The 49,226-nt window shown below is 60.0% G+C and carries 42 protein-coding genes and 2 pseudogenes; 25 read left to right on the top strand and 19 right to left on the bottom strand.

Annotation, left to right across the window (positions count from 1 at the left end; translation table 11 throughout):
- Positions 1 to 62: 62 nt before the first annotated feature.
- The 7 genes from ACM6IR_RS19265 to speB form a co-directional block, all read right to left on the bottom strand.
- Positions 63 to 845 (bottom strand): transporter substrate-binding domain-containing protein, encoded by a 783-nt coding sequence (locus tag ACM6IR_RS19265; RefSeq protein ID WP_414909162.1) that lies wholly within the window; start codon positions 843 to 845, stop codon positions 63 to 65.
- Between the two features lie 28 nt (positions 846 to 873).
- Entirely contained in the window at positions 874 to 2,877 is a 2,004-nt protein-coding gene (locus ACM6IR_RS19260) for an aminotransferase class I/II-fold pyridoxal phosphate-dependent enzyme (protein ID WP_414909161.1), read from the bottom strand.
- 360 nt (positions 2,878 to 3,237) lie between these two features.
- On the bottom strand, positions 3,238 to 3,567 hold the full coding sequence (locus ACM6IR_RS19255; protein WP_414909165.1) for a hypothetical protein: 330 nt from the start codon (positions 3,565 to 3,567) through the stop codon (positions 3,238 to 3,240).
- A gap of 121 nt (positions 3,568 to 3,688) precedes the next feature.
- Positions 3,689 to 5,377 carry a choline dehydrogenase gene (betA, locus tag ACM6IR_RS19250; protein WP_414909160.1) on the bottom strand — a complete coding sequence of 563 codons (1,689 nt, stop codon included), beginning with the start codon at positions 5,375 to 5,377 and terminating at the stop codon, positions 3,689 to 3,691.
- A gap of 2 nt (positions 5,378 to 5,379) precedes the next feature.
- On the bottom strand, positions 5,380 to 6,948 hold the full coding sequence (locus ACM6IR_RS19245; RefSeq protein ID WP_414909159.1) for a purine-cytosine permease family protein: 1,569 nt from the start codon (positions 6,946 to 6,948) through the stop codon (positions 5,380 to 5,382).
- A gap of 222 nt (positions 6,949 to 7,170) precedes the next feature.
- The gene (locus ACM6IR_RS19240; protein ID WP_414909158.1) at positions 7,171 to 8,679 is read right to left on the bottom strand and encodes an aldehyde dehydrogenase family protein; all 1,509 of its coding nucleotides are present in this window, start codon (positions 8,677 to 8,679) and stop codon (positions 7,171 to 7,173) included.
- Positions 8,680 to 8,706: 27 nt separating this feature from the next.
- Positions 8,707 to 9,711: an agmatinase gene (speB, locus tag ACM6IR_RS19235; protein WP_414909157.1), complete on the bottom strand. Its 1,005-nt coding sequence runs from the start codon at positions 9,709 to 9,711 to the stop codon at positions 8,707 to 8,709.
- Between the two features lie 152 nt (positions 9,712 to 9,863).
- Between speB and ACM6IR_RS19230 the strand changes: the two genes are divergently transcribed.
- The 5 genes from ACM6IR_RS19230 (at position 9,864) to ACM6IR_RS19210 (ending at position 16,162) form a co-directional block, all read left to right on the top strand.
- The gene (locus ACM6IR_RS19230) at positions 9,864 to 10,778 is read left to right on the top strand and encodes a LysR family transcriptional regulator (RefSeq protein WP_414909156.1); all 915 of its coding nucleotides are present in this window, start codon (positions 9,864 to 9,866) and stop codon (positions 10,776 to 10,778) included.
- A 56-nt stretch (positions 10,779 to 10,834) separates the two neighbouring features.
- Entirely contained in the window at positions 10,835 to 12,343 is a 1,509-nt protein-coding gene (locus ACM6IR_RS19225; protein ID WP_414909155.1) for a sigma-54-dependent transcriptional regulator, read from the top strand.
- Positions 12,344 to 12,764: 421 nt separating this feature from the next.
- On the top strand, positions 12,765 to 13,142 hold the full coding sequence (gene gcvH / locus ACM6IR_RS19220) for a glycine cleavage system protein GcvH (RefSeq protein ID WP_414909154.1): 378 nt from the start codon (positions 12,765 to 12,767) through the stop codon (positions 13,140 to 13,142).
- Positions 13,143 to 13,212: 70 nt separating this feature from the next.
- A complete protein-coding gene (gene glyA / locus ACM6IR_RS19215) occupies positions 13,213 to 14,469 on the top strand; it encodes a serine hydroxymethyltransferase (RefSeq protein WP_414909153.1) in 1,257 nt (418 codons plus the stop codon).
- A 274-nt stretch (positions 14,470 to 14,743) separates the two neighbouring features.
- The gene (locus ACM6IR_RS19210) at positions 14,744 to 16,162 is read left to right on the top strand and encodes a M15 family metallopeptidase (protein WP_414909152.1); all 1,419 of its coding nucleotides are present in this window, start codon (positions 14,744 to 14,746) and stop codon (positions 16,160 to 16,162) included.
- A 13-nt stretch (positions 16,163 to 16,175) separates the two neighbouring features.
- On the opposite strand, the gene ACM6IR_RS19205 is transcribed toward ACM6IR_RS19210, so the two are convergent.
- From ACM6IR_RS19205 to ACM6IR_RS19180, 6 genes and pseudogenes are all read right to left on the bottom strand, one after another.
- Positions 16,176 to 17,588: a purine-cytosine permease family protein gene (locus tag ACM6IR_RS19205; protein WP_414909151.1), complete on the bottom strand. Its 1,413-nt coding sequence runs from the start codon at positions 17,586 to 17,588 to the stop codon at positions 16,176 to 16,178.
- A gap of 50 nt (positions 17,589 to 17,638) precedes the next feature.
- The gene (locus tag ACM6IR_RS19200) at positions 17,639 to 18,379 is read right to left on the bottom strand and encodes a TorF family putative porin (protein ID WP_414909150.1); all 741 of its coding nucleotides are present in this window, start codon (positions 18,377 to 18,379) and stop codon (positions 17,639 to 17,641) included.
- Positions 18,380 to 18,486: 107 nt separating this feature from the next.
- Positions 18,487 to 20,229, bottom strand: coding sequence for an amidohydrolase (locus ACM6IR_RS19195; protein ID WP_414909149.1), 1,743 nt, complete (start codon positions 20,227 to 20,229; stop codon positions 18,487 to 18,489).
- 18 nt (positions 20,230 to 20,247) lie between these two features.
- Positions 20,248 to 22,107, bottom strand: a complete 1,860-nt coding sequence (locus ACM6IR_RS19190; RefSeq protein ID WP_414909148.1) for an amidohydrolase — start codon at positions 22,105 to 22,107, stop codon at positions 20,248 to 20,250.
- Between the two features lie 312 nt (positions 22,108 to 22,419).
- Complete coding sequence (locus ACM6IR_RS19185; RefSeq protein WP_414909147.1) at positions 22,420 to 23,442, bottom strand: helix-turn-helix transcriptional regulator; 1,023 nt, start codon at positions 23,440 to 23,442, stop codon at positions 22,420 to 22,422.
- Positions 23,443 to 23,779: 337 nt separating this feature from the next.
- A pseudogene (locus ACM6IR_RS19180) lies at positions 23,780 to 23,923 on the bottom strand (IS110 family transposase); the annotation flags it as partial.
- 328 nt (positions 23,924 to 24,251) lie between these two features.
- On the opposite strand from ACM6IR_RS19180, the gene ACM6IR_RS19175 reads away from it, so the two are divergent.
- The 17 genes from ACM6IR_RS19175 to ACM6IR_RS19095 all read left to right on the top strand — a co-directional run bounded on the left by ACM6IR_RS19175 (position 24,252) and on the right by ACM6IR_RS19095 (position 40,898).
- Complete coding sequence (locus ACM6IR_RS19175; protein ID WP_414909164.1) at positions 24,252 to 25,088, top strand: ABC transporter ATP-binding protein; 837 nt, start codon at positions 24,252 to 24,254, stop codon at positions 25,086 to 25,088.
- Between the two features lie 40 nt (positions 25,089 to 25,128).
- Positions 25,129 to 26,130, top strand: a complete 1,002-nt coding sequence (locus ACM6IR_RS19170) for an ABC transporter substrate-binding protein (protein WP_414909146.1) — start codon at positions 25,129 to 25,131, stop codon at positions 26,128 to 26,130.
- 28 nt (positions 26,131 to 26,158) lie between these two features.
- Complete coding sequence (locus ACM6IR_RS19165) at positions 26,159 to 26,935, top strand: ABC transporter permease (protein ID WP_414909145.1); 777 nt, start codon at positions 26,159 to 26,161, stop codon at positions 26,933 to 26,935.
- Positions 26,932 to 27,699, top strand: a complete 768-nt coding sequence (locus ACM6IR_RS19160; RefSeq protein ID WP_201111777.1) for an SDR family oxidoreductase — start codon at positions 26,932 to 26,934, stop codon at positions 27,697 to 27,699. Before ACM6IR_RS19165 ends, ACM6IR_RS19160 begins: the two co-directional genes overlap by 4 nt.
- A 34-nt stretch (positions 27,700 to 27,733) precedes the next feature.
- The gene (locus ACM6IR_RS19155; protein ID WP_414909163.1) at positions 27,734 to 28,264 is read left to right on the top strand and encodes a cupin domain-containing protein; all 531 of its coding nucleotides are present in this window, start codon (positions 27,734 to 27,736) and stop codon (positions 28,262 to 28,264) included.
- 4 nt (positions 28,265 to 28,268) lie between these two features.
- Positions 28,269 to 29,153: an alpha/beta fold hydrolase gene (locus tag ACM6IR_RS19150; protein WP_414909144.1), complete on the top strand. Its 885-nt coding sequence runs from the start codon at positions 28,269 to 28,271 to the stop codon at positions 29,151 to 29,153.
- The gene (locus ACM6IR_RS19145; RefSeq protein ID WP_414909143.1) at positions 29,150 to 29,986 is read left to right on the top strand and encodes an IclR family transcriptional regulator; all 837 of its coding nucleotides are present in this window, start codon (positions 29,150 to 29,152) and stop codon (positions 29,984 to 29,986) included. The genes ACM6IR_RS19150 and ACM6IR_RS19145 overlap by 4 nt, the downstream gene beginning before the upstream one ends.
- A 1-nt stretch (position 29,987) precedes the next feature.
- Entirely contained in the window at positions 29,988 to 30,785 is a 798-nt protein-coding gene (locus ACM6IR_RS19140; RefSeq protein ID WP_414909142.1) for an SDR family oxidoreductase, read from the top strand.
- Positions 30,778 to 32,460, top strand: coding sequence for a thiamine pyrophosphate-binding protein (locus ACM6IR_RS19135; RefSeq protein WP_414909141.1), 1,683 nt, complete (start codon positions 30,778 to 30,780; stop codon positions 32,458 to 32,460). The genes ACM6IR_RS19140 and ACM6IR_RS19135 overlap by 8 nt, the downstream gene beginning before the upstream one ends.
- Before the next feature lie 10 nt (positions 32,461 to 32,470).
- Positions 32,471 to 33,274 carry an aspartate dehydrogenase gene (locus ACM6IR_RS19130; protein WP_414909140.1) on the top strand — a complete coding sequence of 268 codons (804 nt, stop codon included), beginning with the start codon at positions 32,471 to 32,473 and terminating at the stop codon, positions 33,272 to 33,274.
- 9 nt (positions 33,275 to 33,283) lie between these two features.
- Positions 33,284 to 34,780, top strand: coding sequence for an aldehyde dehydrogenase (locus tag ACM6IR_RS19125; RefSeq protein WP_414909139.1), 1,497 nt, complete (start codon positions 33,284 to 33,286; stop codon positions 34,778 to 34,780).
- Positions 34,777 to 35,742 carry a VOC family protein gene (locus ACM6IR_RS19120; RefSeq protein WP_414909138.1) on the top strand — a complete coding sequence of 322 codons (966 nt, stop codon included), beginning with the start codon at positions 34,777 to 34,779 and terminating at the stop codon, positions 35,740 to 35,742. The genes ACM6IR_RS19125 and ACM6IR_RS19120 overlap by 4 nt, the downstream gene beginning before the upstream one ends.
- Positions 35,743 to 35,755: 13 nt before the next feature.
- Positions 35,756 to 36,898, top strand: coding sequence for an FAD-dependent monooxygenase (locus ACM6IR_RS19115; RefSeq protein WP_414909137.1), 1,143 nt, complete (start codon positions 35,756 to 35,758; stop codon positions 36,896 to 36,898).
- Between the two features lie 100 nt (positions 36,899 to 36,998).
- Positions 36,999 to 37,226: a recombinase-like helix-turn-helix domain-containing protein gene (locus ACM6IR_RS19110; RefSeq protein ID WP_414909136.1), complete on the top strand. Its 228-nt coding sequence runs from the start codon at positions 36,999 to 37,001 to the stop codon at positions 37,224 to 37,226.
- Between the two features lie 21 nt (positions 37,227 to 37,247).
- Positions 37,248 to 38,282: a Rieske 2Fe-2S domain-containing protein gene (locus tag ACM6IR_RS19105; RefSeq protein ID WP_414909135.1), complete on the top strand. Its 1,035-nt coding sequence runs from the start codon at positions 37,248 to 37,250 to the stop codon at positions 38,280 to 38,282.
- A gap of 35 nt (positions 38,283 to 38,317) precedes the next feature.
- Positions 38,318 to 39,277, top strand: a complete 960-nt coding sequence (locus ACM6IR_RS19100) for a PDR/VanB family oxidoreductase (protein WP_414909134.1) — start codon at positions 38,318 to 38,320, stop codon at positions 39,275 to 39,277.
- A gap of 391 nt (positions 39,278 to 39,668) precedes the next feature.
- Positions 39,669 to 40,898, top strand: coding sequence for a hypothetical protein (locus tag ACM6IR_RS19095; protein WP_414909133.1), 1,230 nt, complete (start codon positions 39,669 to 39,671; stop codon positions 40,896 to 40,898).
- Positions 40,899 to 40,919: 21 nt separating this feature from the next.
- On the opposite strand, the gene ACM6IR_RS19090 is transcribed toward ACM6IR_RS19095, so the two are convergent.
- Together ACM6IR_RS19090 and ACM6IR_RS19085 are read right to left on the bottom strand one after the other, a co-directional pair.
- A complete protein-coding gene (locus ACM6IR_RS19090) occupies positions 40,920 to 41,747 on the bottom strand; it encodes a nitrilase family protein (protein ID WP_414909132.1) in 828 nt (275 codons plus the stop codon).
- Positions 41,744 to 43,243, bottom strand: a complete 1,500-nt coding sequence (locus ACM6IR_RS19085) for a purine-cytosine permease family protein (protein ID WP_414909131.1) — start codon at positions 43,241 to 43,243, stop codon at positions 41,744 to 41,746. The genes ACM6IR_RS19090 and ACM6IR_RS19085 overlap by 4 nt, the downstream gene beginning before the upstream one ends.
- A gap of 147 nt (positions 43,244 to 43,390) precedes the next feature.
- Here ACM6IR_RS19085 and ACM6IR_RS19080 point away from each other — a divergent pair, with 147 nt between their 5' ends.
- The gene (locus tag ACM6IR_RS19080; protein WP_414909130.1) at positions 43,391 to 44,293 is read left to right on the top strand and encodes a LysR family transcriptional regulator; all 903 of its coding nucleotides are present in this window, start codon (positions 43,391 to 43,393) and stop codon (positions 44,291 to 44,293) included.
- A 96-nt stretch (positions 44,294 to 44,389) separates the two neighbouring features.
- Here the strand turns inward: ACM6IR_RS19080 and ACM6IR_RS19075 are convergent, their stop codons facing one another.
- Both ACM6IR_RS19075 and ggt read right to left on the bottom strand, forming a co-directional pair.
- On the bottom strand, positions 44,390 to 44,920 hold the full coding sequence (locus tag ACM6IR_RS19075; RefSeq protein WP_414909129.1) for a cysteine hydrolase family protein: 531 nt from the start codon (positions 44,918 to 44,920) through the stop codon (positions 44,390 to 44,392).
- A 252-nt stretch (positions 44,921 to 45,172) separates the two neighbouring features.
- Positions 45,173 to 46,900: a gamma-glutamyltransferase gene (gene ggt / locus ACM6IR_RS19070; RefSeq protein WP_414909128.1), complete on the bottom strand. Its 1,728-nt coding sequence runs from the start codon at positions 46,898 to 46,900 to the stop codon at positions 45,173 to 45,175.
- Positions 46,901 to 47,048: 148 nt separating this feature from the next.
- Here ggt and ACM6IR_RS19065 point away from each other — a divergent pair, with 148 nt between their 5' ends.
- Entirely contained in the window at positions 47,049 to 47,561 is a 513-nt protein-coding gene (locus ACM6IR_RS19065; protein ID WP_414909127.1) for a methylated-DNA--[protein]-cysteine S-methyltransferase, read from the top strand.
- A gap of 97 nt (positions 47,562 to 47,658) precedes the next feature.
- Here the strand turns inward: ACM6IR_RS19065 and ACM6IR_RS19060 are convergent, their stop codons facing one another.
- Both ACM6IR_RS19060 and ACM6IR_RS19055 read right to left on the bottom strand, forming a co-directional pair.
- Positions 47,659 to 48,246 (bottom strand): NUDIX domain-containing protein, encoded by a 588-nt coding sequence (locus ACM6IR_RS19060; RefSeq protein ID WP_414909126.1) that lies wholly within the window; start codon positions 48,244 to 48,246, stop codon positions 47,659 to 47,661.
- 108 nt (positions 48,247 to 48,354) lie between these two features.
- Positions 48,355 to 48,564: pseudogene (locus tag ACM6IR_RS19055) on the bottom strand (hemerythrin domain-containing protein); the annotation flags it as partial.
- A gap of 154 nt (positions 48,565 to 48,718) precedes the next feature.
- Here ACM6IR_RS19055 and ACM6IR_RS19050 point away from each other — a divergent pair.
- On the top strand, positions 48,719 to 49,144 hold the full coding sequence (locus ACM6IR_RS19050) for a GNAT family N-acetyltransferase (RefSeq protein ID WP_414909125.1): 426 nt from the start codon (positions 48,719 to 48,721) through the stop codon (positions 49,142 to 49,144).
- The last annotated feature ends 82 nt before the right edge of the window (positions 49,145 to 49,226 follow it).

Below are 49,226 nucleotides of genomic sequence, written 5' to 3'. Positions count from 1 at the left end.
TTTGGCGGCCTCGAAGCCCCCTTCGCGGGCAAGCCTCGCTCCTACAGGGATTTGTGCTCAGGTCAGAATGCCGGTTTCACGCTGGTGCCAAAGTAGCTTTGGGAGAGGTCCTCATAGTCTTTGCTCGCCAGCAAGCTCGTAATCGCCTTGTCCAGCTTGGCCTTGAGTTCAGCGTCATCCTTGCGCAGACCGGCGCCCACGCCCTTGCCGAAGATCGGGTCATAAGGCACCGCGCCGAGGTATTCCAGGTTGCCGGCATCGGGAGTCTTGACGAACGAGGCCATGGCGGTGCCGTCCGCCATCATCAGGTCGATGCGACCGGCAATCAGGTCGGCGTTGGCCGAGTCCTGCGTGTCGTAATACTTCACGTCAGCAATTTTTTCGTAGTACTGCTTCAGGTAGCTCGCGCTCACCGTCGAGTTCTGCACACCGATGATCTTGCCCTTGAGATCATCCGGGTACTTTTTCACCGAAGTCCCCTTCGGCCCTACAACCGCGACCACCGAATCGTAATAAGCCTTGCTGAACGCGATCTGTTTTTCGCGCTCTTCGGTCACCGACATGGAGGAAAAAATCACGTCGACTTTCTTCGCCAGCAACGACGGGATGATCCCGTCCCACGCCACTTCCTTGATCTCACACTCGGCTTTCATGTCGCTGCACAGCTTGTGAATCAGGTCCACCTCAAAGCCTTTCCACTCACCATTAGCCTGTTTCTCGGTGTACGGCGGATAGGGTTCGGCCGCCACCGCGAACCTGATCGGCTGAGCCTGTGCCGCACTCATGCCGGCCAGCATTACGCAGGCCACACCGGTCATCCAATTTGCCAAACGTCGATTTCCCATGTTTTTTTCCCCGTCTTTTTATTGTGTATTAGCGAGTCTGATGAGCGTTGACGAATTGTCGGCAACGTTCGCTGCGTGGGTGTACGAACACTTCGTCCGGCGAGCCGGTTTCCTCGATCAGCCCTTGGTGCAAATAGGCGACTTTGGAAGAGACATCGCGTGCGAAAGCCATTTCATGAGTCACCAGGATCATGGTCCGGCCTTCTTCCGCGAGAGAGCGGATCACCCGCAGCACTTCGCCGACCAGTTCCGGGTCGAGTGCCGAGGTGGGTTCATCGAACAGCATGACCTTGGGCCGCATGGCCAGAGCCCGGGCGATCGCCACCCGTTGTTGCTGTCCTCCGGAGAGAAACGCCGGGTACTCGTTGCGCTTGGCGGCAAGCCCCACACGTTCGAGCAAGGCTTCAGCCCGTTCAGTGGCCTCCGCACGGCTTTCACGCAGGACCTGGGTCGGCGCTTCGATGAGGTTTTCCAGCACCGTGCGATGGGGCCAGAGGTTGAAGTTCTGAAACACCATGCCCAGGCTAGAACGGATCCGTACCAGCTGTTTGGCGTCGGACACCAGCGGCGCGCCGGGACGATCGAAGTTCAGGTGAATGCTTTCGCCGTCCACCAGAATGCGCCCCTGGTCCGGCACTTCGAGCATGTTGATGCAGCGCAACAAGGTACTTTTGCCCGAGCCGCTGGCGCCGATCAGCGAGATCACATCGCCTTCGCGAGCCGTCAGGGATACGCCTTTGAGGACTTCGATATTGCCAAAGCGTTTGTGCAGGCGATCGACTTCAATCATGGTCTTGCCCGCGACCGGCTCAATGGTCGCTTCACAAGTGACACGGCTGATCACCGGCCTCGGCGCTTCGCCTTTCAACACCAGGACAAAATCGCGAATACGTTGGCAAGCCTGGGCCAGCCGTTCTTCACCCAGGGTGAACGAGAGCCGCACAAAACCTTGGGCCGGCTCACCGAAAGCGGCGGCATCGAGGACCGAGACGCGCGCCTCGCGCAACAGACGCCAGGCGAACTCCAGAGAGGTCAGCCCGGTGCCGCGTACGTCCATCAACACGAACATGCCGGCATCGGGTTTGAGCACTGAAATTCCCGGGCAGTCAGACAACCCCGCGACCACCAGATCACGACGACGGCGATAGATGTCGCGCATGCCGTGGGTTACGTCCTCATGGGCTTCCACTGCTTTCAGCGCGGCTTCCATGACAAACCCCGGCAAGCCGTAAAGCATGCTCAGCACCAGGGTTTCGACATGCGCGACCAGGGCTGCATCGGCGACGATCCAGCCGATACGCCAGCCGGTCATGGCATGGGATTTCGACAGGCTGCCGATCACCACGCAACGCTCGGCCATGCCCGGCAAGGCCGCCAGGCTCAGGTGCTCGCGCTCGAAGCACAGGCTCTCATACACCTCGTCCACCACGACCCACAGGTCATGGGCGATGGCGAGTTCGGCGATGGCTTGCAGCTCCTCGCGGTTGAGCACTACGCCGGTGGGGTTGTTTGGATTGGCCAGGAAAATGGCCCGGGTGCGTGGGGTAATGGCCTTGGCCAATACGGCGGCATCGAGCCGGAAATTTGAATCCGCCGCGCAGGGCACGCGCACCAGCGTCGCGCCGGAGGCTTTGAGTGTCGCCTCGTAGGTCACATACATCGGGTCCAGCGCAATTACTTCATCGCCGGCCGTGAGCAGACACATCGAGGCGGCAAACAATGCGTTTTGCGCCCCCGCCGTCATGATGACGCTGGACGCTTGAACCTCACGGCCAAACAACGGGCTGTAGCGAGCGGCGATGGCTTCACGCAAGGCATCGCGCCCGGCAATTTCGGTGTAGTGGGTGTCGCCCTCACGCAGGGCGTGGATCGCGGCATCGGTAATGAAATCAGGGGTGGGGAAGTCCGGGTCACCGATGCTGAGGATGATCACATCCTCGCCACGGCGCTGGGCTTCAAATGCCGCATAGTGAATATCCCAAGCGGCAACACCGTCGCCTGAAATCCGCTCAACAAAGGGTGAAAACCGCATGCCAGTGCCTCGTTCGAATAGAAGAAACGCAAGCCCGCGCAACCAGCCGGGGAGGTGGAAGGAACATAGTCGAAGCTGAACACTCGTTCAACAGAAAAATCATCGAGTTGCGCGTTCAGCGTAAACAGGTCGTTTTCACGACAGTCGCGCCGTTTTTCGATAGGGAGCTAAGGAGGGATGTATGGCGGCGGTGCCCTGAGGGAAATGGGGGTAGGCAACACACGCCTTTGTAGCAGCTGGCGAAGCCTGCGTCCGACTACTGTAGGAGCGAGGCTTGCCCGCGAAGGCGTCAGTTCTGACACACCGCGTTATCGTTCTTCGCGAGCAAGCTTCGCTCCTACAGGGACGGACGCAGGAGGGTTATTTACGGGCCAACTTGTAGTGGATGCACCCCTCATAGAAGCTCTCCCGGACAGCCGCAGGCTTGAACTTCGACGGGCTGTCGTAGGTTTGCTCGGTAATGCCCATGGCCATCATCCGCATCCAGGCTTTGCTGAAGGGATAGGCCTGTATTTTTTGACGAGCGGCATACAGCGATACCCCCGAAAGCTTGAGTTCCTGGGCCCTCGCCGCAGTACCCGCGCCCCAGCTGCACATGTACCGATCATTGGGCAGCAGCTCTTTGGCCTGGACCGAGGCTGCCACATTCGCCAAAGAAAACGACACCAGCGCGATCACTACCTTGTGCATTTGCATCCACCTAACCACCTGAAAATAAAATGATTTTGGCGGTTAGTGCGAGACTGCGGGGCCAGCAAAATGCCTTATCTCCAGGCTACCTTCCCGGTAGCCTGGTTTTCGGGCGTCTGGATCAGACCCGGACGTTGCGTCCTGGCAGCGATGAGCGCTGGCTGGTTTCCCAATCCTGGACCACTCCGACAGGCACATCGGAGGCGGGCAACATCTTGCGTCCGCGTACCAGGTCGCTGGCCCGTTCGGCGAGCATGATGGTCGGGGCATTGAGGTTGCCGTTCGGCTCGGTCGGGAACACCGAGGAGTCGATCACCCGCAAACCGGCGATGCCATGCACGCGCAGCTCTGAATCGACCACCGCCATATCGTCCTCACCCATTCGGCACGAGCCGCAAGGATGGTAGGTGCTCTCAAGGTTTTCACGAACGAAGGCGTCGATTTCTGCATCAGTGTTCACCTGAGGCCCCGGTGCGATCTCGCCGTCGCGGAAACGGTCCATGGCTTTCTGGCCAATGATTTCCCGGGTCAGGCGAATGCAGCGGCGGAAACCTTCCCGGTCTTCTTCGCGTTGCAGGTAGTTGAACTGGATCTGCGGATGCTCGTAAGGGTCGGCGGAACGGGCCCGCACATAGCCGCGGCTTTTCGGTTTGTTCGGCCCGGTGAGCACCATGAAGCCGTGGCCCTTGATCGGCTTGTTGCCGTCGTAACGCATGGCTGCCGGTAGAAAGTGGAACTGAATGTCCGGCCAGCGCAGGCCTTTCTCGGAGCGGATGAAACCACCGGCCTCGAAATGATTGGTCGCCCCCAGCCCATCCTTGAACAGCAGCCAGCGCAGGCCGATCAGCAGTTTGCTCAGCGGGTCCATTTTGCTGTTGAGTGTCACCGGTTCCTTGCAGCCAAACTGGATGTACACCTCGGCGTGATCCTGCAAGTTCTCCCCTACCCCGGGCAGGTCATGGCGGACACCGATCCCGGCTTTGCGCAGCACGTCGGCCGGGCCGATGCCGGAGCGTTGCAGCAAGTGCGGCGAACCGATGGGGCCGGACGATACGAGCACTTCGCGGTTGCAATAGACCTGATGGGTCTGGCCATCGTGGTCATAGCTGATCCCCACTGCACGTTTGCCTTCGAGGATGATCTGGCGGGTCATCGCATGGGTGATCACGGTCAGGTTTGAACGGCCCATCGCCGGGCGCAGGTACGCATTGGCGGTGGAGCAACGCACGCCATTTTTCACAGTCATGTGCATCGCGCCGAAACCTTCCTGCATGAAGCCGTTGCAGTCGTCGGTCTTGAGGTACCCCGCTTCGGCTCCCGCTTCGACCCAGGCCCCATACAACGGGTTTTTCATGTGATTGCCGTTGGTGGTATGCAACGGCCCGGTTTGCCCACGATAGTTGTCGCCGCCCTCCTCGTAGCTCTCGGCGCGTTTGAAGTACGGCAGGCAATTGCGGTAGCCCCAGCCCTGTGCGCCGAGCGACTCCCACTCATCAAAGTCATAGGCGTGGCCACGGATGTACACCAGACCATTGATCGACGATGAGCCACCCAGCACCTTGCCGCGCGGACAATGAATTCGACGGCCGTTGAGGAAAGGCTCCGGCTCGGTCTCGTAGCGCCAGTTGTACTTCTTGGTGTTCATCGGGATCGAAAAGGCACTCGGCATCTGGATCACCACACTGCGATCACTGCCGCCGAACTCCAGCACCAACACCGAGGTATCCGGGTCTTCGCTCAAGCGGTTGGCCAACACACAACCTGCCGAGCCGGCACCGATGATGATGTAGTCGTATTTTTGCGTAGCCATGGTTATCTCCCGACCGTCGATTCGTTGAAAACGGGCACCGGGTGCAAGGTCAGCTTGTCGCCAGTGGTGTATTGAGGGGATGTCTTTTCGATGTGCTGGATGACCGCTTCTTCGCGCTTGAGATCGATTGAGCGGCTGAACCAGTAGTACACCAGCCCTGACACGATCAGGCCGACCAGCCAGGCGATGTCGATACTGCCGAGCGCTTTGGCGAGCGGACCAACATAGACTTCACGCTGCTCGACGCCGTCGTAGATGTAGAAGAACGGGATCATCGAAATGAAGCCGATGGCATACGCCGCAATGCCGCGCAGTCCCCAACTGCCATAGATGTTGCCGTGGGGCATGAAGAAGTGCGGGATGGCGTAGCGGCCCTTGCGGACGAAAAAGTAGTCAGTCAGGTTGACCGAAGTCCATGGCACCAGGAAGTACAACATCACCACCAGGTAGATCCCCAGCACCGACAGGCCTTTGCCCGAACTCTGAATGCTCAGGGCCACGCCCAGTTGCAGCAGGATCACGAAACCGATCGCCAGAACCCGCGCCTTGCGGGTGGGTTCGATGTGCTTGATCGAGTCGACGCAGGTCAGCGTGGTCAGCTTGGCGCTGTAGATGTTCATGGCGATCACCGGCAGGAACGCCAGGATCGTGATGACGACCACCGCCGTGCCGATCAACGGCGACACGGTGTTGCCGACTTGCCCGAGCGCCACCAGCACATCAGTGGAGTGCAGGTGATCGGCCAGCCACCCACCCACGGAAATCATCCACGCACCGGACAACGACGCCCCCAGAAACACCACCGCGATCAGTTTTCCGCTGGAGGTGTTCTTCGGCAGGTAACGCGAATAATCGGACACATACGGGGCATAAGCGATGTTGTAACTCGCCGCCGCCGCGAATTGGGCGATGAAACCGGTCCAGTTGAAACCCAACGGCGGCGGTGCTACTTCACCGGCCCCGAGCACCGGCATTGCCGCATCGGGAACCCAGCCCATCAGCACCGCCAACGTCACCAGTCCGTACAGTGGCAGCGACAGGTACAAGGCCCATTTGAAGCTGCGGTGCATCCAGTCATGGCCGAGGATCGCCAAAATCGCCGCCGGTATCGTCACGGCCACGGCGATCACCGCGGGGTTGAAGCCAAAGAGCGTGTGCAGGCCCTGCATCATCAACACCAGGTTGACGATGTTGAAACCGGCGAACACAAACAGCGTCGCCAGCAGCACCAGGATCACGCCGCGATAGCCGAACTGTGCACGCGACTGGATCATCTGCGGCAGGCCCAGGTGTGGGCCTTGCGAGCCATGAAACGCCATGAACAGCGTGCCGAACATGATGCCCAGCGTGCCGGCGAGTGTGGTCCAGAGCGCCGTCAGGCCAACGCTCGGACCGACGAAGCCGATGGTCATGGTGAAGAAGGTGAAATTGCCGAGAAACCAGAACGGGCCCTGGCTCGACAGTTTGTCGGTGCGTTCGTGTTCCGGGATGAAGTCAATCGAATGGCTTTCGACGACGGTTTTTTCATCGAGGACCGACACCCTCGGGGCGGACTTGGCGTTAGTGTTCATGATGTACTCTTATTTTTGGAAGATCATGACGGGATAACTGCATTCTTTTGGGGGGAACGACACCCGAATGCCTCCTTGCTGTTCCAATTCCAAAGGCGACTCTGACGTTCTGTAGGAGCGAAGCTTGCTCGCGAAAACGGTGGCCCATTCAGCAGGGATGTCGACTGACACGCCGCTTTCGCGAGCAAGCTTCGCTCCTACAGGGGTTGAGTCAGCCGTGACTCAGGGCAACGTGATCCAGACGGCCTTGGTCTCGAGCAGGTAATCGAGCTGCTCCGCGCCCAGATCCTTGCCGAATCCGGATTGCTTGTAGCCACCGAACGGCATCGACGGGTCGAGGGTGCCATGGGCGTTGACGTAGACCGAACCCGCTCGCAACCGTGGAATCAGGCTGTGCACCTTACCAAGGTCATTGGAATAGAGTGCGGCCGCCAAGCCGTACGGCGAGTCATTGGCCAGCGCCAACGCCTCTTCTTCATCTTCGAACGGCGCGGTCACCAGCACCGGACCAAAGATCTCTTCCTGAACGATGCGCATGTCGTTGCGGCAATGGGCGAAGATGGTCGGCTCGACGAAGAAACCGGGGCCATCGACAGGCTGGCCGCCGTAGACCAGTTCCGCGCCTTCACGCTTGCCGGTTTCGATGTAGTCGCTCACTCGCGCCTTTTGCAATGCCGAGACCAGCGGGCCGATGAAGCAGTCCGGGTCCAGGCCCGGGGCCATTTTCAAGGTGCGGGTGTAGGTGATCAGTTCACGCAGGAATTCGTCGTAGATACTGCGATGAATATAAGCGCGAGTACCGGCATCGCACACCTGTCCCGAGTTGAAAAACACCCCGTTGGCGATGGCCCTGGCGGCCGCAGGCACGTCCGCGTCGGCCAACACGATTACCGGTGATTTTCCTCCGAGTTCCAGGGTTAGTCGCTTCATTTCGTCCAGCGCGGCACGCCCGACAGTGCGGCCGACCGGGGTCGAGCCGGTGAAGGTCAGTTTGTCGATGCCGGGGTGCGTGGCCATGGCCGCACCGACCACGCTGCCGCGCCCGGTGACGATGTTGATCACCCCGTCTGGAATGCCGGCTTCCTGCACCAGCTCAGCAAAACGCAGGGCCGACAGCGAGGTTAGTTCGGCCGGCTTGACCACCACGGTGCAGCCGGTTGCCAGCGCCGCGCCGAGCTTCCAGGCCATGGTCTGCAAAGGGAAGTTCCAGGGCACGATGGCGCCGACCACCCCCACCGCTTCCTTGCGTGTATAAGCCAGGTAATTGCCCGGCAACGAGGGTTCGACGGTGCGCCCGTGGAGTTTCGTGGCCCAACCGGCAAAATATCGCAGCGTGTCGACAGTACCCTGGATATCGACATCCTTGGCGAAGGCCACCGACTTGCCCATGTCGATCGATTCGATTTCCGCCAGTTCAACGGCATTGCGTTCTATCAGGTCGGCCAGGCGTTGCATCATCCGCTCACGCTCCGCCGGCTTGGCCTGACGCCAGGCGCCACCGTCGAACTGCGCGCGGGCTGCTTGCACCGCGCGGTCCAGATCCTCGGTTGTGCCCATGGGAATGCGCGTGATCAGGCCCTCGGTCGAGGGTTCGATGACCTCGGATGTCTGGCCGTCGCTGGCCTCGACCCAGGCGCCACCGATGAACATCTTCTGTGCCTTGCCGAGGAAGGTCTGGGTGGCTTCGGATACACCGAATTTCTGCAAATACTGCTTAACGATCGTGTCCATTTCTACGCTCTCTGTGCGGCGGTCAAATCACGCCGAAGCCGTGGTGGTTTCGCTCAAGGCGTGCCGCGCCTGAGCCCGCTCGTGGAAGATGAAACCGATGCTGTTGAGCAGCAGTTGCGCGGCCAGAATCGAGGTCATGCCGGAAGGGTCATATACGGGCGCGACCTCAACCAGGTCCATGCCGACGATGTTGCCTTTGCTGCGCTTGGCCAGGGCCTGGATGATCTCCAGCACTTCGTAGTACAGGAAACCGCCATGGCTCGGCGTACCTGTGCCAGGCGCAATGGACGGGTCGAAGCCGTCGATGTCGATGGTGATGTAGTAGTTGATGTTTTGCGGGATCAACGCCAGCACACCCTCGACGCCAAGGCGACGCACATCGCGTACCGAGAGAATCTTCGAGCCCGCCGCATGAGCCGCTTCGTAGTCATCGCGATTGGAGGAAGACACGTTGCGGATGCCCATCTGGGTCATGCCGACTATGTGGTTCATTTCGGAGGCGCGGCGCAGCGGATTGCCATGGCCATAGCGAACGCCGTGACGTTCGTCGACGAAGTCCAGGTGCGCATCGAAGTGGATGATGTGGATCGGACCGCGCCCCTCGAAGGCCTTGATCACTGGCGCATGCACCGAGTGATCGCCGCCGAGCACGACGGGCATGACGCCGGCATCGAGGATCTTGCGCACGGCATACTCGGTGTTCTCGTTACTGGTGACCATGTCGGTGTGCACGATGTCGGCATCACCGACGTCGACCATGCGCACATCGGCCGCGGTCAGGTACATGACGTCATCTTCGTGGTCGTAGGCGCCGGCATGGCCGAAGGAAAACAGCGTCGATGCCTCGCGAATCCCGCGAGGCCCAAAACGTGCGCCGGAGCGCCATTGGGTGCCCATGTCGTTGGGTACGCCAAGGACCGCCACGTCGGCATCCAGTGCATCCCAGTCGGTGCATACCGGGGATTTGCCAAAGGTGCAGTGCCCCACGAATGGCAGGTTCAGGCGACCGGATTCATAACCATTGTTCGACATTTCAGGCCTCTCCAATTCTTGTTTTTGGCTCGGCGGACGTGGAAGGTGACCGCCATTGGAGTGACTATGGGCGCAGGTTTTCGTGGAAAAAATGCTAAACATCAGATACTCATATCGGCATTACCGATGCATCCACACGCAGGAGGTCCAAGGTGATTCAGCTGCACGATGTCGATCTGAAACTGCTTAGGGTGTTTGCCACGATTGTCAGGTGCGGCGGCTTTTCTGCTGCGCAAGCGGCGTTGAATGCCGGCCAGTCGACCATCAGCGAACAAATGACCCACCTGGAAACCCGGCTCGGGGTCAAACTCTGCCAACGCGGGCGCAGCGGGTTTCGCCTGACCGAGCAAGGCGTGGCCATCCATGAAGCGACCCAGCGCCTGCTCTCGGCGGTGGAAAATTTCTGCATGGACGCCGACGTGCTCAAGCAACACATCAGCGGCAAGCTCAACCTGGGGATTATCGACACCACCATCACCGACCCGGATTCACCGATCCCGCGCACCACCCAACGCTTCGTGTCCAGGGGGCATGACGTGCACCTGAACGTGTACGTCGGCACCCCCGCCGAGCTGGAAGAACGCGTGCTCGACGGCCGGTTGCACCTGGCCATCGGGCACTTCCCGATCTACGTTCCGGGCCTGTTGCACTCACCGCTGTACAAGGAGGCACTGGGGCTGTATTGCGGGCGGCGGCATCCGCTGCATGGCAGCAAGGCCGAGGGTGACGAATTGCTCGAAGAGATTTCCACCAGCCGAATTGTCGTCAGGGGTTACATGCAGCAGTACGACCTTGAACGCCTGGGTGTCAGCAAAGCCGCCGCCACCGTCGACAATATCGAGGCCCTGGCGATCCTGATCATCTCCGGTGCGTACCTGGGCTTTCTGCCCGCGCACTTTGCCGCGCAGTGGATCAAGACCGGCGAGATGCACCAATTGGCACCGGCCAGTTTGCAACTGATGTCTCCGTTCGACGTGATCACCCGCCGCGGCATTGCCCCGCCGCCGATACTTGAGGCGTTTCTTGAGGACCTGGCCGCCAGTTCACGCAACACCGGTAACACCTGACAGACGCGGCGCGTGCCGGTCATACTCATTCCGTTCGCAACCCTTGCAGGCCACCTATGCGCATCCACGTCACCTTCATCGACCGCGTCGGCATCACCCAGGAAGTGCTGGCCCTGCTCGGTGGGCGCAGCTTCAATCTGGATGCCGTGGAAATGGTTCCGCCGAACGTTTACATCGATGCGCCGACCCTGGGCGCCGATGTGATGGAGGAGCTGCGCGATGCGTTGCTCGGTGTGCGCGGCGTGCAAGCGGTGACGATGGTCGACATTCTCCCGGGGCAACGCCGACGTCTGCAACTGGATGCCTTGCTGGCGGCCAGTTCCGATCCGGTGCTGGCGGTGGATGGCCTGGGCCATGTGCTGCTGGCCAATCCGGCGCTGATCGCCCTGTGTGGTCGCGAACCGGCCGGTGAGCCGCTGAGCGCGCTGTTCGATGATCCTGATTTGCAACACACGTTGATCGAACACAGTTTCCGCCTGCCCATGCATGAGGTCACCCTCGGTGGCCAGACCCTGCTGCTCGATGCCATGCCGATCACCGACGCCGGCGCGTTATTGACCCTCTATCAGCCAAGTCGTATCGGTGAACGCCTGTCGGCGCTGCACCACGACCACGCCGAAGGCTTCGATGCACTGCTCGGCGAGTCACCCGCGATTCGTACGCTCAAGTCCCGGGCGCAGCGCGTTGCCACGCTCGACGCGCCCCTACTGATCCAGGGTGAAACCGGCACCGGCAAAGAACTCGTGGCCCGCGCCTGCCACGCCATCAGCACACGGCGGGACGCCCCCTTTCTGGCCCTGAACTGCGCCGCACTGCCAGAGAGCCTCGCCGAGAGCGAGCTGTTCGGCTACGCCCCCGGCGCCTTCACCGGCGCGCAACGGGGCGGCAAACTCGGCCTGCTCGAACTGGCGGATCAGGGCTCGGTGTTTCTCGATGAAATCGGTGAAATGTCGCCTTACCTGCAAGCCAAGTTGCTGCGCTTCTTGAGCGATGGCTGCTTCCGCCGGGTCGGTGGCGATCGTGAGGTCAAGGTCAATGTGCGGGTCCTCAGCGCGACCCACCGCGACCTGGAAAAAATGGTCGCCGAAGGCCGTTTTCGCGAAGACCTGTTCTACCGTTTGAATGTGCTCAACCTGCAAGTGCCGCCGTTACGTGAGCGCGGTCACGACATCCTGTTGATGGCCAATCACTTCATGCAGCAAGCCTGCGCTCAGATTCAGCGCCCGCTCTGTCGACTGGCGCCCGGCACCTTTGCGGCACTGCTTGGCAACCGCTGGCCAGGCAACGTCCGCCAACTGCAAAACGTGATCTTTCGCGCCGCCGCCATTTGTGAAAATCCGCTGGTGGACATCGACGACCTGGACATCGCCCGCACGGCCGTGGAGCGCCAGAACAACGGTGAAGTGGGCAGTCTGGAGGAAGCCGTCGAAGGGTTTGAAAAGAACCTGCTGGAACAGCTCTACCGCAGCTACCCCTCCAGCCGTTTACTCGCCGCTCGCCTGCACACTTCCCACAGCGCGATTGCCATCCGGCTGCGCAAGTACGGCATTCCAGGCAAACCCTGATTCCTCCCTCAACGCAAATCCGTAGCAGCTGCCGAAGGCTGCGTCCGGCTGCGCAGCAGTCGTAAGACCAGATAATGCGGTGTATCAGTCATATTGCGCATACCGGTTTTGCGACTGCTGCGCAGCCGGACGCAGCCTTCGGCAGCTGCTACGGATTGCGTTGTCGTTGACCCGCATGCGGATTGGCCTGATTTCGCCTGTTTTAAAATCAATACAGCGTATCGAAATCAAGACAAAACACCGTCACTCGCCTGGTCCGGACTTTTCCGCTCCCGCCCCCGATGCCTGTATTGGTTTCAATACACGCGCGATTCTCAAACCCTGCCTAAAACAATTTATGTCATTGATTTAAAACGAATAAATAAATATGGCACCGCCCTTGCTATCACCTCTGAAGCCACCAGAACAATAAGGAGTTGATATGAGCGAACTGCGTTTTACCACCGACCACGAATGGCTGCGTCTTGAGAGCAATGGCCTGATTACCGTAGGCATCACTCCTTTCGCCCAGCAAGCGCTGGGCGACGTGGTCTTCGTTCAGGTGCCCGAATTGCGCACATTCGCTGCCGGCGATGAAGTGGCGGTGCTGGAATCGGTAAAAGCGGCCAGCGGCGTGTACATGCCCTTGGACGGCGAAGTGGTTGAAGTGAATTCGACGCTGGATAGCTCCCCCGAATTGATCAACGAAGACCCGCTGGGAGAAGGCTGGTTCTTTCGCATGCGACCTCGGGACGCCAGCGCAATGGACACCCTGCTTGACCAGACCGCTTATGAGCAGCTGATCAACGAAGAGGCCTGACCGCCCCGCGGCAAAGACCAACGCATCACCCTGTACGTCAATTGACAGCGAATAATCAGAGGGCTTCACCATGTTCAGCAAGCATGACCAGATCAAAGGCTACGACGACGAATTGCTGGCGGCGATGAACGCCGAAGACGCGCGACAGGAACACCACATCGAGCTGATCGCCTCGGAGAACTACACCAGCCAACGCGTCATGGAAGCGCAAGGCAGCGGCCTGACCAACAAGTACGCTGAAGGCTATCCGGGCAAGCGCTACTACGGCGGCTGCGAGCACGTCGATGTGGTCGAACAACTGGCCATCGATCGTGCCAAACAGCTGTTCGGCGCCGATTACGCCAACGTCCAGCCGCACTCCGGCAGCCAGGCCAATGCCGCGGTGTATCTGGCGTTGCTGCAGGCCGGTGACACCGTGCTGGGCATGAGCCTGGCCCACGGCGGCCACCTGACCCACGGCGCCAAAGTCAGCTTCTCCGGCAAACTCTACAACGCTGTTCAGTACGGCATCGACACCACCACCGGCCTGATCGATTACGACGAAGTCGAGCGTCTGGCGGTCGAACACAAGCCGAAAATGATCATCGCCGGGTTCTCCGCTTACTCCAAAATCCTGGACTTCCCGCGCTTCCGTCAGATCGCTGACAAAGTGGGCGCTTATCTGTTTGTCGACATGGCCCACGTCGCCGGGCTGGTGGCAACCGGTCTATACCCGAACCCGATTCCCTTTGCCGACGTGGTCACCACCACCACTCACAAGACCCTGCGCGGCCCGCGTGGCGGCCTGATCCTCGCCAAGGCCAATCCGGAACTGGAGAAAAAACTCAACGCGGCGGTATTCCCCGGCGGCCAGGGTGGCCCGTTGATGCACGTGATCGCGGCCAAGGCGGTGTGCTTCAAAGAGGCGCTGGAGCCCGCCTTCAAGACCTATCAGGCACAAGTGATCCGCAACGCCCAGGCGATGGCGAATGTGTTTATCGACCGCGGCTACGACGTGGTGTCAGGTGGCACCGACAACCACCTGTTCCTGGTCAGCCTGATTCGTCAGGGCCTCACCGGCAAAGACGCCGACGCGGCCCTCGGCCGTGCCGGGATCACCGTGAACAAGAACGCGGTGCCGAACGATCCACAATCGCCCTTCGTCACCTCGGGCTTGCGCATCGGTACGCCAGCGATCACCAGCCGGGGTTTCAAGGAAGCCCAGAGCATCGAACTGGCGGGCTGGATCTGCGACATCCTCGATCACCTCGGCGACGCCGACGTCGAGGCACATGTCGCCAGACAGGCCGCAGCGATGTGCAGTGATTTCCCGGTCTACCGCAACTGACCCATAGCGCACTGGCCCGCAGTGCCGTAGCAGCTGTCGAGCTTGCGAGGCTGCGTTCGGCTGCGCAGCAGTCGTAAAACCTGAGCACGAGGTTTTTCTGAAACACCGCATAGCCTGATCTCACGACTGCTGCGCAGCCGAACGCAGCCTCGCAAGCTCGACAGCTGCTACAGGGCTGGATGCAGGCTTCGATGCGGCGTGCGACGCACAACCTCGTGGAAGCGAAGCGGGTTTGAAGCCATGATGAGGCATCCAACCTTTCCGGAAGCCTCACATGCGCCGCCTCCTGTGCAAAATCCTGTTTCTGAGCCTCGCTGCGCCGTACCTCGCCGGCGCCGAGCCACGGCCCGGGCACATGGTGTATTTGCGCACGGTTGATCCGAGCATTGAGCAAGATATCCGCTACGCCAGCCCCCACAATTTCACCGGACACGTCCTCGACGGGTACGCGGCGCCGGAGTGCCTGTTGTCGCTGGAAGCCGCCAAGGCACTGGCTCGGGTACAAACGGCACTGCGCACGCAAGGCTACGGTTTGAAGGTATTTGACTGCTATCGGCCCAGCCGGGCTGTCGCGGACATGGGACGTTTTGCCACGGAACCGGGTGACCCGCTCAAGGCCGAGTTCTATCCGCGCCTGGACAAGAAAGACTTCTGGCGCCTGGGTTATGTCGCCCGGGTTTCCAACCATTCCAAAGGCAACACCGTCGATCTGACACTGACCGGGCCGCAGGCGCTGCCGGCCGACACCTGGACACCGGCAGTCGCGCCAGTCGATTGCACAGCCCCCTATGGCCAACGCTGGCACGACGGCGCGCTGGACATGGGAACAGGTTTCGATTGCTTCGATGAGCCGGCACATACTGACAACCCGACGATCAACGCGGTCGCCAAACAAAATCGTCAGACGCTCAGCCGCGCCATGGAAAAGGAAGGGTTTGCCGGCTATTCAAAGGAATGGTGGCACTTCACCTACACACGGGATGCGGCGTTGCAAAACGTGATGGATTTCCCCATCACGCCGCTGGACCCGGGCAGCGTTCTTGGCACCAGCCATCAGCTGATTGTGGTCACCACAAAAACCTGGACTGACAGCCAGGGGACCGCCCAGCGCTACGAACGCCAGGGGAACACGTTTCGGCCGTACGAAGCGCCGTTTCCGGTGGTGTTAGGCAAGAGCGGGCTGGCCTGGGGCAAGGGGCTAACCCCCGTTGACCCGCAAGACGGTCCGATTAAACGAGAGGGTGACGGCAAAGCACCGGCCGGGATCTTCAAGCTGGGAACGGCTTTTGGCTACGACACCACGGCCGACACCCGACTGCCTTACCTGGCGCTGACACCCGCCATCGAATGCGTGGATGACAGCCAGTCCACACACTACAACCAGCTGGTCGACGGGGCGACTGTCGCGAAGGACTGGAACAGTTCCGAACACATGCGCAGCATGGATGAGTTGTATCGACAAGGCATTGTCATCCAGCACAACACGCCGCCCTCCCCCGCGTCGGGCTCGTGCATTTTCTTTCACGTCTGGCGTAGCCCGACGTCCCCGACGCTGGGTTGCACCGCCATGGATCAAGCGGACATGGCTCGTTTGCTCAGTTGGCTGGACCCGCGCCAGTCCCCGCTATTGATTCAAATGCCCGAGGAGCAATACCAGCACTTTAGCGAGCGCTGGAACCTCCCCGGACATTGATACGTGAGCCGCTTCAGGCCTCTGAACCGCGCTCAACCGCCACCGCAAGTCCTGAGTTCCTGGCCAGCAGGTAATAGACAATCCCCGGCACGACCAGGCCGACAATCCAGGAAATATCAACGCCGCCCAACTGTCCGACCATCGGCCCGGAGTAGAAGTGGGTATCGACAAAAGGCAGCTGGATCAACACGCCGATGACATACACGCTGATTCCCAGCACGTTCCAGCGACCGTAGCGACCTTGCGGGTCGGACAACGCCGGGATGTCGTAGCGCTCCTTGTTGATGAAGTAGTAATCCACCAGGTTGATTGCGCTCCACGGTGTGAAGAAGGTCAGCAGGAACAGGATGAAGTACTTGAAGCTGTTCAGAAACGAGTACTGCCCCAGCAGCGCCAGTGTGGTGGACGCCCCGACAATCAACAGCACGAACAGCATGCGCTGCCGGGCGGTGATCTCGAGGCGACTGCGAAAGCCACTGATAATGGTGGCCACGCACATGAAGCTGCCATACGCGTTGAGCGTCGACACCGTGACCTTGCCGAACACCACGCTCAAGTACAGCAGCGAAGCCATCAAACCGGTACTGCCCAACCCGACGATGGTTGCCACTTCATGACCGCGGAAATTCGTACCGGCCAACGCCGCCGCGAACACCCCCAGCACCATGGACGCCTGGGCCCCCAGCACCGTGCCCAGACCGACAGCGGTAAAGGTCTTCCACGAGGAGGTGTTGCTCGGCAAGTAGCGCGAATAGTCAGCCACGTACGGGCCAAAGGCGATTTGCCAGGACGCGGACAACGACACGGCCAACAGGAACGTGCTCCAGCCGAAATGTCGATTGTCCAGCAACAGGCCGATATCGTTGAGCGTCATCAACCGGGTAAACAGGTACGCAAAGGCAACGATCCCCAGCACGCTGGCCACCCTTCCCACCAGGTGAATGACCCGATAGCCGAAGATCGTCAGAAACGCGATGCACGCGGCGAAGATCAGAATCCCGGCGCTGTCGCTGACCTGGATCAACTGCGCAATCGCCTGCCCCGACAGTACCGCGCCAGTGGCGCTGAAACCGAGGTACATCAGGCACACCAGCACAATCGGGATGGCCGCCCCATACACCCCGAACTGCACCCGACTGGAGATCATCTGCGGCAGGCCCAGCTTCGGTCCTTGCGCCGCGTGCAAGGCAACCACCGCGCCGCCGAGCAACTGGCCGATCAGCAAGCCGATGAGGGACCAGAACACATCGCCGCCCAGTACCACCGCCAACGCGCCGGTGACAATCGCCGTGATCTGCAGGTTGGCACCGAGCCACAGGGTGAACTGGCTGTAGAGGCTGCCGTGGCGTTCGGCCTCCGGAATGTAATCGATCGAACGGGTCTCGATCAGGGGACTTCGTTGCGGACTATCGCTGACCTGGGTCATGACGGTGTTTTCCTATGAGGCACTTGTTTTTAGAGTTCGCTCGTTAACGCTTAGAAAGTCTTGCTGGCACTGGCGACCACTGTGGCCGTGCACAGATCGCCATAGCCGTACCAGCCTGCGCATTCGCTTTTCGACAGGTCGGTGTCGATATAGCTGAGGCCCCAGGTCACGCCGACGAATTCACGGCTCACCTTGGCTTCCCACTCGTAATAGGACTCGCGGTTGTCGCCGCTGGCGGACCAGAACGCCGGGTCTTTCACATCGTTGTGCCCCACGCGCAGGTCCAGGCCAACCTCGGCCGGCAGTGCGATTTTGTAGCTGAGGTAGGTGTAGAGGGTGTCCTGGTCTTCGCCAAAGGCGTTCGGCGTGTCCTTTGAGTAGTAACCGCCGAGTTTCACCCCGTAAACATCGAGGATGGCGTAGACCTCACTCAGGTTGAATTGGGCTTCCTTGGGATAGTCGTACTTGATGTAGCCCAGATCGAGACTGATGGCTTCGGTCGCCTGCCAGTAGTAACCCGCGTAGTACTCAAGTTCCTGCCGGGTCTTGAATTCGCCGCCGAAATCGACGTTTGAGGTCCAGGCGCCGAGATACAGGCCGCTGCTGTGCAACAGCGTGGCACCCACCTGAGCCGCCGGATCGCCCAGGGTTTGCGAGATGCCGCGGCTACGATAATCGCTGACAGCGGTCAGGCTGATGTCGAGGCTGAAGTCATCGCTGAGTGGCAGTGCTTGTGTGGTCAGGGGGGCCAATACAAGGCTGGCCAGGGTGAAGAATGCGCGTGCGTTCATATAACTCTCTTATTGTTATGGAAGTACGGGAAATGTCGGGCATGGCGATGCCGGGCTCCTCGCGGTACGAGGAGCCGGCATATTTTTCGGGGCTACGGTCGTGGCGGTCAGGACGCGGGCGCGTAAACCTGTTTGCCGGCGAAGAAAGTCTTCAGGACTTTGGTCTCGAATAGTTCATCGTCGCTGACCTTGAACACGTCGCGGTCGAGGATGATCAGGTCCGCTTGTTTGCCGGGTGCCAACGAGCCAATTTGCTGCTCCAGTCGCAGGGCTTTGGCGGCATTGAGGGTGTAGGCGTAGAACATGGTCTGGCGATCAATGCTTTCCTTGGCGTTCAGCACGCCCAGCGGTCCTTTGCGGGTGCTGGCCTGAGCAATGGCGTTCCATGGATTGGGGCTGGACACCGGCCAGTCACTGCCACCGGCGATGACCGCGCCGGCGTTATGCAGGGACCTGGCGGGGTACTGGTAACCGTAGGCAAACGCGCTGATGTACGGCTTGACCAATTCCACCGTGTACGTCTCGCCGGTGGCCCACAGCAGTTGCATGGAGGCAATCACACCCAACTGTTTGAAGCGTGGAAACTCCTTGGGATTGACCAGTTGCAAGTGAGCGATGCTGTGCGCCACCGGCGTCGGATTGAGTTTGCGCGCATAGGCAACGCCATTCAGAGATTCGCGCACGGCACGGTCGCCGACCGCGTGCATGTGCACGATCCAGTTGCGTTTCTCCGCCGCCACCACCAGCTCACCAAAGTGCGCCGGGTCGATCAGCAACTGACCGTTTTTATGGCTGTTCTTGAAGGGCACGATCACGGCGGCGGTTTGCCCTGGAAACTCCAGAATACCGTCGGCAAACACCTTGATGCCGGGGAACGTCAGGTTTGGCACGCCCTCGAACTTTTTCATCACCGTGGCCAGCACGTCGAGGTCGGCCGGTTTGCTTTTCGGGTTAGTGATCAACAACGCCGCGACATGTGCGCTGAGTTCGCCCTTCTCCGCCAGTTCGCGGTATAGCGGCAGAACACCGTAGCTCTGCTCGGTTGCCTTGAAGTCGAAAAGCGAATCGCCGCTGCCGGCATTCGCCGCCGCGTCCATCCAGGCGGTGACGCCATACTGATTGTTGACCTTCACTGCCTCGCGGGCGGCATTCAGCATGGTCTCGTCGCTGGGTGCGGGGATCTGGCTGCGTACCTGGTCCCAGCGCGACTCGGCAAAATAACCATTGGGGGTGAAATCCGCCTCGTGACCTACATAGCTGCGCTCCTGTTCCGACAGACCTTTTACCAGTGCCGCGTCGATCTTCAGGCGCTTGAGCATGGCGTTGTTGGCCCAACCGGTGTGACCGTCAATCCCGCCGAGGACCACCGGCTGGTCCGCCCAGCGTCCCTGATTGAAGCGCTGGCCAAGCTCATGGCTTTTGTCCCAATAGGCCGAACTCACCCCGGCAATACTGATCACGTCACCGGCCCGTGCACGGCCCGCCTGATCCTGTTCGATGATCCATTGCTCCAGCTCCGGCAACGGCTTTTCTTCGTCCAGCAGATTGGCCCCCATGCTGTCGAAGGCCGCCACCACCGGGTGGCTATGGGTATCGATCATTCCCGGCATCAGCACTTTGCCGGCCAGGTCGATGCGTTGTGTCCGGGCGTCGGCCAGGGCGGTGATCTCGGCATCGCTGCCCACTTTGAGGATCTTGCCGTCTTGCACGGCCACCGCCTGCGAAAGGCCTTGGCCAGGTTCGGCGGTGAAGACCTTGCCGTTGAACAGCACAAGGTCGGCGGCGGCCATGGCTTGCATCGAAGCAAACGCCAGTGCGGCGGCCAACAGGTTTGGAATAAATCGTTGCATCGGAACGCTCTCTTGTTTTTATTGGGCAGTGCGAGTGAGGGATGCCTGAGCCGTTTGAAGGCCAACGAACGGTGCCTTGGCCCATACGACCTTGCCGCCCACGACGGTCAGCAGCACCTGATTTCGGCCCAGCTCGTCCTCGGACACTTGCATGAAGTTTTTGTCGAGGACGATCAAGTCGGCGAACTTGCCCACTTCGACCGAACCCACCACGTTCTCCAACTTAAGCTGCTCGGCGGCGTTCAGGGTGATGGTGCGCAACACTTCGCTGCGCGACAGCGCCGGGTCATTGTTCAGTCGTCCGGCGTACTTGGGGCCATAGCTGTGCGGGTTCAGCGGATCGCCCGAACGGGTGACACCGATTTTCAGCGCCAGGAATTCATCCAGCGGGTCGACAGGCCAGTCACTGCCATACGCCACACGGCCGCCGGCATTCGCGATGCTGCCCGAGGGTTCCATGCGCGAAAAACGTTCGGCCCCGAGATGATCGCTGGTGCCATCGACCGTAGAAGGCGCCTGCTGCGCCCACTGGAAGGACATGGTGGCGGTCACATCAAGGACCTTGAATCGCGAATAGTCGGCAGGGTCCACCGACTCGGCGTGAGCGATGGCGGGACGGAATCCATTACCGGGCAATTGCTGGCGCACGTACTCGATGCTGTTCAGCGCATCACGCACCGCGCGTTCGCCGGTGGCGTGCAAGTGTGGGTCGAGACCGGCCTGGACCGCCTGCATCAGTAACGGGTTGAGGACTTGCGGTGGGAAATACAGCTCACCCGTGTTTTTGCCCGGCGTCCACTTCGGCGCCTTAGCGGTGCCGGAGTTGTGCAGGTACGGCGTCAACATCGCCCCCGTGTCCGCCGGGGCGTTGATGATGCCATCCATGAACAGTTTGACGTGGCGCATGCTCACACCCGGCGCGGGTTTGGCTTCGCCCTGGTCATAGGTGTTGGCCAGTGCCTTGGCCTCGGCGATGGTTTTTGCCGGGTCGGCAGCGGCGGCAGCCGGGTCCAGCTTGATCGCCAACAACGCCCGGGCAGTCAGCTCGCCCGACTGCTGCAAGGTGGTGAAGGCTTTGCCATTCTCGGGGCCCGACAAGGCATCGAAGAAACTGGTGATGCCCTGCTGGCGCATGGCGTCGAGCGCCGCGCGGGTCTGCGTCAGCTTCTCGGCATCGGTAGCGGGCGGCACCATGGCGGCCATGGCATCGGCAGCGCCGTCTTCACAGATGCCATTCGGGTTGCCGGCGCTGTCGCGCATGTACTTGCCGTCACCGGGATTGGCCGTGTGCTTGTTGATGCCGGCAACGGCCAGGCCACGAGAGTTGGTCAGCACGGTATGGAAGTCGGTGGAGCGGACCTGGATCGGGCGATGGGTCTTGAGTGCGTCCAGGGTCGATTTGTCGGGATCGCCGTCGAGTCCGTCCATGCCTATGCGGTCCCAGCTGCCAACTTCGAGCCAGACGTCGGGTCCCTTGTCCTTGTCGGCATCCAGGCAGGCCTGAATGGTTTCCTGGAACACCTTGCGCGTCATCGTCTGGTATTTCAGGTCGCACAAGGTCATGGCACGACCGCCGTCCCCCGGATGCATGTGCGCATCGATGAAGCCCGGCATCAACATGCGTCCCGCCAGGTCGATCTGCTGTGTCTGCGTGCCGATGTAGGCAGCAACACCCTCATCGCTGCCGACATAGACAATCTTGCCCCCGGTCACAGCGATCGCCTGTTGCACCGAATTCTTGCCATCGACGGTGTAGACATAACCATTGCGCATCACCATGTCAGCGCCCGTCGAACCCTGCGTCTGGCACCCCACCAGCGCCACGCTGGAAAATGCCGTTGTCGCTGCAACGGCGATAAATAGCCTGGACAATTTCAATGCCTCACCCCTGTTTTTATAGTTTTGAAGTGGCCCGAACAAGCTGCCGTGCAAGCCCTTGATATGCAGGGCATACGATATAGAGCGCAGCAAATGTACGGACCTCCACAAATGAGGAGGGGTGAGGCAAATAGCGGTGGTTACGCCTCAACGCATAACGTGTAGCAGCTGCCGAAGGCTGCGTTCGGCTGCGCAGCAGTCGTAAAGTCAGACAATGCGGTGTGCCAGTCTTACCGAGCGCTCAGGGTTTACGACTGCTGCGCAGCCGAACGCAGGCTTCGCCAGCTGCTACAGATCGCGTTACGGCGGAGATTAATCACGACGTGCCGCATCCGCCAACGAACTCGCCGAACGCAGCACAGAACCCAGCTCCACCTTGCTCTTCACACCCAGCTGCAAGTAGCAGTTGCGCAAATAGGTGCGCACTGTCGCCGGACTCAAGGCCAGGATTTTGGCGATTTCTTTGTAGGAATGACCGGCGGCGAACAGCATCGCGGCCGTGCGCTCTCGTGGCGCCAGCATCGCCCCGCGCGATTGCGATTCGAGTGACAGGATGACGTGATCGGCGTTAGGACTCAGCGTCAATGCGCAGCGACCCAGGCGGATGACGCAGGGCGCCTTTGGCAGTTGCGCAATCACCTCACCCGGAAGCATTGAACCGCTCCACCCCGGCAACTCGCGCTGAATGGCCGCACACAACTTTGCCCCCACGTACAGCAAACTGCCGTCCATGCGCGCGACCCCGAAGTCCGTCGCGCCGTTGCCCGTTTCAATCCGGATCATGTCTTGCACCTGAAACCGCCACAACTGCAACAGGTGGTCGCAGAACGCCGAAAACAAATCGGCTTCGCTGTCGCTGAACGTCGGTGCCTGGTCGCCACGGTAAAGACAGACGAAGAACATCAAGCCACTTTCGGGCAACTCGAAGGTGATGCACATCAGATGGTAGAGGTCGTGACGCCGTGCAAAGTCGTTGACCTCCTCGCAGGGATCGTTGAACCCACTGTCGCGCACGACTTCCCCGGGTTGACTCATGGTGTCTTGGGAAAATTTGTCGCTGACCGATATTTTGTGCCATTCGATGGCAAATGACTCGGGCAGATTGATCCGCCCGTGCATCCAGCTTCGAGCGGGTGTTGTGGCGTCCGACGCGGACATCTCGCCCCACCACGCCGAAGCGAAAGGCACCAGTTGACTGAAAGCCTGCAAACCGTCGGCAATGAACTGGGAAGCGCCGCGATCTCGAGCCAGCCTTCCTAAGTGCAACACACAAAGATTGAACGCCTTCAGCGTCGCCATCGACGTCGTGACGTCGACTTCATTCCCCTCCTCCATCGCGCTGATCCTGTTTGCTACATGGCGTATTATTTCGACGATGCCATAGGCACAGCGATCGCGTCCAGTGCGCTGCTCGCGCAAAAAGTTGAGTCCATCAAAGCGCCGCCAAACGTGACTCGGCATGCCCTCACTCCGACATTACTCCGGGGGCGGCAGATCTGGAGCCGACGCAACGGCAACGGCAAGATCAACAGCTTCGCGAGCAGGCTCGCTCCTACAGTGGATATTGGATCGGCGTATGGCTTTTGATTCTCACCACTCATCAGGCCGAGCGTTAGCTCGCCTTCAGCTGTTGATCTTGACGCACCGTCCCCTCACGCCCTGAGCCTCTCCGTCAACCTGTGGCTACCTCCATCGGCGCCTCTATCAACGTTGATCCGCGCCGCGTTAAAGCCTGCAAGTAAGCCTTTTCGTCATAGACGGTGCTGGTTTTCCAGCACCGATAGACGACTCTGATCCACTTAAAGCGGAGTTCTCTCCTTTGATAGGTACCCAGCGAAAATCACACTCCTCGTTTCACCTGCAAAACAAATCCGCTATTTCCCCGCGCCGGACGTTACTTAAAAAACCCCCTCCTTCCCGCCACTTCCCATCACCCGCACAACCAATGTGCAATTTCGTGCCGTATAAGAAACTACGTTTCACATATGAAACATCAATAAATCGATGAAAACACCGTAACCCATTAATAAAAAAGACTTTTTAAACAAAAAACCAACTTGGCAAAACGCTGGCATTGTTCATGCACTAAACACCGTATCACCTATAAAACAGACCAGAGACCCTTCCCAATGGCTGTGAACGAGATGTACGCCATCGCCCCTCAATGGAATAAACCCGCTCCCAAGGAAGACCAGGAGCCCACCGAAATTGAATTCCGCAATGTCGGCAAATGTTTCCCGGCCAAAGGAAAGTCCGAAGCGCCGTTTGCCATTCGCGAGGTCAATTTCAAGATTCGCCGCGGTGAAGTGGTGTCGATCATCGGCCCTTCCGGCTGTGGCAAGAGCACCATCCTGAACATGGGCTCTGGCCTCTACCGGCCGACTGAAGGCGAAGTGTTCGTCGGCGGTGAAGCGGTGACCGGTCCGGTGCGCAGGGTCGCGTTCATGCTGCAAAAAGACCTGCTGATGCCATGGCGCAGCATTCGCCGCAATGTCGAACTGGGACTGGAAATTCAAGGTGTTCCAGCCGCCAAACGTCAGGCCGTGGCCAAAGATCTGCTTGATCGCTGCCACCTGCAAGGCTTTGCCGACCACTACCCGTTCCAGCTGTCAGGTGGCATGCGCCAGCGCGCAGCCCTGGCGCGGACACTGGCCATCGATCCGCAAGTGCTGTTCCTCGACGAGCCGTTTTCGGCGCTGGATGCGCAGACCAAGATGATCCTGCAACAAGACATGGCCCGGATGCTGTTCGATGAAAAGAAAACCGCGCTGTTCATTACCCATGACCTGATCGAAGCCATCGCCATGTCCGACCGGCTGCTGGTCATGAGCGCTCGCCCCGGCACCATCATCGAAGAAATCAGTATTGACCTGCCGTTTCGCGACAACCCGCTGGAGCGCCGCAAGCTACCGGAAATTGGCCCGCTGGTGGGTCGCCTGATGGAGTTGTTGCAAGTCAGCGAAGACACCGAATTGCATTGATCAACACCCATCGCGGCCATCAACCGATTCAGGAGCACGCATGTTCAAGTCTCTGTTTCAACGCTTTAGCCAAGCCACCGGCATCGCACTCGGCGTGGGCATGGCATTCGCCGCCCAGGCACAGCCGACCGACGTCACCTATTTGTTGCCGGCGCCGCCGAACTTGCCGGCCTTCGCCCCGTGGATCATCGCCCAGCAGAAGGGGTACTACGCCGCCCAGAACCTGAACATGAACTTCATCGCGGCCAAGGGCGGTGTGGACGTGGCGAAACAGATCGGTGCGGGTAACGCCATGCTCGGTGGCGCCCTCGGTGATACACCCATTGTGGTACGGGCCAACGGGATTCCAGTGCGCGACGTCGCGGTGCTGGGCGCCGGCGGCGTCACCATGATTGCGACCAACGCTGCGGAAAATATCAATTCGATCACCGACCTCAAGGGCAAGACGGTGACCGTGATGTCCTACTCCGACACCACTTACTACGCCTTGCTCGCCTCCCTGCGTAAAGCCGGCCTGAGCAAAAACGATGTGAACATTCAGGCCGCCGGGCCCGCCGGTGTCTGGCAGTTGTTCTCGGCCGACAAAGCCGTGGCGATGGCCGGTGTGCCGGACTGGGTGGTCAACGCCGAAGAAGCCGGTTTGAAGATCAAGCTGATCCCGCAAGCGCAGATCTTCGAAAGCATGGCGCAGTCGATCCTCGCCTCCGACGATGCCATCAAGAATCACCCGGATATCGTTCGCGGCACTGTCCAGGCCACCCTGCAGGGAATGCGCGACATCATTCAGGACCCGCGCGCTGCCGCAGTGACCTTTGCCAAGGCTGTTCCCGCCTATGCCGGCAAGGAAGAGTCGCTGGAGAAAATCTTCAAGCTCTACGTCGAGCACGTCTATGCCAACCAGACCGTACTGGGCCGGATCGATCCGGCGCGACTGGAAGCGGTCCGCCAGTTCTACGTCAGCGAAGGCATCGTCACCCAGGAACCGAAGCTCGACGATCTCTACACCAACCAGTTCATCGACACCCAAACAGCCGCGCAATAACGGCGAGTGACAACAAGGTACCGATACGATGAAAAACCTCAACAACTCCGTGTTTGGCAGCGTCGCCCTGCTGATCCTGTTCCTGGTGCTTTGGCAATGGGGGCCGGGATTGCTCGGCATGCCCGAATTCGTCATGCCGAAACTGAGCCGGGTGGCCCAGGAAAGCCTGGTGATGTGGCACACCGGCGGCTTGCTGCAACATACCCTGATCACCGCGTTCGAAATTATTGTCGGCTTTGGCCTGGGCGCCCTGCTCGGCGTGGCAATCGGTGTGTCGCTAGGGCTCTCGCCTGGCGCAGAAGCCATGCTGTCGCCGTACATTCTGGCGCTGCAAATCGCCCCGAAAGTGGCCTTCGCCCCGCTGTTCGTGATGTGGCTGGGCTACACCATCTACCCGAAGATTCTGATCGCCATTTTGATCGTGTTCTTCCCGGTGATGATCAACGTGCTCTCGGCGATCCGCACCGTTGACCCGGACATGATCAACCTCGTGCGGACGATGAACGCCAGCCGCTGGCAGATTTTCCGCCTGGTGGAGTTTCCGTCGGCCATGGCCGCGCTGTTCTCCGGCCTGCGCATTGCTTCGACCCTGGCCGTGATCGGCGTCACCGTCGGTGAACTGGTTGGCGGCAACCAGGGCCTGGGCTTCCTGCTGGTCGATGCCGAAGGCCAGGGCAACACCGCGGGTGTATTCGTCGCCATCGTGATGCTCACGCTGATCGGCGTGCTCGCTTACGGCGCAGTGGTCTGGACCGAGAAACGCGTCCTGCATTACATGCCCAAAGCCATGTTGAGCACCCAATGATGACGACCCTCAATCGTTTACTCGAAGGCCGTCGCGTACTGGTCACCGGAGGCGCCCGCGGGTTGGGTTACGCCTTTGCCCAGGCCATTGGCCGGGCCGGTGCCCACGTGGTGATCGCCGATATTCTCGCTGAGCGCGTCCAGCAATCAGCCGCCGAACTGGTCGCTGAAGGCCTGACCGTGCATGGCGTGACCGTCGATCTCGCGCAACCCGATTCGATCGACGCCTGCATCGCTGAAACCACCCGTTTGCTCGGTGGGCTCGACGGTCTGGTGAACAACGCCTCGATCACCAATTCCGGCGGCAAGACCTGCGAAGAACTGAGCCTCGACACCTGGGATCAGGTGATGCAAGTCAATGTGCGCGGTACCTGGCTGATGACCAAAGCCTGCCTGCCGGCCCTGCGCGCCAGCGGTCATGGCGCCATTGTCAACCTGGCTTCCGATACCCCGTTGTGGGGCGCACCGAACCTGCTGGCGTATGTCGCCAGCAAGGGCGCAATTATCGCCATGACCCGCAGCCTGGCCCGCGAACTGGGGACCGACAACATCACGGTCAATGCCATCGCGCCCGGCCTGGTGCTGGTCGAAGCCACCGCCTACGTGCCTGAAGCCCGTCACCGTTTGTACAACGACCAACGGGCCATTCAACGCCCGCAACTTCCCGAAGACGTCAGCGGCGCCGTGCTGTTCGCGCTGTCCGACCTCGCCCGTTTCATCACTGGACAAACCTTGCCGGTCAACGGCGGGTTCGTCATGCCCTGATTTGGAGACTGCCATGACCGATCTATCTGCAAACATGAACGCTCAGCAAGACACCCCGAAAAGCTGGGAACAGCCTGCCGGCAGCGACCTCGAAAGCTGGATGAAAACCCGCATCGCCCGCTACGACACGCGCAAGTACGACTGGAACGCACTGAAATTCCAGGCCGACTACGACCCCAAATTCCGTCGCGCGCAAATGCGCTACATCGGCACCGGCGGCACCGGCGTAACCACCGACATGAACACCATCCCGTCGGAGAATTTCACGTTCTCCACCATGGTGATTCCGGCCGGTCACGAAGGCCCGCCGCACCTGCACACCGACGTTGAAGAAGTGTTCTTCGTACTACGCGGCAAACTCAAGGTCGTGATCGAGAAGGACGGCGAGCGTTTCGAAACCATCCTCACCGACCGTGATGTGATTTCCGTGCCGCCTGGCGTGTACCGCGAAGAGATCAACATTGGCGACGAAGACGCGCTGATGTGCGTAATGCTCGGTGCGAAAAAACCGCTGACCCCGACCTACCCGCCAGAACACCCTCTGGCCTCGATCAAGCGCGGATAAACCCATGTCGCACGCCATCGATCATCTCGTCCCGCAGCTTACGGCTGACCTTGAAGCGCGGCTGGCCCCGCACTTCCCCTTGCGCACGCTGGAGATCGCCGGTGGGCGCCAGGCCTTCCGCGAATGCGGAACCGGGCCAGCCATTGTGTTGTTGCACGGGATCGGCTCGGGCTCGGCGTCGTGGTTAGAGGTGGCGCAAGAGCTTGGCCAGAGCGCCCGGGTGATTGCCTGGGAGGCTCCCGGCTACGGTGAGTCCACGCCGCTGCGATCGCTGGCCCCCGACGCGTCGGACTACGCCGAACGACTGCTGCAGATGCTCGACGCACTGGGCATCCAGCGTTGTGTGCTGGTGGGCCATTCCCTCGGGGCGATCACTGCCACGGCGTTCGCCAGCGGCGTGCACCGACAGCGAGTCAGCCGGCTGGTGTTGATCAGCCCTGCCCAGGGTTACGGTCATCCATCGCGCGCCTTGCTGCGCCAGGAAGTCCGCGATAAACGCCTACGGGCCCTGGAACAACTGGGCATTCAACACATGGCCGAGCAACGCAGCGCCTACATGCTTTCGCCTGCCGCCAGCCCGAAAGCACAGGCCTGGGTGCAATGGAACATGGCGCGGCTCAACCCCGAAGGCTATCGCCAGGCCATTGAATTGTTGTGTGGCGATGACCTGCTGCGGCACGCGCCGCTGTCGATGCCTTGCGAAGTGCATTGCGGCGAAGCCGATGGCATCACCGCTCCCGAAAGCTGCCTGACCCTGGCCAAGGCCTTGGGCGGGACGTTCAACCTTATTGCCGATGCCGGGCACGCCAGCCCCATCGAACAACCTTGTGTGGTGGCGGGCCGCCTGGCCTTTGCCATCAAAGAATCCCTGACAGGTGCATCGCTATGAACGATTCAGATCTGCTGAAGGACGCCCAGGATAAATACATCGTGCCAGGCCTGGAGCGCGGCTTGCTGCTGCTGTGCGAGTTCAGCCGGCGCAATCGCACGCTGACCGCGCCGGAACTGGCCCGGCGCCTGGCGCTGCCGCGATCGACCATCTTTCGGTTGCTCACGACACTGGAAACCATGGGTTTCGTCACCCGCAGCGGCAACGAATACCGACTCGGCATGTCGGTACTGCGCCTGGGCTTCGAGTACCTGGCGTCCCTGGAACTGACCGAACTCGGCCAACCGCTGCTCGCCCGTTTATGCGACCGTCTCAACTACCCGAGCAATCTGGTGGTGCGCGATGGCCGCTCGATTGTCTATGTCGCCAAAGTCTCGCCGCCCTCCGTGTTCTCCAGCGCCGTGAACGTCGGTACTCGCCTGCCCGCCCACGCCACCGTCCTCGGCCGCATCCTGCTCGAAGACCTGTCGCTGACGGAACTGCGTGAGCTGTACCCGGAAGATCACCTGGAACAGTTCTCGCCTTGCACGCCAAAAACCGTGATGGAACTGTTTGACCTGGTGCAAGCCGACCGTCAACGCGGTTTCGTCAGCAGCGAAGGCTTCTTCGAGTCAACGATCTCGACAGTCGCCGCCCCGGTGCGTGATGAGACGAGCCGGATTGTCGCCGCGCTGGGCGTGACCATCCCGACCGCGCAGATCGCTCACGTCAACTTCAACGAATTGCTCTTGCAAGTGCGCCGCAGCGCCGACGAACTGTCGCGCCTGCTCAATTACAACAGCGCTGCTGGTCACGACGGCCAGCACCGCGTAACCGCCTTGATGAGGGATTGAGATGAGTCTCTATCAACTGCAAAACAGCACCGCGATTGTCACCGGAGGTTCTTCGGGGATTGGCCTGGCCTGCGTCGAGCTGTTGCTCGAAGCCGGCGCGGCCGTGGCGTTCTGCGGTCGCAACGAAGATCGCCTGCGCAGCGCCGAAACAGGGTTGCGTCAACGCTTCCCCGAAGCGCGGCTGCTGGCCCATGCCTGCAACGTGCTCGAAGCGGACTCGGTCAACGCCTTTGCCGCCGCTAGCCTCGCCGCATTCGGTCCGGCCAGCGTGCTGATCAACAACGCCGGGCAAGGCCGGGTCTCGACCTTCGCCGACACTACGGACAGCGCCTGGACCGAAGAGTTGAACCTGAAATTTTTCTCGGTGATCAACCCGGTTCGCGCCTTCAATGCACAGCTTGAAAGCCAAACCAATGCGGCCATCGTCTGCGTCAATTCGCTGCTGGCCAGCCAGCCGGAGCCGCATATGGTCGCCACCTCGGCTGCTCGCGCAGGTGTCATGAACCTGGTGCGCTCGATGGCCACCGAATTTGCCAGTGACGGCATTCGGGTCAACGGCATCCTGATTGGCCTGGTCGAATCCGGGCAATGGCGCCGCCGTTTCGAAGCCCGCGAAGAGCGGGATCTGGACTGGACCCAATGGACCGCCCGGCTTGCTCAACAAAAACACATTCCCTTGGGGCGCCTGGGCCTGCCGATTGAAGCGGCCCGCGCGATCCTGTTCCTGGCCTCGCCTCTGTCGGCTTACACCACAGGCAGCCATATCGATGTTTCTGGAGGCCTGTCTCGCCATGCGTAATGAAAATACTGTCACCGTTGGCGCTGCCATCACCGCGTTTCTCGAACAGTGCGACGTTAAAGCCGCGTTCGGCGTCATTTCGATCCATAACATGCCGATCCTCGATGCGTTCGCCGTACGCGGCAACATCCGTTTTGTCATGGCCCGCGGTGAAGCCGGCGCCACTAACATGGCCGATGCCTATGCCCGCACCACCGGAGGCCTGGGCGTCTGCCTGACGTCCACCGGCACCGCGGCCGGCAACGCTGCCGGCGCCATGGTCGAAGCACTGACCGCCGGCACACCGCTGCTGCACATCACCGGGCAAATCGAAACGCCGTACCTGGATCAGGAATTCGCTTACATCCATGAAGCCCGCGACCAACTGACCATGCTCAAGGCCGTGTCGAAAGCCGCGTTCCGTGTGCGCAGCGTCGACACCGCGATCAGCACCCTGAAACTCGCCGTGCAAACCGCGCTGACCGCCCCCACCGGGCCGGTCAGCGTCGAGATCCCGATCGACATCCAGTCGACCTTCATCACGATGCCGACCGACTTGTCGCCGCTGCCGATTCCGGTGGCCGTGCCTGCCCCGGAAGCGCTGGACCTGGTGGCCGAACGTCTGGCGACTGCCACGCGTCCATTGCTGTGGCTTGGCGGCGGTGCTCGGCATGCCGGGCCTCAAGTCAAACGCTTGCTGGACATGGGCGTCGGCGTAATCACCTCGACCCAAGGTCGCGGCGTGGTCAACGAAGATGACGAGCGCTGCCTCGGCGCGTTCTCGCAAAACAAACTGGTCGAGCAGTTCCTGCAAAGTTGTGACGCCCTGCTGATCGCCGGTTCACGCCTGCGCAGCAACGAAACATTCAAGTACGCGTTGAAGCTGCCACGTAATACCTTGCGTATCGACGCCAACCCGGCCATTGAAGGTCGCAGCTATAACAGCGAGCTGTTTATCTGCGGTGATTCGGCGCTGGCGCTCGAAGGCCTGGCCGATCGCCTGGAAGGTCGTCTGCACATCGACCCGACATTCCTTGCCGACCTCAAGGAGGTGCGCGAAAAATCCCGCACGCAACTGATCGCCGACCTCGGCCCGTACTCGGCCATGGTCGAACAGCTGCAAGCGATGACCGGGCGCAATTTCTCCTGGGTACGCGACGTCACGCTGTCCAACAGCATCTGGGGCAATCGCTTGCTGACCCTGTTTCACCCGCGCTCCGGCGTGCATGCGCTAGGCGGCGGCATTGGCCAGGGCCTGTCGATGGGCATCGGTGCGGCAGTCGCTGCAGCGGAAACCGCGCCTGAACGAAAAGTCTTCACCCTGGCCGGTGATGGCGGTTTCATTCTCAACCTCGGAGAACTGGCGACGCTGGTGCAAGAGAACGCCAACGTGGTGATTCTGCTGATGAACGATCAGCGTTACGGCGTGATCCGCAATATCCAGGACGCGGTCTACGGCAGCCGTCATTGCTACGTCGACCTGCACACCCCGGATTACTCCAAGCTGGCTGAATCGCTGAACCTGCGCCACGGCCTGGTCACCGACCTGAAGGATTTCGGCAGTGTCGTCGACACTGCGCTCGGTCAACCGGGGCCGTTCCTGCTGGAAGTCGACATGCTCAGCGTCGGCAGCTTCGCCACGCAATTCGCCGGTCCGCCCAACAGCGAAACCAAAGCGCAAAAAGCCACGGCCTGAGGAGTTCATCATGTTGCATATCACCATGATCGGCTGCGGCGCCATTGGCGTCGGCGTGCTCGAACTGCTGGAGAAAGACCCGCAGCTGTGCGTCGACTACGTCATCGCCTCGGCCGGCTCTGAAGAACTGGTGCGCCAGCGGTTGGCGAGTTTCAAACAACCACCGCAAGTGCTAACGGCATTGCCGGCCGACGCGCGCCCCGACCTGTTGGTCGAATGCGCCGGTCACCGCGCCATCGAAGAGCATGTGTTGCCGGCACTGGAGCGTGGCATCGCCTGCCTGATTGTCTCGGTGGGTGCGCTGTCCGAAGTCGGGCTGGTGGAACGTCTGGAAGCCGCCGCCGAGCGGGGGCAAACCCGCATCGAGTTGCTGCCCGGTGCCATCGGTGGCATCGACGCGCTGTCGGCAGCCAAAGTGGGCGGGCTGGACTCGGTCAATTACACCGGACGCAAACCGGCACGCGCCTGGAAAAACACCCCTGCTGAACAGGTCTGTGACCTGGACAGCATTACTGAAGCCACGGTGATTTTTGAGGGCAGCGCCCGCGAAGCGGCACACCTTTATCCAAAAAACGCCAACGTCGCCGCGACCTTGTCGCTGGCCGGCCTTGGCCTGGACCGTACCCATGTGACATTGATTGCCGATCCGTCGAGCGAAGAAAACGTGCATCACTTCGAAGCCCGCGGTGCCTTCGGCGGCTTCGAACTGAGCCTGCGTGGCAAACCGCTGCAGGCCAACCCGAAGACCTCGGCGTTGACCGTTTACAGCGTCGTCCGCGCCTTGGGCAACCACGCCCATGCGATTTCGATTTAGGGGACAGCGATGACTCTCGAACAGACTTTACCGATTTGCATTGCCGGCGAATGGCGACTCGGTCGCGGCGAGCGCTATGCCACATGCTACCCCGCGACCGGCGAAGCCGTTGCCTGGCTCAACGCCGCCAGTGTCGAAGACGTGGAAGACGCCGTGCAAGGCGCGCATCAGGCGTTTTTGCACAGTGGCTGGGCGCAGCGCAAACCACACGAACGGGCCGGCGTGCTGTACCGCATTGCCGAGTTGATCCGTGAACGTAGCGAAGAGCTGGCGCAATTGCAGCGCCAGGACAACGGCAAGCCGATCAACGAAACCCGTGCCCTGGTGGCCAGCGCCGCCGGGACCTTTCAGTTCTTTGCCTCGGCCTGTGAAACCCTCGAAGAAACCATCACGCCGTCACGGGGTGATTTCGTCAGCATGAGCGTTTACGAGCCCATGGGCGTGATCGCCGCGATTACCCCGTGGAACTCACCGATTGCCAGCGAAGCGCAGAAAGTCGCTCCGGCACTCGCCGCCGGCAATGCCGTGGTGATCAAACCGGCGGAAATCACGCCGTTGATGGCCCTGCAACTGGCACGCATCTGCGAAGATGCCGGGCTGCCGAAAGGCCTGCTGAGTGTATTGCCGGGCAAGGGTTCGCTGCTGGGCGATGCGCTGACCCGCCACCCGTTGGTCAAGCGTGTTTCGTTCACCGGCGGCACCAAAACCGGTAAACACATTGCCCACATCGCCGCCGACAAAATGATGCCGGTGTCGCTGGAACTGGGCGGTAAATCACCGACCATCGTCCTCGACGATGCGGATCTCGACCACGCTGTGGCCGGGGTGCTTTACGGCATCTTCAGTTCTTCGGGCGAAGCCTGCATCGCCGGTTCCCGGTTATTTGTCGCCCGCGCATTGTATGCGCCGTTCATGGCACGTCTGGTGGCGGCGGCAGCTGAGTTGCGTGTCGGTGATCCGGCGGATGAGAGCACGCAAATGGGCCCGCTGATCAGCGCCGGTCACCGTGAATCGGTGGAGCGCTACGTCGCGCTGGGGCTGACCGAAGGTGGACGCTTGCTGCTCGGCGGCCAGCGGCCGACCGGCGGCATTTACGACCAGGGTTATTACTACCCGCCGACCATCCTCGAAGGCCTGAACAACAGCCAACAAGTGTGCCAGGAAGAGATCTTCGGCCCGGTGTTGATCGCCATGCCATTCGATGACGAAGCGCAATTGCTCGAACAGGCCAACGACAGCCTGTACGCCCTCGCTGCCGGGATCTGGACGCGTGACTACAAACGCGCCTGGGCGCTGGGTCGAAAAATCCAGGCTGGCACGGTATGGATCAACACCTACAAACAGTTCTCGATTTCCACCCCGTTCGGCGGCTGGCGCGATAGCGGCCTGGGTCGTGAAAAAGGTCGCCTCGGCATCCTGCAGTACATGGAACAGAAAAGCCTTTATTGGGGCATGAATGAACAGCCACTGGCCTGGGCCGGTGTGCAACGAGAGGTTGGGTTATGAGCGTTTTAGGCATTGATGAAGTCACCTACGGCGTCGAAGACCTCGACACCAGCACGCGTTTTTTCAGCGACTGGGGCCTGACCAAAGTCAGCGAACAGCCTGACGAGGTGATCTTCGAAACCCTCAACGGCTGCCGTGTGGTGCTGGCCGATATCAACAAGGCTGGCTTGCCGCCGGCCATCGAACCCGGTTCGACCGTGCGTGAAGTGGTCTGGGGCGTCGAAAGCGACGCGGACCTGAAGCTTTACAGTGAACGAATCGCCAACGATCCAGGCTTCATTGAAGCTGATGGCCGCATCGGTTGCACCGACCCCAATGGCCTGGCGATCCGCCTGCAAGTGACCCGCAAGCGTGAGCTGGACATCGAGTGCAGCGGCCACAACACCTGGCAAACCAAAGGCCGGATCAACAAGGCCGCGCCGGTTTACGAACGCGCCACGCCGATCGAAGTCGGTCATGTGGTGTTTTTCGTCAAGGATGTGAATGCCTGCGAAGCCTTCTATCACGAGCGTTTCGGCTTCCAGGCCTCGGACCGCTATCCGGATCGCGGGGCTTTCCTGCGCACCGCTGAAGAAGGTGGCCACCACGACCTGTTCATGTTGCAACTGCCTGCCCCTCGCGCCGGTTTGAACCACGTCGCCTTCACCGTGCGTGATGTCCACGAAGTGTTCGGCGGCGGCATGCACATCTCCCGCAGCGGCTGGGCCACGGAAATCGGCCCGGGACGGCATCCGGTGTCTTCGGCGTTCTTCTGGTACTTCAAAAACCCGGCCGGCGCGCTGGTCGAGTACTACGCCGACGAAGACCAACTGACCGGCGAATGGGAACCACGCACCTTCGAACCCGGCCCGACGGTATTCGCCGAATGGGCCATTGCCGGCGGCATCGATGGCAACACCCGACGCCAGCAAAATGTCGAAGCGCCGCAAGGCAAATTCCTTACCGACAAACCGAAATCCTGAGCAGGAGTCGTCCATGTCTTTGCTGAATATCGCCATTGCCGGCGCCGGGATCGGTGGTCTGACCGCCGCCATTGCCCTGCACCGTGCAGGCCATAACGTCACCGTGTTCGAACAGTCCAAAGCCTTTTTGCGGGTCGGAGCCGACATCAACCTGACACCTAACGCCGTGCGTGCCCTGGATGGGCTGGGTGTCGGTCCAGCAGTGCGTATTCCCGCTGCTCGTCCCACTCACCGGATCAGCCGGATGTGGGACAGCGGCGTGGAAACCTCGCGTCTGGAAATGTCTGACGCCGCCGAACAGAAATACGGCGCGCCGCAACTGACCATCCACCGCGCCGACCTGCTGGCCGCGCTGGCCGACGTCTTCCCACAAGAACAGGTGCAGTTTGGCAAGCGCGCCGAGCGCGTGTTGCAAACCGCCGACGGTATCGAATTGCACTTCAAGGATGGCAGCCGCCACGTCACCGATCTGTTGATCGGCGCTGACGGCATCCATTCGGTGGTGCGCAATGCGCTGTTCGGTGATGAGCAACCGCGTTTTACCGGAGTGGTCGCCTACCGCGCCGTTGTGCCGGCCGACAGCGTCGCGCATGTGCCGGACATTCAAGCGTTCACCAAATGGTGGGGGCCGACCCCGCAAAGCCAGATCGTCACCTTTCCGCTGAATCAAGGCCGAGACATTTTCATCTTTGCCACCACCGCACAGGACAGCTGGCATGAAGAGTCCTGGACCAGCGCCGGGGATGCCGACGAATTGCGTAGTCACTATCGGGACTTCCATCCGGATGCCCGTGCCTTGCTCGATGCCTGCAGCGACGTGTTGAAGACCGCGCTGTATGAACGCGATCCGTTGCCGTTCTGGTCCAAAGGTTCGATGACCCTGTTGGGCGACGCTTGCCATCCGATGATGCCATTCATGGCTCAAGGGGCCGGCCAGGCAATCGAAGATGCAGTAGTGCTCGCGCGCCATCTGCAAGGACTGACCAGCACGGCTCGGATTGCTGATGCTCTGCAGGCTTACCAGCAGGCGAGACTGCAACGCACCAGCCAGATCCAGATCGGCTCGCGTGGCAATCAATGGCTCAAGGACGGCGGTAACGCCGATTGGGTTTACGGCTATGACGCCTGGACAGTGCCGACACCGAACGCGGCCTGACGTGAAACGGGCATCGGTGAAAGCTCGCCGATGCCCTCGTATGACTTTATTCCCGTGCGCGAAATGATCCGCGAACGGGTACGCAATGGAGGTCGTTGAGATGAGCAATACCGAACCCTACCTCGAGCCGCATCAGGCCCGCAAACGCCCGAATACCCAGTTCGAAGAGTTGCTCGGCGACTCCATCGAGCGCGCCTTTGGCAACGGAGTGACCGAGTTGCCCGCCCTGCTCGCGCACCTGAACCTGGCCGGACCGCCCTGCCCGCTGACCACCGGAGAGTGGACGGAAGACGCCTATAAAACCCTGATGGCTCGGCTGGGCGAATGACCCGCCGGAGGTAAATAAGAAATGAATATGAATACAACCGTCGATCCTGTTGAAAACCTCCTGGCCAATGGCTTGAAAGACCTCTGGTTTCCGGTCCTGCCCTCGGACCAACTGGGCGAAAAGCCGGTGTCGATCCGTCGACTGGGCTACAAGATTGCCCTGTGGCGTGACAACGACGGCAGCGTCCATGCCCTGGAAGATCATTGCCCGCATCGCGGCGCACCGTTGTCTCAGGGTCCAGTGCTGGGTGACCGGCTGCAATGCCCTTATCACGGCGTCGAAGTGCGCTGCGACGGCACCGTCACCAAAGTCCCCGGCAGCCCGGGTTGCAAACTCGAGGGCAGTCGCCCGACGCGGATGTTCCACACCCGTGAAGCTGCTGGCGTCATTTTCCTCTACAACGCCACCGAAGCGCACATAGACATCCCGCCGGAACTGATGTTACCCGAGCAACTGACCTCCCCGGAGTGGAGCAGCTTTGTTTGCTACACCGAGTGGAAAGGCGATTACCGCTACGTGATCGACAACGTCATGGACCCGATGCACGGCACCTATCTGCACAAGATGTCGCACTCCATGAGCGAAGGCGAAGCCACGGCCAAGTTCGTCACTCGCGACACCGACAACGGTTTCTTTTTCGAGAAAGAAGGCCAACGCGGCGTCAACTTCGACTGGACCGAATTCATGGACAACGGCTGCCACTGGCTGCGTCTGGAAATTCCTTATCCGAAAACCGGTGGCCCGGGCGGCAACTTCACCATCATCGGCAGCTACACGCCGAGCAGCCGCGCCTTGTCGGCGGTGTTCCACTGGCGTTGCCGTCCGCTGACCGGCTGGCAGCGCGACACTTGGCGCTTCCTCTACAAAAACCGCCTGGAAGCACGGCACTGGGCCGTGCTGGAACAGGATCGGGTGCTGCTCGAATTCATGGAACCGGACGCCAACCAGCGGGAAAACCTCTACCAGCACGACCTCGGTGTGGTGCGCCTGCGCCGCTACCTGAAAAACGCGGCCAAGGCCCAACTGGAACTGATCGAAGCGAAGCAGCTGCCATGAACAAAGCTTTGCGTACTGTCGAAAAGAGGTGACCCATGTCCCATTCTTCCCCCATCACTGCTCGCGTGCATACCCTGCGCTATGAAGCCGAAGGCATTATCAGTGTCGAGTTGCGGCCGTTTGGTGACACCGTCTTCGCCCCGTTTGAAGCCGGCTCGCACATTGACCTGCATTTACCCAATGGCCTGGTGCGCAGCTACTCGCTGCTCAACTCGCCGAGCGATCAGGGCCGTTATGTGGTTGGTATCCTGCGTGATCGCAACAGCCGTGGCGGCTCGGAATATGTGCACGGACAATTGCGGGTTGGCATGCAGCTGCCGATCTCGTCACCGCGCAATAACTTCCAGCTCGACTTGAGTGCCCGCCACAGCGTGCTGGTGGCGGGTGGTATTGGCATTACGCCGATCTATTGCATGTTCCGCCAGCTGCTGGCGCTGGGAAAATCCGCCGAGCTGATCTACTGCGCCCGTTCGCGGCAGGAAGCCGCGCTGGTGGAAGAGCTCAGCGGCCTGGATGCCAAGGTGGTTTACCACTTCAACGACGAAAAAGGCGTGCCGCCCAACCTGACCGCGTATCTGGCGGATCAGCCCGGCGATACGCACTTTTATTGCTGCGGCCCGACGCCGATGCTCGATGCGTTCGAAAGCACTTGCGAAGGCCTCGGTTACCCGCATGCCCACATCGAGCGCTTCGCAGCGGCCGAGCTGCCACCGTCCGATGACGCGCAGAGCAGCTATAGCGTCGAATTGAAAAAATCCGGCAAGACGCTGTCGATCGAGCCAGGTTTGAGTTTGCTCGACGTCTTGCTTGAAGCGGGCTGCGACATCGAATACAGCTGTCGTGAAGGGGTGTGTGGTTCGTGCGAAACCCGTGTTCTGGAAGGTGACATCGACCACCGCGATGGCGTGCTGACCAAAGCCGAACGTGCAGCGAATAAATCGATGATGGTATGTGTATCGGGATGCAAAAGTCGGCGACTGGTGCTTGACCTATAACACTTTCATTCAATTTCATACGTTAAACAGGCCGACATTATTGTCGGCCTTTTTTATGGGCCGTGGAGTAAAGACGCACAGTTAACGTGCAGTTTCGTTACCCCTGGAAGCCCGCGTTTCACGGGCAATACAAGAAAATTTGTTCCCCATATAAACAATTGTTTTTATTGGATTTATTAGCATGAACAATCTGCATGAAGCAGTTGGCATAGTTTCTGCTCTATAAATAATAAGTTCATATGTCATACGCCGTATCACCTACGAAACAGTAAAACAAAAAACGCACTCAAGTACCGCAACACTGGAAGTCGTCCGTCCATTGCCATTTTAAATGGCAGCGGAAAAGTGTTGCCGGTCACTTTGTAGCGCACAACTTTGCAGGGGAGTTCACATGAAGAAGTACGTTATATGTCTGGGACTGATGATGAGCAGTTGCGTCAGCTTCGCAGGCGAACCCGGACCCGCTGCACCCGAGACATCGAGCACCGCGAAAAAGCCTTTTCCGCATATCGCGTGGCGCAGTGATGATGGCGAAAGCAGTCTGGACATCGGCGGCGCCTTGCGGACCAACTACCGCGACGAGCATTGGGACACCACCGAAAACAACGGCCGGTTTCTCTTCGACACCTTTCGCCTCGACGTAAAAGCGACCTACAAGAACCTGTTCAGTGACGTCGGCTACTGGTTCCAGGATGACGGCAAGCGCTCCGTCGACCACGGCTTCGTCGGCTATCGCCTGAACAGTAATTCAAACCTGCAACTGGGCGCACCGCTCAAGCCATTCGGCCTGGAACCGTACCCACAGTTCGGTTGGAGTTATCACCTGCCGTTCTTCATGGGCTACGGCGTCAGTGCCGGTACCGGTTTGAAGTACAACTACAAGGATCAGGACTGGGATGTGCAACTGGGCTTCTTCCCGCGCATGTTGCCTTCTGATATTCGCTACTCGCCGGAAGTCGGGCGCTTTGCCGACCTCAAGGACAATGCGATCCCCTTCACCCAGTCACGCCAGGACAACGAGAAGCACAACCAGGTCAACGCCCGGGTCGCGCGGACCTTTATCAACGACGGCTGGAAAGCTGAAGTGGGGGCCTCGGTGGCCGCCGCCCAACTGTACAACGCCACCACCAAAGACGATGGCGACTACTGGGCTGGCGGCATTCACGCCATCATCAACGCTGGCCCATGGACCGTCAGCACGCAGGGCATTCGCTACGAGTACGACCCGAAAAACCCTGCCGGCGTCAGCAACGACTCGGTGCTGATGGGCGGTAATGGCCTGACGCCCGCGTACCTGATTGCCTCCAAAGCCACCATTGGCTCGCTGAACGTCAGCTACGATATCCCCACACCAAAACTGGGGCAGTTGAAGAAGATCAGGCTCTACAACGACTACAGCCGCATGAGGAAAGACCAGAAAGATTGGGACGACTCGCAGATGTACACCGTCGGCGCACAGTTCCTGGCCATGCCGATCATGGCTTGGGTTGACCTGACCTGGGCGAAAAACGCCAACCCCTACGGCGGCGCGGAAAACGGCACTGGCTTTACCAACACCAGTTCAATCGGCAGTAATAGCTGGTACTACCGGACGAACATCAACATTGGGTATTACTTCTAACGCCCGAGAGAAGAAGGCGATTTATCCATACAACTCAGCCCGCCGATCCCGATGCAAGTCATTACGCTCGCTGATCCGCTTATTACGCGCTTCAGCGAGGTTCAACGACGCCAACAACATCTGCTCGCCGCCCTGCTCCGCCGGTCCGGCCAGCGGATAACCGTCGGCGTCGACGATGACGGAGCCTTGCACCCAACTCACCCCGCGCTCGTGACCATGCCTGTCACACGCGGCGATGAACATCCGGTTCACCGAGGCATTTGCCTGAACCCGCACGACTTCCGTCGCACGCTCCGTTGGCGGCCGAGGCCCATCGGGCCAGTTGACCGGGGCACACAGCAGGTCTGCGCCGGCCAGTGCCGGCAGGCGCACCCACTCGGGGAATTCCAGGTCGTAGCAAATCAGCATGCCGATTCGTCCGTGCACCGTTTCGACAACGGGCGGTGCGGCATTGCCGGCACTGAAAATTTCATTCTCGGCATCCCACAGATGCGCTTTGCGGTACACCGCGCGCAGGCCTTGGGCATCGATCATCGCGGCGCTGTTGGCCAGTTGATTGCCTTCCAGCCGCTCGCAAAACCCGCCCACCACGACGATGTTCAGCTCTCGAGCCAACGCCTGCCACAGGCGCAAGGTGGGTCCGTCGACTGCTTCGGATAAGGACAGGGCTTCATGGCGGTCAGCGAACAGGTAGCCGCTCTGAACCAGTTCGGGCAACACCACCACTTGAGCACCCCGGAGTGCCGCCGAACGGATCGCTCGTTCGGTCAGCGTCCGGTTGAAGACGAGGTCGCCTATTTTCGGGGCCACCTGGCAGCAGGCGACCACGGTATTTTTTGCAGTGCTCAACGCCCCGCCTCCACAGGTTGATGGGCCATGGCGACAATGTCGCGCTCGGTCATCGAGTCGATGACCCGCCGTTCGTATTCAAGGTCGATCGAACGGCTGAGGAGGTAATAAGTCAGGCCCGACACCACCAGCCCCACCAACCAGGCGATGTCCACGCCCTCAAGCATGCGCGCCAGAGGCCCGACGAACACCTCTTTGTTGGCGGCGGCATCGAAGATGTAGAAGAACGGCACCATCGCAGCGAAGCCGATCAGGTAGGAAGCGATGCCGCGAAATTGCCAGGCGCCGTAAATGCCGTTCGGCGTGAAGAAGTGCGGGATCGCGTAGCGGCCTTTGCGCACAAAGAAGTAGTCGACCAGATTGACGGCGGTCCATGGCACGAGGAAGTACAACAGCAGTACCAGGAAAGTATTCAACAGGGCGATGCCATCGCCTTTGATCGACAGCACGCAGGTCAACAGAATGACGCTGATCACCGAGATCGACATGACTCGGGCGCGAGGTGTCGGCGTTATTTTTTTGATCGAATCAGCGCCCGTCAACAACGTCAGCATGGCGCTGTAGGTGTTGAGCGCGATGATCGGCAGGAAGCCTGCCACCGAGACAATCACCAACACGTTGCCCAGGCCAGGAATCATCGAGGAACCGACCTGATTCAGCGCCACCAGCGCATCCGCCGCTTTCAACTGCTGGGCGAGCCAGGCGCCGAGGCCAATCATCCAACTGCCCGACAACGATGCGCCGATGAACACTGCGGCGATCAGTTTCGGCCGGCTGGTGTTTTTCGGCAGATAACGGGAATAGTCAGAAACATAAGGCGCATAGGAAATGTTGTAGCTCGCGCCGATAGCAAACAGGGTGGCAAACGCAACCCAATTGAAACCCAGGTCGGTCGCGGGCGTAACGCCCTCCTGGCCCGCACCGAACATCAGCGCAATGGTGACCAGCGCATACAGCGGCAAGGTGGCGAGCAACGCCCACTTGAAGGCTTTGTGCATCAGGTCATGGCCGTAGATCGACAGCAACGCGCCGATCAGCACCACCGCCACGGCAACAACGGTCGGGTCGATGCCAAACACATGTTCGAGCCCGTTCATGATCAATGAGATGTTCACCACATTGAAACCGACGAACACAAACATCGTTGCCATCAAGGCCAGGATCACCCCGCGATAACCAAACTGGGCGCGGGACTGGATCATTTGCGGCAAACCCATCTCAGGACCTTGCGAACCGTGGAAGGCCATGAAAATGGTACCGAACATAATGCCGAGCGCACCGGCCAGCAACGTCCACAACGCGGACAATCCGAGGCTGGGGCCGACAAAACCGATGGAAATGGTGAAGAAGTGAAAGTTGCCCAAGAACCAGAAAGGGCCCTGGCTGCTGAGTTTGGCGTGACGTTCATTTTCCGGGATGTAATCGATCGAGTGGCCTTCGATGGCCAACCCGTTACTCGCCTCAATGACGTGCGCAGACTGTGGGGACCCTGACATACGATTGTTCCTATGCTGGTAATTGTTGTTTTTGTGGGCAGAGCGCCGGTTTCCCTGCAATGTATGGGGTTGGTCAAGGCTATAAAATATCGCAGGCACACTGTTTACATAGATTTACGTCTATGTGAGTGGGGATCGGGGGTACGCATGCTGGGAACTGTATCGGAACTGGATCTTCGGTTGATCCGGGTATTTTTGACCGTCGTTGAGGCCGGTGGGATTTCCGCCGCGCAGAACGCGCTCAACACCACACAACCAACCATCAGCGCGCAATTGGCGACGCTGGAAGCGCGAGTGGGATTTCGTCTGTGCGAACGTGGGCGCGGCGGGTTTTCGGTGACGCCCAAGGGCACCCAGTTTGTCGATGCAGCCCGTCGGTTACTGGCGGCGGCTGAAGGCTTCCGGGTAGAAGTCCAGCATATCAATCGCAAAGTCTCGGGCAACATCAACGTCGGCCTGCTCGGTCAAATCGATCCCGCTGCCAACGAAAAAATCGCCTTGGCCATTGCACATTTAAGGGCTCGGCATGAGGGCTTGTATTTCCACTTCACGGAGCTGTCGTCGTCACTGCTGGAAGAAAAAATCATCAATAGCCACATCGATCTGGCAATCGGTTATTTCTGGCACCGCTTGCCCAGCATTGATTACTTTCCGTTGTTCCAGGAAACCCAGATCGCCTATTGCGCCCCCGCTCATCCGCTGTTCGGGCATGTCGGTGAACTGACCCGGGAGGACGTCGGTGAATACGATTGGGTATGGCCCAGCCACCCCCTGCCGGAAATGCCCGCCCCCGCGTCCATCGAGCGCTTGACGGTACTGACCGACAGCATGGACGGTGCCGCCCTGCTCATTTTGTCGGGCCAGCATCTGGGCTTTTTGCCGCAGCACTATGCGGCGAAGCATGAGCAGCTTGGGCGATTGCACCCACTCAACCCTGAACGGTTGCGCTATGAGGTCGGCTTTCATGCGGCCGTCAGGCATTCGGCGCGCCAGAGGGATCTGGTGAGCGCTTTCCTGACTGAATTGATTGATGTTTTTGGAAGCGCGTAAAGGCGCAAGCGACTGGCTCGGGGGTGGTGCCGGACCTGGGGACTGCTGCTAGCCCAGCGCGAGCAAGCTTGCTCGCCACAGGGGATGGCGGTGATTTCAGAGGTCGATTTTTTTGCAGGGCAATACGTCAATTCGTGATACGGAACCGGTCAGGTGCGCCAAATCCTTGTTGTGCTCGGCAATGATGTCTTCAGCGGTGAGGTTGCCGTTATCGACGGTGGAGTGCGCGTCAGCCGCAAGTGCCACGTCGTACCCCAGTTCGCGCGCCTGGCGCACGGTAGCGTTAACGCAATAGTCGGTTTGCAGGCCACAGATGATCAGGCGTTCGACCTCTTCCTTGAGTAACAGCTTTTGCAGGTTGGTCTGGTAGAACGAATCCGGGGTGGTTTTGCGCACGCGCAAGTCTTGAGGTGACGTTTCCAGGCCGTCGGCCAGTTGCCAGTCTTCGGACCCGTGCTTCAGCAGTTCGTCCTCCTCGTGCTGGATAAAGATCACCGGAACGCAGGCTTCGCGGGCCCTGGAGCTCAGGCCATTGATGTTCTCGATGACTCGCTGGATATCAAAGCATTCGTACTTGCCAGCGCACAAACCTTGTTGGACATCGATGATCAGCAGTGCGGTAGTCATGGTTCCTTCCTTGATAGGTCTGTGGATCCGAGGCGGATTTCGAATCCCCCCCTTTGTAAAATGTAGCAGCTGCCGAGCCTGCGAGGCTGCGTTCGGCTGCGAAGCAGTCGTCAATCCTGTGCCTGCGGTTTTCCTGAAGGGCCACAGGGTCTGAATTCACGACTGCTTCGCAGCCGAACGCAGCCTCGCAAGCTCGGCAGCTGCTACAGGATCGGGGCCACCCTGAAGAGTTCGGATAGCCCCGGAGCTGCCTCAATAACCGAGTGACAACCCGGTATTGCGACGTGGGTCGTTCGCTCCATAGAAACGGTTCTTGCCCACCGGTTTGCCTTCCAGCGAAGGTGCTCCGACGAGAATCGCCGCGACATGGTTGGCGTCTTGAGGACCTGTAAACTTGTGGCCCCAGCTTTCGAGGATTTTCACCGTATCCGGACTGGTGGTGAACGTTTCCAGGTTGGTGGTTTCCGGCAACCATTGCTGGTGGAAACGCGGCGCATCGACCGCTTCCTGGATGTTCATCCCGTAGTCGATCACGTTGAGCATGGTCAGCAAGGTAGCGGTGATGATGCGACTGCCGCCGGGGGTGCCGACAACCATCACGACTTTACCGTCCTTGGTGACAATGGTCGGACTCATGGACGACAGCGGTGCCTTGCCGGGAGCGATGGCATTGGCCTCGCCTTGCACCAGGCCGTACATGTTCGGTACGCCGACTTTCGAGGTGAAGTCGTCCATTTCATCGTTGAGGATGACCCCGGTTTTGCTGGCCATGACGCCAGCGCCGAACCAGTCGTTGAGGGTGTAGGTCATCGACACCGCATTCCCCCATTTGTCGACAATGGAGAAGTGGGTGGTGTTGCTGCCCTCATGCGGCGCTACGCCGGGTTTGATCTCGCTGGACACGCCAGCCTTTTGCGGTTGGATAGCGGCGCGCAGTTTGGTGGCGTAGTTTTTGTCCAGCAGGTGGGCGATCGGATTTTTCACGAAGTCCGGGTCGCCAAGGTAACTGTTGCGGTCCACATAAGCGTGGCGCATGGCTTCGATCTGGTAGTGCATACCTTGGGCCGAGTGGTAACCCAGGTCTTTCATCGGGTAGCCGTCGAGGATATTCATGATCTCGCAGATCACCACCCCACCGGAGCTTGGCGGTGGTGCCGAGACTACGTGGTAGCCGCGGTAATCGCACTCGATCGGGGCCAGTTCGCGAGTCTTGTATTTGTCGAGGTCAGCCTGGGTGATGATGCCCTTGTTAGCCTGGCTGGAGGTGACGATGGCGTCGGCGACCCAGCCTTTATAGAAACCATCGGCGCCCTTCTCGGAGATTTCCCGCAGGGTTTTGCCCAGGTCCTTTTGCACCAGTTTCTGGCCGACCTGCATCGGCTCGCCGTTGCTCAGGAAGATCGCGCCGGAATCCTTGATGTCTTTCTTGAACACGTCGGTGGCGTAATCCAGCAAATCCACATCGCCTTGTTCCAGCACAAAGCCTTCTTCGGCGAGCTTGATGGCCGGGGCGATCACCTCTTTGCGAGGTTTAGTGCCGTATTTCGACAGCGCCAGTTCCATGCCTGACACAGTGCCCGGTACACCGACGGCCAGGTAGCCGCGCGTACTCAGGTCTGGAACGACATTGCCCGCCTTGTCGAGGTACATGTTTGCGGTCGCGGCCAGCGGCGCTTTTTCGCGGAAGTCGAGGAAGGTCTTGCGCCCATCCGCCAACTGAATGGTCATGAAACCACCGCCACCCAGGTTGCCCGCCGCGGGGTACACCACCGCCAGCGCATAAGCCACCGCGACGGCGGCATCGACGGCGTTGCCACCGTTCTTGAGCACGTCCACGCCGACGTGGCTGGCCAGATGCTGGGCGGTGACCACCATGCCGTTTTCGGCCGCGACCGGGGCCACGGAGGCCGCGTATGTGCTGAGACAGCTGAGCGCCAATGTGGTCGCAATCAGGGTTTTGGCAAAAGGTTCAAACTTCATGAGTCGGTCTCTTTTTGTTTTTAGGCTCTGTACAAAAACAGAGGGGACGGTTCAAGAGCACAGGCAAGTATGGCTCGGATTGCGTATTGCGCCTCCCCGTCGAGGCAGTATGCTTGCCCCATTCAGTACTTCTGCGGAGCCCGCCGGCATGTCCTTCACCTACACCTTCCTCGCCTCCCCGGTGGGCGAGCTAAAGCTGGTAGCGAATGGCTCGAGACTGGTCGCCATCCTCTGGGAAAACGACAAACTGAACCGGGTACGGCTTGGCCCCATGAGCGAGGCCGCGGACAATCCGATCCTCTTGCGCGCGGCACAACAATTGAAGGAATACTTCGCTGGAACCCGCAAATGTTTTGAACTGGAACTGGACTTTGCCGGGACGGATTTTCAGAAAAAGGTCTGGGCGGCGCTGTTGACGATTCCGTTTGGCGAGACCCGCAGTTATAGCCAGATTGCCGAACAAATCGGCAACCCCGGAGCGGTCCGGGCAGTGGGCGCGGCGAATGGCAAAAATCCGATTTCGATTGTTGCGCCGTGTCATCGGGTGATTGGCGCGTCGGGGAAGTTGACGGGGTTTGCCGGGGGGCTTGAGGCGAAAGCGTTGTTGCTAACGCTTGAAGGCGGGCAATGGGGTGGAACTGCACGCCTCGACGGCTTTTGATCTTTGTAGGAGCGAGCTTGCTCGCGATGGTGCATCAGCTACATTGATGTCGACTGACACACCATCGCGAGCAAGCTCGCTCCTACAAAGATCGGATTCAGGCGAAGATGTTTTTCATCGCCGCGTACTGCAGCAACATGATGGTCTTCGCATCGCAGATTTCCCCGCGATAAAACGCTTCAAGCGCTTCCTCGAACGTCCACTCCAGCACTTCCAGCTCTTCTGTTTCTTCCTCCAGCCCACCGCCTTCGCTGACCTTCGAAGTGGCGTCGTATTCGGCAATAAAAAAGTGCAGCTTTTCGGTCACCGAACCAGGGCTCATGTAGGCCTCGAATACCTTCTGCACGTGGTGCACACGGTAACCCGTCTCTTCCTCCGCTTCACCGCGAATGCGCTCTTCAGGCGCGGCGCCCTCGAGCAGCCCCGCCGCCACTTCGATCAGTAAACCGTCGTGGCCGTTGACGAACACCGGCATTCTGAATTGCCGGGTCAGGACGACGGTTTTCTTTTCCCGGTTGTACAGCAAAATCGCCGCGCCGTTGCCACGGTCGTAGACCTCACGGGTCTGACGCTGCCATTCGCCGTTGTTGCGCAGGTAATCAAAGGTGAATTTCTTGAGCAAGTACCAGTCGTGGGACAACACCTGAGACTCGATGATGTTGACCCGCTCGGCTGTGTTCGACATAACAACGCGTCCTTATTTCGTCGGAAGGCCCGAATAGTAAGCGAAAAACCCGCTCAAGAAAGCTGAGCCTGATACTCCTTCACATATTGCCCGGCGAGCGTCTCTTTCTGCTTGGCGGCTTAGGTCGACGCCGTTATCGAACGCCATCGGCGGGATGTAGAAATGCCGTTCTTCGGCGGTTTCGTGAGCCTGGAGTTCGGACTTGAGTTGTTTGTAAGCCTCGACCCGTTCCGGGTTATCGCCGCTGGTCTGGATCAGCGCGTCGGCGTAGGAGCGTTGACGGTCATGGCTTTCGCGCAGTGCTTCAAAAATGTTCAAGGAATGTGGCCCTCATCGGCTGCGTTCTGGAATGACGCTGTTTAGGCTAGACATCCGCGCGTGAGCGGCGGTTCCGCCAGAGGGACTGGAACAATGACCGCTGGCCGCGATAGGCTTGGTCTGCAGTTCCCTCATAACCATAAGGATTTAGTTGATGAACCTGCGAATCGAACGATCGCAAAACCCCACGGATGAAGAGGAGCAGGCGATCCTCCTGCCGTTGCGCGCTTATAACGCCTCAAAGGCGGGTGTCTCCGTCTCAGAGCCGATTGCCTTGCTGGTCCGCGACGAACACGACGAGATTCTCGGCGGTCTGTATGGCCGCATTTTTTATCAATGGCTATACGTCGAATTGCTGTCGGTGCCGGAACAGGCCCGGGGCCAGGGCATGGGCTCGAAATTGATGCAGATGGCCGAAGCGCTGGCCCGGGAGAAGGAATGCATCGGGATCTGGCTCGACACCTTCGACTTTCAGGCGCCTGGGTTTTACAAAAAGCTGGGCTACAGCGAGTTAGGCCAGATCGTTGACTACCCGCCGGGCCACAAGCGCTTCTTTTTCCAGAAGCGCCTGACCTGCTGATCAAAGTACAGAAACCTGTGGGAGCGAGCCTGCTCGCGAAGGCGGCGCGTCATTCGACATCAATGTTGAATGATAAATAGCT

The sequence above is a fragment of the Pseudomonas sp. IT-P253 genome (assembly GCF_949768125.1).
Classification (GTDB): Bacteria; Pseudomonadota; Gammaproteobacteria; order Pseudomonadales; family Pseudomonadaceae; genus Aquipseudomonas.
The sequence above is the reverse complement of the archived record's forward strand: the minus strand, read 5'-3'. Positions and strand labels throughout refer to the sequence as shown.

What these genes read in the sequence shown, in the direction of transcription:
- ACM6IR_RS19105 (WP_414909135.1), top strand. Translation starts at nt 37,248, where the DNA reads ATGAATATGAATACAACCGTCGATCCTGTTGAAAACCTCCTGGCCAAT.
- ggt (WP_414909128.1), bottom strand. Translation starts at nt 46,900, where the DNA reads ATGAAGTTTGAACCTTTTGCCAAAACCCTGATTGCGACCACATTGGCG.
- ACM6IR_RS19170 (WP_414909146.1), top strand. Translation starts at nt 25,129, where the DNA reads ATGTTCAAGTCTCTGTTTCAACGCTTTAGCCAAGCCACCGGCATCGCA.
- ACM6IR_RS19060 (WP_414909126.1), bottom strand. Translation starts at nt 48,246, where the DNA reads ATGTCGAACACAGCCGAGCGGGTCAACATCATCGAGTCTCAGGTGTTG.
- ACM6IR_RS19115 (WP_414909137.1), top strand. Translation starts at nt 35,756, where the DNA reads ATGTCTTTGCTGAATATCGCCATTGCCGGCGCCGGGATCGGTGGTCTG.
- ACM6IR_RS19155 (WP_414909163.1), top strand. Translation starts at nt 27,734, where the DNA reads ATGAACGCTCAGCAAGACACCCCGAAAAGCTGGGAACAGCCTGCCGGC.
- ACM6IR_RS19125 (WP_414909139.1), top strand. Translation starts at nt 33,284, where the DNA reads ATGACTCTCGAACAGACTTTACCGATTTGCATTGCCGGCGAATGGCGA.
- ACM6IR_RS19145 (WP_414909143.1), top strand. Translation starts at nt 29,150, where the DNA reads ATGAACGATTCAGATCTGCTGAAGGACGCCCAGGATAAATACATCGTG.
- ACM6IR_RS19095 (WP_414909133.1), top strand. Translation starts at nt 39,669, where the DNA reads ATGAAGAAGTACGTTATATGTCTGGGACTGATGATGAGCAGTTGCGTC.
- ACM6IR_RS19050 (WP_414909125.1), top strand. Translation starts at nt 48,719, where the DNA reads ATGAACCTGCGAATCGAACGATCGCAAAACCCCACGGATGAAGAGGAG.
- ACM6IR_RS19150 (WP_414909144.1), top strand. Translation starts at nt 28,269, where the DNA reads ATGTCGCACGCCATCGATCATCTCGTCCCGCAGCTTACGGCTGACCTT.
- ACM6IR_RS19240 (WP_414909158.1), bottom strand. Translation starts at nt 8,679, where the DNA reads ATGGACACGATCGTTAAGCAGTATTTGCAGAAATTCGGTGTATCCGAA.
- speB (WP_414909157.1), bottom strand. Translation starts at nt 9,711, where the DNA reads ATGTCGAACAATGGTTATGAATCCGGTCGCCTGAACCTGCCATTCGTG.
- ACM6IR_RS19195 (WP_414909149.1), bottom strand. Translation starts at nt 20,229, where the DNA reads ATGCAACGATTTATTCCAAACCTGTTGGCCGCCGCACTGGCGTTTGCT.
- ACM6IR_RS19185 (WP_414909147.1), bottom strand. Translation starts at nt 23,442, where the DNA reads ATGGAGGAGGGGAATGAAGTCGACGTCACGACGTCGATGGCGACGCTG.
- ACM6IR_RS19130 (WP_414909140.1), top strand. Translation starts at nt 32,471, where the DNA reads ATGTTGCATATCACCATGATCGGCTGCGGCGCCATTGGCGTCGGCGTG.
- ACM6IR_RS19260 (WP_414909161.1), bottom strand. Translation starts at nt 2,877, where the DNA reads ATGCGGTTTTCACCCTTTGTTGAGCGGATTTCAGGCGACGGTGTTGCC.
- ACM6IR_RS19175 (WP_414909164.1), top strand. Translation starts at nt 24,252, where the DNA reads ATGTACGCCATCGCCCCTCAATGGAATAAACCCGCTCCCAAGGAAGAC.
- ACM6IR_RS19085 (WP_414909131.1), bottom strand. Translation starts at nt 43,243, where the DNA reads ATGTCAGGGTCCCCACAGTCTGCGCACGTCATTGAGGCGAGTAACGGG.
- ACM6IR_RS19255 (WP_414909165.1), bottom strand. Translation starts at nt 3,567, where the DNA reads ATGCACAAGGTAGTGATCGCGCTGGTGTCGTTTTCTTTGGCGAATGTG.
- ACM6IR_RS19225 (WP_414909155.1), top strand. Translation starts at nt 10,835, where the DNA reads ATGCGCATCCACGTCACCTTCATCGACCGCGTCGGCATCACCCAGGAA.
- ACM6IR_RS19210 (WP_414909152.1), top strand. Translation starts at nt 14,744, where the DNA reads ATGCGCCGCCTCCTGTGCAAAATCCTGTTTCTGAGCCTCGCTGCGCCG.
- ACM6IR_RS19120 (WP_414909138.1), top strand. Translation starts at nt 34,777, where the DNA reads ATGAGCGTTTTAGGCATTGATGAAGTCACCTACGGCGTCGAAGACCTC.
- ACM6IR_RS19135 (WP_414909141.1), top strand. Translation starts at nt 30,778, where the DNA reads ATGCGTAATGAAAATACTGTCACCGTTGGCGCTGCCATCACCGCGTTT.
- glyA (WP_414909153.1), top strand. Translation starts at nt 13,213, where the DNA reads ATGTTCAGCAAGCATGACCAGATCAAAGGCTACGACGACGAATTGCTG.
- ACM6IR_RS19245 (WP_414909159.1), bottom strand. Translation starts at nt 6,948, where the DNA reads ATGAACACTAACGCCAAGTCCGCCCCGAGGGTGTCGGTCCTCGATGAA.
- ACM6IR_RS19140 (WP_414909142.1), top strand. Translation starts at nt 29,988, where the DNA reads ATGAGTCTCTATCAACTGCAAAACAGCACCGCGATTGTCACCGGAGGT.
- ACM6IR_RS19065 (WP_414909127.1), top strand. Translation starts at nt 47,049, where the DNA reads ATGTCCTTCACCTACACCTTCCTCGCCTCCCCGGTGGGCGAGCTAAAG.
- ACM6IR_RS19265 (WP_414909162.1), bottom strand. Translation starts at nt 845, where the DNA reads ATGGGAAATCGACGTTTGGCAAATTGGATGACCGGTGTGGCCTGCGTA.
- ACM6IR_RS19165 (WP_414909145.1), top strand. Translation starts at nt 26,159, where the DNA reads ATGAAAAACCTCAACAACTCCGTGTTTGGCAGCGTCGCCCTGCTGATC.
- ACM6IR_RS19080 (WP_414909130.1), top strand. Translation starts at nt 43,391, where the DNA reads ATGCTGGGAACTGTATCGGAACTGGATCTTCGGTTGATCCGGGTATTT.
- ACM6IR_RS19160 (WP_201111777.1), top strand. Translation starts at nt 26,932, where the DNA reads ATGATGACGACCCTCAATCGTTTACTCGAAGGCCGTCGCGTACTGGTC.
- betA (WP_414909160.1), bottom strand. Translation starts at nt 5,377, where the DNA reads ATGGCTACGCAAAAATACGACTACATCATCATCGGTGCCGGCTCGGCA.
- ACM6IR_RS19205 (WP_414909151.1), bottom strand. Translation starts at nt 17,588, where the DNA reads ATGACCCAGGTCAGCGATAGTCCGCAACGAAGTCCCCTGATCGAGACC.
- gcvH (WP_414909154.1), top strand. Translation starts at nt 12,765, where the DNA reads ATGAGCGAACTGCGTTTTACCACCGACCACGAATGGCTGCGTCTTGAG.
- ACM6IR_RS19100 (WP_414909134.1), top strand. Translation starts at nt 38,318, where the DNA reads ATGTCCCATTCTTCCCCCATCACTGCTCGCGTGCATACCCTGCGCTAT.
- ACM6IR_RS19075 (WP_414909129.1), bottom strand. Translation starts at nt 44,920, where the DNA reads ATGACTACCGCACTGCTGATCATCGATGTCCAACAAGGTTTGTGCGCT.
- ACM6IR_RS19200 (WP_414909150.1), bottom strand. Translation starts at nt 18,379, where the DNA reads ATGAACGCACGCGCATTCTTCACCCTGGCCAGCCTTGTATTGGCCCCC.
- ACM6IR_RS19110 (WP_414909136.1), top strand. Translation starts at nt 36,999, where the DNA reads ATGAGCAATACCGAACCCTACCTCGAGCCGCATCAGGCCCGCAAACGC.